Source organism: Novosphingobium organovorum (genome assembly GCF_022832435.1).
GTDB lineage: Bacteria > Pseudomonadota > Alphaproteobacteria > Sphingomonadales > Sphingomonadaceae > Novosphingobium > Novosphingobium organovorum.
Genome location: NZ_JALHLF010000006.1, coordinates 57,672 through 98,410, shown reverse-complemented (window position 1 = coordinate 98,410; position 40,739 = coordinate 57,672). Strand labels below are relative to the sequence as shown.

Sequence of the window (40,739 nt, the reverse complement as noted above, 5' to 3'; positions counted from 1 at the left end):
GGTGGCCAAGGCAGATGCCGAAGATCGGCATGTCGGCCTCGAGCAGCGCCTTGATGACGGGCACCGCGTAAACGCCGGTCGCCGCCGGATCGCCCGGCCCGTTCGAGAGGAACACGCCCGCGGGCTTCAATTCGAGGATCTTCTCAAGGCTCGTCTCGGCGGGGACCACCGTCACGCGCGCACCGGCCTTGACCAGATTGCGGAAGATGTTGTCCTTGGCGCCGTAATCGATCGCCACGACGTGGGGCCGGGCATCGCCCTCACCAGCGCCGTAGCCCTGCCCCAGCGCCCAGACCGAACCGGCCCATTCCTCGTCCGCGGTGCGGGTGACGAGCTTGGCAAGGTCCATGCCTTCGAGGCCCGGCCATTCCTGGGCCTTCTTGAGAAGCGCGGCGACATCGAGGTCGCCTTCGGGATCGTGCGCGATCACCGCGTTGGGCGCGCCCGCCTTGCGGATCATGCGGGTCAGCGCGCGGGTATCGATCCCGGACAGGCCGATCTTGCCCTTTTCGGCGAGCCAGTCCCCGAATTCCTCCGACGAGCGGAAGTTCGACGAAAGCGTCACGTCTTCGCGCACGACGCAGCCGACCGCGCCGTCGACCTTCGATTCCAGGTCTTCCTCGTTCACGCCCACGTTGCCGATGTGGGGAAAGGTGAAGGTGACGATCTGGCCCGAGTAGGATGGATCGGTCATCACTTCCTGGTAGCCGGTCATCGAGGTGTTGAAGCAGACTTCGCCGACAGCATCGCCCACAGCGCCGAAACCTCGGCCCCACAGGACCTGGCCAGTGCTGAGGACGAGAACGCCGGTAGCCCCTTCCGGTTTGGGCGCAGGCGTATATGCGGCGTCGGCCATTATGGGTCGCTCCGTTGAAGGTGTTTGGGACATGTGTGCTAAGGCGCTCCCGCTAGAGAGGGTTGTGCATCACGTCAAGGCAGTAGGGTGCAAATTTGCCCGCACCTTGCTAGTTATGGCCCATTCCCCCCTTCACCACAACGTTAGCGACAGGAAAACAATGCTTCGTGATTCGATCAAGGCCGCCCAGATCGCAGCCATGAAGGCCGGCGACAAGCCGCGCCTTGCCACCGTCCGCCTGATCCTCGCCAAGATCAAGGACCGCGACATCGAGCTGCGCACCGGCGAACAGCCTGCAGATGACGACGCGATGGTCATCGAGGTGCTCCAGAAGATGGTCAAGCAGCGCCGCGAATCGATCAAGCTGTTCGAGGAAGGCGGCCGTCCCGAACGCGCAGCCGAGGAAGCCGCCGAAGTGGTGGTGATCGAGGATTTCCTCCCCGCCCAGATGAACGAGGCCGAGACCATGGCCGCGATCGAGGCGATCAAGGCCGAGACTTCGGCTTCGGGCATGAAGGACATGGGCAAGGTCATGGGCCTGCTCAAGGAGCGCCACGGCAGCCAGCTCGACATGGGCAAGGCGTCGGGCTGGGTGAAGGCCGCGCTCGCCTGAGCGCGCGCCTGAACGCCCAACTCCCGTGAACCTTCGGCAGCAGACCTGACCCGTGCTCACCCCGCAATGGCTCGACCAGCTTCGTTCGCGCACCACGCTTTCCGCGCTGGTCGGCCGTTCGGTGCGCCTCCAGAAGGCCGGGCGCGAGTTCAAGGCCTGCTGCCCGTTCCACGACGAGAAATCGCCCAGCTTCTACGTCAACGACGAAAAGGGCTTCTACCACTGCTTCGGCTGCGGCGCGCACGGCGATGCAATCCGCTGGATGACCGAACACCAGGGCCTGCCGTTCATGGACGCGGTCAAGGAACTGGCGGGCGAGGCCGGGATGGACGTCCCCCAGCCCGATCCGCGCGCCGCCAAGGCCGCGCAGAAGCGCGACACGCTCCATGACGTGACACAGGCCGCGCAGGACTGGTTCCGCCAGAACCTCTCCGCGCCCGAGGGCGAACCGGCGCGCCGCTACCTCGCCACGCGCGGGTTCGACGCGCACACCATCGAACGTTTCGGCTTCGGCTACGCGCCCGAGGATCGCCAGGCGTTGAAAGGCGCCCTCACCCGTTTCCCCGAACCCATGCTGATCGAGGCGGGCCTGAGGATCGAGGTCGAGGAACGCGACCCCTACGACCGTTTTCGCGGCCGCCTCATGCTGCCGATCTGCGACACGCGCGGCCGGGTCATTGCCTTTGGCGGGCGCATCCTCACCAAGGAAAAGACCAAGGCCCCCAAGTACCTCAACTCCCCCGACACCCCACTGTTCGACAAGGGGCGCACGCTCTACAACCTGCACCGCGCCGCGCCCGCCGCGCGCAATTCCGGGCGCATGGTGGTGGTCGAAGGCTACATGGATGTCATCGCGCTCGCCGCCGCAGGCATTGCCGAAGCGGTCGCCCCGCTCGGTACCGCGCTGACCGAACACCAGATCGAACTGCTCTGGCGCCATGTCGAAACCCCGGTGCTGTGCTTCGATGGCGACGCAGCGGGCCAGCGCGCGGCGATGCGCGCGATCACCCGTGCCCTGCCCCTGCTGCGCCCGGCGCATTCGCTGCGCATCGTACGCCTGCCCGAAGGGCTCGATCCTGACGATCTCATCAAGGCCAAGGGTCCGGCCGCGATCCAGCAGTTGCTGGGCGAGGCGCGCCCGCTGATCGACGTGCTGTGGGAGGTCGAGCGCGACGCGCAGCCGCTCGCCACGCCCGAAGACAAGGCCGGGCTCAAAGCCCGGCTGATGCAGCACGTCGAGACGATCGCCGATCCCGATATTGCCGGGCTCTACAAACGCGAGCTGATGGACCGCTATGGCGAATTCGCCTTCCCGCGTCGCGAAAATCGCTGGCAGGGGCAAGGTGATTCGCCAAGACGCGCCCCCGGCATGGGTACCGGGATGGGCGGCGGCGGGCCGCGCCGGGCGAACCAGGGCCGCTGGCAGGGTCGCAACGCGCCCGAACCCTCGCTTCCCGAATCGATCGAGAAGCTGCGCCGGGCGATGGAAGGCGGCTCGCGCGATGCGCTGGCGGCCGCCGTTATCGCCGGACTGATGCGCTGGCCCGACCTGCTTCCCCGCCACGCCGAAGCGCTCGCCCGCACGCCGGGACTCGATTCGCGCTTCGAGGCCCTAATCGATTGCTGCCACGCGTTGCCCCCGCTTGAAAGTGGCGCAATCTCCACCATATTGACGTCAAATGGCCTGGAAGTTCCAGGGACCGCCGACTACTCGGGGCTACGCTTCGGCTTTCTTGCCCCGGACGCAGACGCGCACAAGGCGGCCGAGGAATTGGCTCAGGCTATCGATCTCTTGATTGAGCGTCCGGTACTGGAGGCGGCATTGGCAGAAGCGACGAGCCGGTTCGAAAGTGAGCTTTCGGAGGAGTCTTTTGCCGAACAGCAGCGCTTGCTCAAGAGAAAGCTGGAATTTGACCAACGCCTCAGGCAAATGGCGACAAGACATGCATCTTCGTCGTAATTGTATAATTGTACGCTCAGGGGCGACGGTCAGCACGGGATAACGGCGGAAGAATGAGCAAGAACGAGACCAACGGCGGCGATAACGATGGAAACGACGCGCCGCTGATCGACCTCAACGAGGCCTCGATCAAGAAGCTGATCGCACGTGCCAAGCGTCGCGGCGTCATCACATATGACGAGCTGAACGAGGCTCTGCCCCAGGACATGTCTTCGGATCAGATCGAGGACATCACCTCCGCGCTCAACGAAATGGGCGTCAACATCGTCGAAAACGACGAGGACGCGCAGTCGGACGATGAGGAGGACGATGTCGACGACGTCGATTCGAACGACGATTCCTCGCCTCGCCCCGCCGTCGAGACCAAGAAGAAGGAAACGGTCGAGCGGACCGATGACCCCGTGCGCATGTACTTGCGCGAAATGGGCGCGGTCGAACTGCTCAGCCGCGAAGGCGAAATCGCCATCGCCAAGCGCATCGAGGCCGGCCGGGACATGATGATCCTGGGCCTGTGCGAGAGCCCGATCACCTTCCACGCCATCATCCAGTGGTCCGAGGCGCTCAACAACGAGGAAATGCAGCTGCGCGAGATCCTCGATCTCGACGCCATGCTGTCCAAGGAACCCGCGCCTGAAAGCCTCAACGAAGACGGCGAGAGCGACGACGACGGCGAAATTTCCGAAGCCACCGCCGGTCCCTCGTACAAGGAAGACGAGGACGAGGAAGACAACTCCGAGGAAGGCGAGGACGGCGAGGAAGGCGAAGGCCGCCGCAAGGAAGAGGACGACGAGGAGGACAACACTCTCAGCCTCGCGCAGATGGAGGCCGCGCTCAAGCCCGAGGCGCTCGAGAAGTTCGCCACCATCACCGAACTGTTCCAGACTTTCGAGAAGCTCCAGTCGGAGCGCCTCGAGGCGCTCGCGCTCGGCATCGATTTTCCGGCGGCCAAGGAAGACAAGTACAACCAGCTGCGCGAAGATCTCACCGCGCAGGTGGAATCGGTGCAGTTCCACGCCACCAAGATCGAATACCTGGTCGACAACCTCTACACCTTCAACCGCCGCCTCACCACGCTGGGTGGCCAGATGCTGCGCCTCGCCGAACGCCACAAGGTCAAGCGCGTCGATTTCCTCGGCAGCTATGTCGGGCGCGAGCTCGACGACACCTGGCTGGGCGAAGTCGCACGCAAGGACAAGAAGTGGGCGGCCTTCGCTTCGGAAGAAGCCGATGCCGTCGAACGCATCCGTCAGGAAGTCTCGGACATCGCCGCAGCCACCGGCATGGCGCTTCCCGAGTTCCGCCGCATCGTCAACATGGTCCAGAAGGGTNGAAGCCGATGCCGTCGAACGCATCCGTCAGGAAGTCTCGGACATCGCCGCAGCCACCGGCATGGCGCTTCCCGAGTTCCGCCGCATCGTCAACATGGTCCAGAAGGGTGAGCGCGAAGCGCGCATCGCCAAGAAGGAAATGGTCGAGGCGAACCTGCGTCTGGTGATCTCGATCGCCAAGAAGTACACCAACCGCGGCCTGCAGTTCCTCGACCTGATCCAGGAAGGCAACATCGGGCTAATGAAGGCGGTCGACAAGTTCGAGTACCGCCGCGGCTACAAGTTCTCGACGTACGCGACCTGGTGGATCCGTCAGGCGATCACCCGCTCGATCGCCGATCAGGCGCGCACGATCCGCATCCCGGTGCACATGATCGAGACGATCAACAAGCTCGTGCGCACGAGCCGCCAGTTCCTCCACGAGCAGGGCCGCGAGCCCACGCCCGAGGAAATGGCCGAACGCCTCTCGATGCCGCTCGAGAAGGTGCGCAAGGTCATGAAGATCGCCAAGGAGCCGATCAGCCTCGAAACGCCGATCGGCGACGAGGAAGATTCGCACCTGGGCGACTTCATCGAGGACAAGAACGCGATCATTCCGGTCGACGCGGCGATCCAGGCGAACCTCAAGGAAACGGTCACCCGCGTCCTCGCCTCGCTCACCCCGCGCGAAGAACGCGTGCTGCGCATGCGCTTTGGCATCGGCATGAACACCGACCACACGCTCGAGGAAGTGGGCCAGCAGTTCTCGGTCACCCGCGAACGTATCCGCCAGATCGAAGCGAAGGCGCTGCGCAAGCTCAAGCACCCGAGCCGTTCGCGCAAGATGCGCTCGTTCCTCGACCAGTAACGAATGCGGGGGAAGCGAACCGCAAGGACGCTCCTTCGAACAGGGAAAAGACGCCCGCAACCGTGGTTGCGGGCGTTTCCATTTGTCCGCAAGGGATGATCGGACTAATCGCACGTGCATGGTAACAAAGCCATGATCCTGAAGGACTTTCGCTCCATGATCCGTTCCAAGACCTGGCTCGCTGCGGCCACGCTCGCCCTTACCCTCCCCCTTGGTGCGCCGGGTGTCCTGGCCCAGACGGCGACCGAACCCGAGCCTTCTGGCGCGCCAGCGCCCGAGACGGCACTCGATCCGCAAAACCTCGCGCTGGCACGGCAGATCCTCACCATCGCCTTTCCGCCCGCCCAGCGCGAAGCCAAGATGCACGAACTGCTCACCACCATGACCAGCCAGTTCACCCAGTCGGTCGATCTGGACAAGGTCAGCGATCCGGGCCTGCGCGCCCTGTTCGAGAGCTACTTTGCCTCAATCCCCGAAGCGCTGCGCCCGGCCGTCGCCGCTTTCATCCCCAAGCAGATCGAGGCGATCTCGCACGCTTACGCGCGCCAGTTCACGCGCGCGCAGCTCACCGATACGCTTGCCTTCGCTCGCTCACCAAGCGGGGCGGCCTACCTCCAGCACGCGCTCGACGTGATGTCGGACCCCGAAGTCGCCGCGGCGAACACCGCCTACATGAAGGACGTCCTGGCGCTGGGCAAATCGATGGGGCAGGACCTCCAACTCAAGATCAACGCCTACATCAAGGCGCATCCCGAAGTGGCGAAGGAGGGCTGACCCAATAAACGGGCAGCCGCGTCCTTACTTGCCCCCGATCGCCGGACGCACGCCCGAATAAGGCGGCACGCTGGGCGCGAGCGGATCGAACCGCACCCACAGTGCGAGAGCCAATGCACCGAGCAACAGCGCGGCCGCAATGAGCCGGGGGCCGGTCTCGGGGCGCTTTCCGGTCGGGCGCAGCGCCGCGACAAACACCGCCACGATCATTGCCGGCAGCGCGGCGACCACCGCCAGCCCGGCTCCCACGGCCTGGAAGATGGAGTAGCCAATGGCCAGCGTGTAGCCGCTGGCCAGCGCCCCAATCACGGCGGCCACTGGATCGGCCAGCTTCGCTGGAACGAAGCGCCGTGTGGCCATGACCAGCCCCAGGCCCAGCATCGGGATAACCAGCACATAAGCGGCAACCGGCGCCAGGACCTGCACGATGAGCGCCAGCACGAAGGGCGGCAGGGCGAATCCGGCCACCCCCGAGGGGGACGCGGGGCGCCGCCCGAGCAGGGCGATGATGACCGCAAGGCCGGTGAGCAGCGCCATCACCTGAAGCCGGGGTGTCGCCGCCAGGCGATCGTAGTAATTGAGCGCCTGGCCACAGTGCGAAAGCCAATCGAGCCCGCTCAGCAGCACCACGCAGGCAAGGAGAAACGCCAGCATGCGCCCTGCTCCCGCCACCACTGCGCGGCCGTCGAATTCGCGCCCGGCGCCAAGGATCAGCCCGAAGGCGGCGAGCCCGAGCATCGCCCAGCCCCACACCGGCGCGTAGGACACGACGAAAAGGCCAAAGGCATCGAAGAACACCCGATCGGGGCTCGGCCGGGGAAGCGCAGGGGTCATGACCAGCGCCCGCGCGAGCCCCAGCGTCTGGTTGCCCATCTGCTGCAACGCGCCGCGGTCGAGGTTTTCCGGCGTTGCCAGTGGCGAATGGTAGAGACCGGGCCGCCCGATGAAGGCAAAGTTCCACGCCGGAACGCCCAGCGGCAGGCCGACGGTCAGATCGGTATCATTGGGCAGCAGCGAATAGATGTAGGTCGCCAGCGACGAGCCTGCCGGATGCGCCACCGAACGCGCCCAGAGCGCAGCGACCTCCCCGTTGTCGGGCGAGGTCTGGAACAGGTTGGCCTTGCCGCCCCCGCCGCGCGTCTCGAGATTGATGATCGCCCCGATCCGTTCGCGCTCGGGCGCTCTGGCAAAGAACAGCCTTGCCCCGACCAGCCCCGCCTCCTCGCCATCGGTGAACACGACATAGACGTCGCGACGACGACCCTGCATCCGGCTCAGCGTATCGACCACGCCCAGGATCGTCGCCACGCCCGCACCGTCGTCCGCCGCACCGGGCGAACCTTCGACACTGTCGTAATGCGCCATGAGAAGCAGCGCTGGAAGCGTTGGATCGCGCCCCGGCAGGCGCGCAATCACGTTGACGAGCGCAACACGCCCCGCCTTGCGCCCGCTGCGCTCCTCGAGCACCGCGCGTGCCTGCGGCGGAAAGACGCCTTCCTGTAGGCGCACGGCCAGCCCCGCATGCGCGAGGCGCGCGACCAGCGCGGCGCGCACGCGCGCGATTTCGACCGAGCCGCTGGGGTGCGGCGCCCTGGCGATCACCGCGATGTCGCGCATCGCGTGGCGCGCCGAGAAGCCGTCGGCCGCAGCGTATTCGGCGCGCGAGAGCGGAGGGGTGGTTCCCAGCACCGCGAAGCCCGCCGCCACTATCGCGAAAATCCAGAACGGTAACCAGCTTCGCATCGTCATTTCCCCCGCAGGCCCCCGACCGATCACGCCGAGGTTTCCGCTTGCCGACCGCTCCTGTCAACCGCCCCGAAAACCCCCATTTGTCCGTGAAAAGCGGCTCGGGTGTGGCCTCTTTGGCCGCAGAAGACTAAGGGGGGCGAATCGAATCCACTCCAGCAACGACAGGCCCTGCAAACATGCGCATTGCCATTGCTTCCGATCACGCCGCCGTCGACCTCAAGGCGAGCTTGCGCGAATACCTGATGGAACTCGGCCATGAGGTTGCCGACCTTGGTCCGGAAACCGCCGATCGCGTCGATTACCCCGATTACGGCTATCTGCTCGCTTCGGTCGTGGCCGATGGCACCGCCCAGTTCGGCGTGGCGCTGTGCGGTTCGGGTATTGGCATCTCGATCGCGGTCAATCGCAATCCGGCGCTGCGCTGCGCGCTCGTTTCCGAGCCGCTCTCGGCCGCTCTCGCGCGTGAGCACAACGATGCCAACTGCATCGCGATGGGCGCCCGCCTGACCGGGATCGACATGGCCAAGGCCTGCCTCGATGCCTTTCTTTCGACCGAATTCGGCGGTGGCCGCCACGCCGGCCGCGTCGACAAGCTCTCCAACCCTCCCGCCTGACACGAAGAGGCCCCCGCACATGACCGTCGAAACCGCAATCCGTTCTCCCGGCTTCTTCACCGACAGCGTGGCCACAAGCGATCCCGCCGTCGCGGCCGCGATCGGCAAGGAAATGAAGCGCGAGCGCAAGCAGATCGAGCTCATCGCCTCGGAAAACATCGTTTCCAAGGCGGTGCTCGAAGCGCAGGGCTCGGTGCTCACCAACAAGTACGCCGAAGGCTATCCCGGCAAGCGCTATTACCAGGGCTGCGAGCCTTCCGACGAAGTCGAGACGCTCGCCATCGAGCGCGCCAAGCAGCTGTTCGGCTGCGACTTCGCCAACGTCCAGCCCCACTCGGGCGCGCAGGCCAACGGCGCGGTGCTGCTCGCCACGGTCAAGCCCGGTGAGACCATCCTGGGCATGAGCCTGGACGCCGGTGGCCACCTCACCCACGGCGCGCGCGCCGCGCTGTCGGGCAAGTGGTTCAACGCGGTCCAGTACGGCGTGACCAAGGACACCCACCTCATCGACTACGACGAGGTCCAGAAGCTCGCCACCGAACACCAGCCCAAGCTCATCATCGCGGGCGGTTCGGCCTATCCGCGCGTGATCGACTTCCAGCGCATGCGCGAGATCGCCGACAACGTGGGCGCGCTGTTCCAGGTTGACATGGCGCACTTCGCCGGGCTCGTGGCCGCGGGCCTGCACCCCTCGCCCTTCCCCCACGCGCACATCGCCACCACCACCACCCACAAGACGCTGCGTGGGCCGCGTGGCGGCATGATCCTCACCAACGACGAGAAGCTCGCCAAGAAGATCAACTCGGCGGTCTTTCCCGGTCTCCAGGGCGGCCCGCTGATGCACGTCATTGCCGCCAAAGCCGTGGCCTTTGGTGAAGCGCTGCGTCCCGAGTTCAAGGACTACGCCGCCAAGGTGATCGAAAACGCCAAGGTGCTGGCCGACACGCTCAAGGCGCGCGGCGCGGCGATCGTTTCGGGCGGGACCGATACCCACGTCGCGCTGATCGATCTGTCGCCGCTGGGCGTGACCGGCAAGGACGCCGACGAGGCGCTCGAGCGGGCGGGCATCACCTGCAACAAGAACGGCATTCCGTTCGATCCGCTGCCGCCGATGAAGACCAGCGGCATCCGCGTGGGCACCCCGGCGGGCACCACCCGTGGTTTCGGCCCCGAGGAATTCCGCGAGATCGGCAACATGGTCGCCGACGTTCTCGATGGCCTGGCCAAGTGCGGCGAAGCCGGTGACGCGCAAGTGGAGCAGAATGTCCGCGCGCGCGTTGAAGCCTTGTGTGACCGTTTCCCGATCTACGAGGACTAAGACCATGACCGACCCCAAGCGCCCCCACGACACTGGCGATTTCGTCTTCGACGCCCGCCAGGAGCTTTCCGGAATGCTCGCCGATGGTCTCGACCATCCCTCGACCAAACCGGTGCTCGTGTGGGCGGCGCTGGGGGCGGTGGCCGGGGCCGCCCTGCCGTTCGTCTCGATCGGCATGGGGCTTGCTGCGGGAGCCGGATACAAGTTCTACAAGCGGGTGCGGCCCGACTGAGGCCGCGCCTGCCCGCACTTATTTGGAAATGACACGAGCGAATGCGCTGCCCTTTTTGCGCCCATGACGATTCCCAGGTGAAGGACAGCCGTCCCGCCGAGGACGGCTCCGCGATCCGCCGCCGGCGCCAGTGTTCGAGCTGCGGCGCGCGCTTCACCACGTTCGAGCGCGTCCAGCTGCGCGAGATCACCGTCATCAAGTCGGGTGAGGAAGGCGAGGAGCGGCGCGAACCGTTCGACCGCGCCAAGATCGAGAAATCGGTCGCGCTCGCCTGCCGCAAGCGCCGCATCGATCGCGAGCGGATCGACCAACTCGTCTCGGGCGTGCAGCGCCAGATCGAGACCATGGGCGAGTCCGAAGTGCCCTCGCGCGCGATCGGCGAGATGGTGATGGAAGGGCTGCGCCAGCTCGATTCGGTGGCCTACATCCGCTTCGCCTCGGTCTACCGCGCCTTCGACGAGGCGCGCGACTTCGAGGAATTCGCTGGAACCGTGCGCGACGTCGCGGTGGGCGACCGCAACAAGGACTGACCGACCCCGTGCCCGAAACCCAAAAACCCGTCATCGTCCTCGTGCGCCCGCAATTGGGCGAGAACATCGGCAAGGCCGCGCGCGCGATGCTCAACTTCGGGCTCGTCGAGATGCGCCTCGTCACCCCGCGCGACGGCTGGCCCAATCCCTCCGCCGGCCCCGCGGCTGCCGGTGCCGACTTCATCCTTGAACAGGCCGAAGTTTTCGAGAGCCTCGCCGATGCGGTGGCGGACTGCGCCAACGTTTACGCCACCACCGTGCGCAAGCGCGGCGTGACCAAGCGCGTCGTCACCCCCGAGGAAGCCTCGCGCGAAATCCACGCCGAACAAGGCCGCTCGGCCTTCGTGTTCGGCCCCGAGCGTTCGGGTCTGGAAACCGAGGACGTGGCGCTGTGCCGCACGATCCTGACGGTGCCGATCAACCCCGAGTTCGGTTCGCTCAACCTCGCCCAGGCGGTGATCCTGTGCGCCTACGAATGGTCCAAGGGCGCCACGCTCGTCCAGCCCACGCAGGAAGAGGCGCTGCCCCCGGCGCCGCAGGACCAGCTCGAAGGGCTGATCGCGCACTTCGAGCGTCTGCTTGAGGCCAAGAACTACTTCTGGCCCGAGACCCGTGCCGAAGCCAACCGGCTGACCTTGCGCAACCTCCTCACCAAGCCCGCGTGGAACCACCTCGAAGTGCGCACCCTGCGCGGCGTGCTCTCCACGCTCGAAAAGGAACGCCGCCCGCGCGACAGCTGAGCGCTGCGCCAGGCCGTGCACGCCCTGCGCCGTGCGCGCAGGGCTTTTGGCGCATCACCTGCTAGACCCTCGGCTCGGGACAACCGCAAAGGGGCAAGACGAGGGTGCTATACGCCAGGCGAAACGTCGTGATGATCGGATTGGGCGGGCTTGCTGGCAGCGTGGCGCCCCCGCTTCTTGCAACGTCCCAGCGCGATCCCTCTGCGGCGCTCGCCGCGCTCGAAGGGCGCGCCAAGGGGCGGCTTGGCGCCTTCGTCCTCGACACCGCCAGCGGCCACAGCTTCGGCTGGCGCGCAAACGAGCGCTTTACCCAATGCAGTTCGTTCAAGCTCTCGCTCGGCGCGATGCTGTTGGCGCGTGGCGACGCCGGCACGCTCGACCTGTCGCACCGGCTGCGCTGGACCAAGGCCGACCTGCTCGATTACAGCCCGGTGACCAGCCAGCATGTCGCGCAAGGCATGACGCTCTTCAACCTCGCGCGCGCGGCGGTGGTCACCAGCGACAACACCGCCGCCAACCTCCTTCTTCACGCCAGCGGCGGACCGCAAGCGCTGACCCGCTTCTGGCGCGCGATCGGCGACACGGTGAGCCGGCTCGACCGTTTCGAACCCGAACTCAACCGCACCCCGCCCGGAACCGAACTCGACACGACGAGCCCTGCCGCGATGGGCCAGACGCTGCGCACGCTGCTGCTGGGCACGGCGCTGTCCTCTGCCAGTCGCCGCACGCTCACCGCCTGGATGACCGCGGTCGAAACCGGCACCGATCGCCTGCGCGCGGGCTTTCCCAAGGACTGGGTGAGCGGTGACAAGACCGGAACGGGCGCCACGACCTATATCGACCTCGCTTTCGGCGCGCCTGTGGGCAAGGCCCCGCTCCTCGTCACCGCCTATTTCGAACCGGCCGTCCGCCGCCCGCTGATCGACCCGGCGGCGACGGCGGTTCTCGCCGAAGTGGCGCGCATCGCGGTGCGGTTTACGAAAGCCTAGCCTGGGCGGACAAATTCGGGGGGATCGGAACGGCAGGATAGGGTGGGAAGCCGCCGGGCGGGAGTGTAAAAGAACAGACAAGATTTTCCGGGGGATGATCCCCCGGACCCTCGAAATGTCGATGTTTGGGCACGCCCCATCCGTCCGGCACGATTGGCGCCGCTGGCTCTAAAAGGTCTCCCGACGAACCCGAGCGCAGCGTTGCGGTGAAGCGCACCGCCGCCAGGTTTCGGGGGTGCAGGAGGCGATGGCCCCCTGCTTCAACCCCTTCCTTCTTCGTCTGCCATGGGGCAAAACCGGAAGTTTGAGTTTTTCCACGCCGCGTAGGCGGCGTGGGCGGTTTGGGGGCAAGGGGGGGACCCCTTCGATAAAAGCCTTCTTCCCCGTCCCTTCCGCAAATCCCCTTCCCCATGTGAAAACGCCGTTTTGATTTCTCGCGCAATAGGTGTATGAGCGCGCTCAGCATCAAGAGTTGGGACGACGCCCAACGCCAACCTGCCGCTCCGGGCAAGGTGGCACTCCCTTGCGGGAGGATGTGGCCGGCCCGGCAATCAAGCGGACAAGCCACGGATACGCGTCGCCTCCCTCAGGAGTACGACGTTACAATGCCGATCAAGATTCCCGATGACCTGCCCGCCCGCCAGACGCTCGAGAGCGAAGGCGTGGTGGTGATGAGCGAGGCCGACGCGGGGCGTCAGGACATTCGCCCGCTGCAGATCGGGCTGCTCAACCTCATGCCCGACAAGATCAGCGCCGAGACGCAGCTCGCGCGGCTGCTGGGCGCAACGCCGCTGCAGATCGAACTTTCGCTGGTGCGCATCAGCGACCATGTCGCACGCAACGCCTCGCACGACCACATGGCCGCGTTCTACCGGCCCTGGGAAGCGGTGCGCGCGCATCGCTTCGACGGCTTCATCATCACCGGCGCGCCGCTCGAACGCATGGCCTACGAGGATGTCGCCTACTGGGACGAGATGCAGCGAATCTTCGACTGGACGCAGACCAACGTGCACCGCACGCTGACCATCTGCTGGGCCGCGCAGGCTGCGCTCTACCACTTCCACAAGGTCGACAAGCGCCCGCTCGAGGCCAAGGCCTTCGGCGTCTTCGCGCACACCTCGCGCGATCAGACCTCGCCGTACCTGCGCGGCTTCGCCGATCGCTTCCCGGTCCCGGTCTCGCGCTGGAGCGAAGTCGCCGAAGAAGACATCGCGCGCGTTCCCGCGCTCGACGTGCTGGCGCGCAGCGATGCGAGCGGCGCGTGCCTGGTGGACGATCCGCAGCACCGCGCGCTGCACATGTTCAACCACCTCGAGTACGACACCAACACGCTGGGCGACGAATACCGCCGCGACGGCGCGGTCCAGCTCCCGCTCGGTTATTTCCCCGAGGACGATCCCACCCGCGCCCCCGAAAACGCCTGGCGCGGCGCGGCGCACCTGCTGTTCGGCAACTGGATCAACGAGATCTACCAGACCACGCCGTTCGACATCGAGGCCATCGGCGCCCCCGCCGTTCCGGCCTGACCGCTCGCTTGAAGATCAGGCCCGAAGCCAGTGCACAAACGCTTCGGGCTTGACTTTGCGCCCCTCTCGCGTATGGGCCAGCGCTTCACAGGACGCCCGCCGTTTGACGGCAGGTGTCTCCTTCGGCCCCGCACCCCGGTGAAGCGGCGGCCGCATCCGGCACATTACGGCCGGATGGTGCGCCTCCGGGACCTCATGGATCGCCTTGCCACGGTGGCACGGGCGACAGCAGAATGGAAAGAAAGCGTTATGTCGAAGCGTAAGAGCGCTAAGTACAAACTCGATCGCCGCATGGGCGAGAACATCTGGGGCCGTCCCAAGAGCTCGGTTAACCGCCGCTCTTACGGTCCGGGCCAGCACGGCCAGCGTCGCAAGGGCAAGCTGTCGGACTACGGTCTGCAGCTGCGCGCCAAGCAGAAGCTCAAGGGCTACTACGGCGACGTCACCGAGAAGCAGTTCAAGGCAACCTACCAGGAAGCCAGCCGCATGAAGGGCGACACCGGTCAGAACCTGATCGGCCTGCTCGAGCAGCGCCTGGACATGGTGGTGTACCGCGCCAAGTTCGCGCCGACCATCTTTGCTGCCCGCCAGATCGTTTCGCACGGCCACATCCGCGTCAATGGCGTGAAGTGCAACATCGCTTCGCGTCGCATCCGCGTGGGTGACGTGATTTCGCTCGGTGACAAGGCCAAGGAAATGGCTCTGGTCATCGAAGCTCAGGCTCTGCCCGAGCGCGAAGTTCCTGACTATGTCTCCTCCGAAGGCGACAAGGTCACTTTCGTCCGCGTTCCCTCGCTCGACGAAGTGCCCTACCCGGTGAAGATGGAACCCAACCTGGTCGTCGAGTTCTACTCGCGCTAAGATTGGTTTCCTTCGGGAACGAAATTCTTTCGGGAAAAGGGTGGCCCTCGCAAGGGGCCACCCTTTTTTTGCGCCTTTTTCGCGCCGGGCGTGACCCACGACACGGCACACGATGCCCAGCTGTCGCAAAAGTGACGGAATGGTCGCCTATGGGCGGGCCATGGACGCAACCCTTGGACAGGGGAAGCATTGCTCAGGCACGATGACCCGCTACCGATACGTCACCCCTCACCGCACCGGGAAATGGTATCCCGACCTCGCCACCGCGCAGCGCCACGCCGCCGCGATCGGGGCTGGCTTTCGCGACACGCGCACCGGGGCCTTTATCGCCTATGTCGGAACCTTGCTCGAAAAGGCCGAGAACGAGCGCCTCGACCCCGCATGATCGGCCCGCTTAGCCCGCCCGGCTGACGCCGGGCGTTGTTTCGGGGTGCCGTTTGCAGCCCCCCAATCGCCCAGCCGCCTTACTGCATTCCCATCGTCCGGCGCAGGAACGCATTGCTTTGCGAAAGCAGCGTGCGCCGGGCCACGCTGTCGTCAAGGCTATGGGCAAGGCCTTCGAACTCGACCACGTCGACCGTTTTGCTCGCGCTTTGCAGGCGCCGCTGCATCAGACGGGTCTGCTCGATATCGACGTTCTGGTCCAGCGTGCCATGAAACATCAACACCGGGACCGCGATCGCCCCGGCGTGTTGCGCCGGTGAGCCCGCCGCGACCTGCGGCCCATCCCCGATCTGACGATCGACGAAGCGGAAATTCGTGAAATCGCGGCTCTCTTCGCGCAGGAGAGCAAGATCGGTGACCGGCGCTATCGCAACGATCGCCTTGAACAGCCCCGGCTCCGTCACACCCGACTGAAGCGCCGCATAGCCGCCATAGGACCAGCCCACGATGGCCAGCTTGTCGGGCGCGGCGATGCCTTGCGAAACCAGCCAGCGGCCCGCATCGTCGATATCGCCGATCGCGCTGCGCCAGGACTTAAAACCGTTCTGCATCAGCCAGTTCTCACCATAACCTGCCGATCCACGGTAGTTCGGCTGCAACACCGCGAAACCACGCTGAGCGTAGTATTGCACGAGCCAGTCGAAACCCCATTCGTCCCGCGCGCTCGGCCCGCCATGCGGCATGACGATGGCCGGCAGGCCCTTGGCATTTTCCTTCCCCGGCGGCAGGGTAAGATAAGCGGGGATCTTCGTGCCGTCCGCCGCCGCGTAGGTCACCGGCTTCATCTTCGCCAGCGTGAGGTTCGCCAGCTGGGGACGGACCAGCAGCAGGTCGCGCAGTTCGCGGGTCTTGCGGTCGAACAGATAGATCGTGCCTGGATCATCGTCGGCCGTTACTTCGACGAGGAACTTGCTCTCATCCGCGCTCGCATCGAGCAGTTGGAGCTGGCGATCGGCCGGAAAGGACTTGTGCAGCATCGCCAGCATGGACTTTATGTCGGGATCGAAGATGTCGACCACGCGGTATTCCTGCGCGTAGCTCACCCCGACCACCCGGCGCGAGCGACCGATCCGGACGAGACCATCGACATCGACACCGGGACGCCCGGCCACCAACCGGCTCGCCCCGCTCCCGTCCAGCGCGATGCTGTAGAGCGCCGAATAGCCATCGTGGTCCTGAAAGCCATAGACCACGTCAAGTCCGCGATCGACCGCCGAAGGGTTGAAGCCGCTCCAGCCAGCCCCGTTGAATTCGATCCGTGACAGCGGCTTCCAGCCATCCCCTCCCTGTGCCGGGCGGTACATGTAGTCGATGAAGGTCGCCGCGTAGCCGCCCGATGCGGGCGGCTGCAGGCCCATCACGCGAATGGCGCCGTGTCCATCTGAAATGTATTCCACCGCCGTGCGCTTGGGCTGCTCGATCGGACGGCGGCGCAGCGTGGTCGTATCGAGCCGGTCCACCCCCAGCCCATCGCGATCCTCGGCAAGGCGGGTGCCGATCGTGCGCTCCTTGGCGTATTCCCGGCTGACCAGAACCGACCCCGGCTCGCCGCCGTCGAAGTCGATCAGGTCACCGCCCGACTGGCGCAGCGAGAGCTGGCGAAACGGCGACTGGTTCTGGAACAGAACCTTGAGCCTGGAACCATCGGCATCGACCGCCAACATCCGCGAGAAGCCCAGGAGTTGGCCTGCGATGTTCTTGATGGCGCGATAATCGCACAGCAGCCTGTCGTTGGTAATCCACGAACAACGCGAGATATGCTCGTCCCCACCCGCGGCGTTGAGAATGGCCTTGGTGTGCCCATCAGCCACGTTGGCAACGCTGAGCACCTCGCCGCGTGGATTGCCTGAGGACAGGAACGCCACCTGCTGCCCATCGGGCGAAAGCGTGATCTGGCGGACATCGGCCCGCGCACCGAACTTCGCGGCAAGATCGGACACGGGCGCTGGCTGCGCGATCGCTCCGCACGCCAGCGTTTGCGCCGCCAGCGCGCCCGAAACGGCCGCCGCCGTTCGCTTGAAAATCATGTTGCCCCGTCTCCACCAAATCAAAAACCCATCAGTAATCGATTGATAAGGCGCATATAAGTTAACTAGACGCAAGGATAAAAGCGCCCCCCTGAACAGCAAAACGCCGCCAATGCGCCAGCCCCTTCTCCCCGCAGACTGGTCCGAACGGAACGTCCGAACCGCGCTCAGGCGGGAAGGACGGTCTGAACCCAGGCCCACAGCGCCGCGACTTCGCCCGCCGCCTTTCCGTCAGGCTCGATTTCGGTCGCCACTTCGCCAGTGCCCGAGGAACGGTGGAAGGCCGCCCGTTCGCCGAAATGAATCGGGCAGACCTTGAGCCCGAGGCTCTGCGCCGACCTGGCCGCCTCCTCCAGCATCCGGCTCGCCCGAGCGGGAACCGCGTTGAACACCACGTAGGCGGGTTTCGAGGCATAGGCCATGAGCCCGGCGGTCGCCTCGAGCGCGTGCAGGTCAAAGGCGCGCGCCTTGGTCGGGATCAGCACCAGATCGGCGAGACGCACCGCCTCGCGCGAGGCCGTATCGCCGTGCGGGGGGGTGTCGATCACGACGACTTCGGCGCCGCCACGCCGCGCCCGCTCGACCGTGCTGAACAGGCGAACCGGTGGGCACGTGACGACTTCGGGCAGGAATTCCCCGCGCCAGTCGCCCCAGGCCGCCGCGGTCGCCTGCGGATCGGTGTCGATGATCGTCGCCTGCTTTCCGGCGTAGACGGCACTGGTAGCCAGATGAAGCGTGAGCGTGGTCTTGCCCGAGCCCCCCTTCTGACTGACGATCGCGATAGTGGGCATGCAGGCGCTCTCCAGACCGGGGCAGCAAGGCGGGCACACGATGCGAATCGCGCACCGCAGCGTGATCGAGCTGGGAATGTCGAAGGCTTCGCCGCGCATGTCCAGTCTCGCGCGCAAAGACGGCGCACAGCCTTCGGGTTCGCCCTTGCGATGCCATCGCCTCGGGCATTGCATTTCCCTGAAGGGCTTCGCATAGTGCTTAGACAAACATTCGGGTCGTTGTTTCGCCATGCAGTTCCATCGTCGCCATGTCCTTGGCGCGCTCGTTTCGGGCGTGGCCAGTCTTGCTTCGCCCAAGGTTTTTGCCGCCCCGCTCAGCCAGGCCGCGCCCGAAGGCCTGGCACAGGCCAAGGCCGCGCTCGATACCCACGCGATGCGCGTGCGCCAGCGCGACCTCATCGGCCTGGTCGATTTCGGAGCGCCTTCCGCCAGTGCCCGCTTCCAGCTCGTCGATCTTGGCAACGCGCGCGTGCTGTCCGACCTGCTGGTCGCGCATGGGCGCGGGTCCGATCCGGGCAACACCGGGATGGTGCACAGTTTTTCCAACCGGCCCGGCTCGAACGCGTCTTCCCAAGGCAGCTTCCTGGTGGGCGAGACCTATTTCGGGCAGCACGGCCACTCGCGCCGCCTGCACGGGCTCGATCCCGACAATTCGCTGGCCTACCAGCGCGCCATCGTGATCCACGGCGCTCCTTACGTCTCGCCCGACATGGCGCGCCACACCGGGCGGATCGGGCGCAGCCTGGGCTGCTTCGCAGTTTCGCTCGGCGACATCCGCCCGCTGCTGGCCCAGCTCGGACCCGGCACCCTGCTTTTCGCGCACAAGTAGATCGGCGCGCACTATCGCGCCGGGCCAGGCGTGCTATGCGCTCGGACGCCCCGGCATCGACGGGGGCGCGAGGCGGGAGAGGACGTGCAGGCACAGACGGCAAGCGATGCGGTGCAGATCGCGCTGGGCCTCCAGCTTCTGGCAGCCCTTGGCGCGGGACTGCTGATCGGTATCGAACGCGGCTGGCGCCAGCGCGCGGCCGCCGACGGTACGCGTGTCGCGGGCGTGCGGACCTTCACCCTGATCGGCGGCGCGGGCGGACTGGCCGCCGTGCTGGCGCTTCAGCTTTCGCAGGCCCTGGGCGCAGTGTTCCTGGCCGCAATGGCCGCCCTGCTGCTCGCCGTGTTCCTGCGCCCACGCGCGTGCAGCGATCCGCGCGACGCGACGAGCCTTGTCGCCGCGCTGCTCACCCTGGGGCTCGGCGCGCTCGCCGGTGGCGGCTATACCGCGCTGGCCCTCGCGCTCGCCGCGCTCGCCACGCTGCTGCTCTCGGCCCGCCAGCAGGCCCATTCGCTGCTGGCCGCGCTTACGCAGGAGGAGCTGCGCGCGCTGGTGCGTTACGCCGTGCTGGCGGTGGGCGTGCTGCCCTTCCTGCCCAACCGCGACATGGGCCCCTACCTCGCGTGGAACCCGTTCAAGTTGTGGCTGGTGGTCCTGCTCATCACCGGCTTCTCCATCGCGGGCTACATTGCGCGGCGCCTTATCGGCCCGGCCCGTGGCACGCTGGCCACGGCGGCCATCGGCGGAGCCTATTCCTCGACCGCGGTGACCACGGCCTTTTCCAGCCAGCTGCGCGAAGGCGGCAATGGCCCGCTGGCGACCGGCATCGCGCTGGCCAGCACGATCATGTACGCGCGGGTGCTGATCCTGGCGAGCCTGCTCGCTCCGGCAATCCTGCCGCGTCTTGCGCTGCTGCTCGGCCCGGCGCTGGCGAGCGCCGCGCTCGCCACGCTGCTGGTGTGGCGCCGCGAGGAGAACGGCGTGGCGCGCGCCTCGGCGCCCGAAAGCCGTCCGTTCGAGCTTGTCCCCGCGCTCGGCTTCCTGCTCGCGGTCGCGGGGGCGGCTCTGCTGGTGCGCTGGTCACAGGCCAATTTCGGCGGCGCGGGAGGCGGCCTGTCGCTGTTTCTGGCCGGAAGCGTCGACGTCGACGCGGCGATGGTCGCCTATTCGACACTGCCGAGCGGCGCGGTACCCGACGCGATCGCCGCGCTCGCGCTCGCCGGGACGGTGGCCAGCAACATGGCCTTCAAGGCAGGGATCGTATTCACCGCCGCAGGCCGGGCCGGAAACCGCGCCGGGCTGGCCCTTCTCTCCAGCCTCGGCGTGCTGCTGGCAAGCCTGGCTTTCGCGGCGTTTCGCTTGCTCTAGCTCTTTGTTTTAACGCATTTTCAGAACCGTCAGGTGACGGTTCAGAAAGCGCTCTAGCCCGAACGCGCGGCGAAGTAATCGCGTCGGAAATCGGCCGCAAAGGCCGCGAAGCGCTGCTCGGCGATGGCATCGCGCATCGCCTGCATGAGCTGCTGGTAGAACCAGATGTTGTGTTCGGTCAGCAGCATCGCCCCCAGCATTTCGCCCGCGCGGATGAGATGGTGGAGGTAGGCGCGCGAATAGGTCGTGCAGGTCGGGCACGGGCAGCGCGTATCGATCGGATCGCTATCCTCGGCATGGCGCGCGTTGCGCATGTTGAGCGGGCCGTTCCAGGTGAACGCCTGCCCGTTGCGGCCCGAACGGGTCGGCAGCACGCAGTCGAACATGTCGACCCCACGCTCGACCGCGCCGACAAGGTCGTCGGGCTTGCCCACGCCCATCAGGTAGCGCGGGCGATCGTCGGGCAGCTGGAGCGGGGCAAAGTCGAGCGTGGCGAACATCGCCTCCTGCCCTTCGCCCACCGCCAGGCCGCCAATCGCGTAACCATCGAAACCGATGTCGACCAGCGCGTCCGCGCTCGCCTTGCGCAAGCCTTCATCGAGCGCGCCCTGCTGGATCCCGAACAGCGCCGAACGCTCGGCGTGCTCCTCGCCGCTGTCGAACCCGTCGCGGCTGCGCTTGGCCCAGCGCATCGACATTTCCATCGAGCGCGCGATGACATCGCGCGGCTGGTCGATCTTGGGGCACTCGTCGAAGGCCATCACAATGTCCGAGCCGAGCAGGCGCTGGATTTCCATCGAACGTTCGGGGCTGAGCATGTGGCGCGAGCCATCGAGGTGGCTGGCGAACGTCACGCCCTCCTCGGTGATCTTGCGCAGTTCGGACAAGCTCATCACCTGATAGCCGCCGCTGTCGGTAAGGATCGGGCGGTCCCAGTTCATGAACCGGTGCAGACCGCCCAGGCGCGCCATGCGCTCGGCGCCCGGACGCAGCATGAGGTGATAGGTGTTGCCAAGGATGATGTCGGCCCCGGCGGCGCGCACGCCTTCGGGCTTCATCGCCTTGACCGTGGCGGCGGTGCCCACCGGCATGAAGGCGGGCGTGCGGATCTCGCCGCGGCGCATCTGGATGAGACCGGTGCGGGCCCGACCATCGCGGGCATGGATCGAAAACTGGAAACGGGGCTTCATGGCCAAGCCCGTTAGCGCTCCTAGAAGCCGTAGACCAGAGACAAGGCGGAAATCGTGTCGGTCTTGAGCGTGTCCGAGGCCGGATTGGTCTCGTGCTCGAACGAATAGGAGAGTTTGAGCTTGAGCTTCTTGGTCATGCTCGCCTCGAGCGCGGTGAGCGAGGTGAAGGTGCCGTTGTCCGTCCCTACGTAAGCGCTGGCGGTTTCGGTTACCTTCATCATGTCGTTGACCTTCCACGAAAAGTCAGTGGAAGTCAGCACCGACCAGGTGGTCTGGTTGGGATCGTCGACATAATCGACCTGGCGCAACGCCGGACCGATTTCGACCGACAGCGTCATGCGGTCGTTCTTGATGAGCCGCCGCCCCAGACCTCCCGAAGCCGTGTAGCGGTTGTAGTAGCCTGAAATCGGGTCCTTTTCATACTGCGCCCGGCCATAGACGAAGTAGCCTTCGTGGAGCGTGTAGCGCGGCTGGTAACCGATCAGGTACTTGTTGGTGGTGATCTCGTGATCGGTCTCCTGATAATTGGCGGTTGCGGTGATCGTGTGTTCCCACTTGATCCCCGTGCGCACCAGCTTGAGCGATCCGGTCACCCCGAAATTGTTGGTGTTGCCCGTGTTGCGGTAGCCGCCAAGATCGACCTCGCCGGTCCACAGCTGGAGGATACCCGCCGCGCGGATGCGCTTTTCCTTGGCGGCCTGCTTGTCGGCCGCTTCCTTGGCGAGGCGATCCTTCTGCTGCTTCTGCATCGCCTTGATTTCATCCTTGAACCAGGGCTGGGTCTTCATGGCGAACTTGGCGACGGCTTCCATCTCGTCCGACTTGTCCGAGGCCATGGCCTCGGCCAGCATCGCGCGCACGGTTTCGGGAAGCTTGGGCGGCTCGGCCTTGATGAAAGGCACGGGGGAAGGATAATCGGGCAGCAGAACCGCCACCGGACGCGGCGGGATCGGATCGGGCATCACGATCACCGGCCAGTCGTAGGCCGGCGGCAGAGGCTGCACCACCGGCACCGACCGGGCATGGGCCAGCGCGGGAAGAGGGGCAAGTGCGAGCGAGAGGACGAGGCTGGACCGCAGGATCGATGGCATGCCCAACGCCTACTTAATCAGGACCGCAAACGCCACCCCGTCGCAAAAATTCGCGCAATTATAACGACACAAATCGTCAAAAAGCCCAGCGCCATGGCCAGCGAGACGATGACCGGGAAATCCGCCTTGCCATAGAAACACCAGCGCAATCCGTTGACCAGGTAGACCATCGGATTGACCAGCGCGATCGAGCGCCAGGGCTCGGGCAGCACGTCGACCGAGTAGAACGTGCCGCCAAGGAAGGTCAGCGGCATCACGAACAGCGCAGGCACCATGCCCACCTGCTCGAAGCTCTTCGCCCATATCCCGAGAATGAACCCGAACAGCGAAAACGAGGAAGAAACGAGCAGGATGAAGCCCAGCACGAAGAAGGGATGCACCACCTGATAATCGACGAAGAAGCGTGCGGTCCCCATGATGATCGCGGCGAGCACCAGCGACTTGGTGGCCGCCGCGCCGACGAAGCCGGCCAGCGTCTCGCCAAAGCCGACGGGAGCCGACAGCAGCTCGTAGATCGCGCCGGTAAAGCGCGGCATGTAGATCCCGAAAGCCCCGTTCGAGGTGCTTTCGCTCAGCAGCGTGAGCATCAGCAGCCCCGGCACGATGAACGCTCCGTAATCGACCCCGTCGAGCCCCGAATTCATCCGACTGCCGACCGCAGCGCCGAACACCACGAAGTAGAGCATCGTCGACAGCAACGGCGCGACGATCGACTGCAGCGCGGTGCGCCGCGCCCGGTCCAGTTCGTGGAGGTAGATCGACCAGGCGCTGCGCGCGTTGAAATGGATCATGCCGCCTCTCCCTGTCCGGCCGGGCTGTCGAGCAGCGTCACGAAGATTTCCTCAAGGCTCGATTCGCGCATGTTGATCGCTGTGAATTCAACCCCGGCCAGCACCATCGCCTTGGCCAGCGCGGCGACCTGCGCCTTGCCCTGCCCGGCCCCGTCGCCGCCGCGATAGACCAGTTCGCGCCCATCCTCGGCCAGCTGGACCGGGAAGGCGGCAAGCGCCTCGGGCACTTCGGCGAGCGGGTATCCTAGCGTAAAATGCGCCTCGGTCCGCCCCAGGTGCGCCATGATCGTGCGGGTTTCCTCGACCACGCGGATCGTTCCGGCCTGGATGATGCCCACCCGGTCGGCCATTTCCTCGGCCTCCTCGATGTAGTGGGTGGTCAGGATGATGGTCGTCCCGCGATCGCGCAGCGCGGCGATCTGGCGCCACATGTCGCGGCGCAGCTCAACGTCGACCCCCGCGGTCGGCTCGTCGAGGAACAGCAGTTCGGGGTCGTGGGCAAGCGCCTTGGCGATCAGCACCCGGCGCTTCATGCCACCCGACAGCGCGCGCAGCGATTCGTGGCGCTTGTCCCACAGGCTGAGCGCGCGCAGCACATCCTCCACCTTGGCCGCATCGGGCGCGAGCCCGAACAGGCCGCGCGAATAGTTGACCGTCGCCAGCACCGTCTCGAACATGTCGGTGCTCAGTTCCTGCGGGACGAGGCCGATGCGCCGGCGCAAGGTGCGCCAGTGGCGCCCCATGTCCTCGCCAAAGGCGCGGATCGTCCCCGAACCGGGGCGAACCAGCCCGCAGACGGCTCCGATCAGCGTGGTCTTGCCCGCCCCGTTTGGCCCGAGCAGGGCGAAGATCTCCCCCTTGCGGATGGCCAGGTCGACCCCGGCGAGCGCGGTGAAGCCGCCCGCGTAGGTTTTCGTCAGGCCCTCGATTTCCAGAATGTTCTGCATGGCCACCAAGATGGGCAAGCCGCCTTGCGGTGCCAAGACGCATTTGCATTATCATCGTGAAAAGCGTCGCGCGGCGCTCCGCCCCCCGATTTTCGCAAGAGCGCTTCAACCACCGATGAGGACGGCAGGAAAGCCCCCCACGATCACGCCGCCATGCGCGGTGTTGTCCCCCATGCGGGCAGCGAGCCCACCAGCACCGTCGCCGAACCCTTGACGATGACATCGGGGGGGACGACGCAGGTCGCCATGTCGGTCACCCGCGCCTGCGGCAGCTTGCCGGTCGGCACGGTGACCATCGCGGGCGGCATAGGCATCCTCTCCGCATTTTCGGCCCCATCACGACCGACAGGCCCGATCAGCCTAAGCGACAAGATACTCCGAAGACAAACACCCTAATTCAGGCGAACCGTTACTTTTAATACGCCCCGTCAGCGCGCGGGCAAAAGCAGGCTGGAATCGCCGTAAGAATAGAACCGATACCCGTTCGCGATGGCGTGGGCATAGACCGCCTGCATCTTCTCCAGTCCCATGAGCGCGGACACCAGCATAAACAGCGTCGACTTGGGGAGGTGGAAGTTGGTCATGAGCCCATCGATCGCCTTGAAACGGTAGCCCGGCGTGATGAAGATCGCCGTATCGCCTTCGAACGGGCGAATGACGCCGTCCTCGCCGGTCGCGCTTTCAAGCAGGCGCAGGCTCGTCGTGCCCACCGCGATCAACCGCCCTCCCCGCGCGCGCACCGCGTTGAGGCGATCGGCCGTCTCGGCATCGATGCGGCCCCATTCGGAATGCATCTGGTGGTCGGTGGTGTCATCCGCCTTGACCGGCAGGAAAGTACCCGCGCCGACATGAAGCGTCAGCGTTTCGCGCCCGATCCCGGCGGCCGCCAGCCGATCAACCAGTTCGGGCGTGAAGTGGAGCGCCGCGGTCGGCGCCGCAACGGCGCCCTTCTCGCGCGCGAACATCGTCTGGTAGTCGCTCTGGTCGGCCTCGTCGGTGTCGCGCTTGCCCGCGATGTAGGGCGGCAGCGGCATACGTCCGGCGCGTTCGAGCAGGACCTCGACCGGCTCGTCGCCCTGGAAGGCGAGCGTCCAGCTGCCATCGGCCCAGCGTTCTTCGGCAATCGCTTCGACATCGGCGGAAAAGGCGATGCGGTCGCCCGCCTTGAGCCGCTTCGCGTTGCGCACGAACGCCTGCCAGCGCCTGAGGTCGAGCCGTTTGTGCAGCGTGGCGCCAATGCGCGCCTCGCCGCGACGGCCTTCGAGCTGCGCGGGGATCACGCGGGTGTCGTTGAACACCAGAACATCGCCGGGCGTAAGCACCTCGGGCAGATCGCGCACATGATGATCGGCCAGCGGGGCTGCGCCATCAGCAACGAGAAAGCGCGCCGCGTCGCGCGGGCGGGCCGGGCGCAGCGCGATGTTTTCGGTCGGAAGGTCGAAATCGAACAGGTCTACTCGCATGGTGGCCTGCCGCTAGCCCCTGTTGGCGCCAACGGCAAGCGCAGCCTTGCGCGCGGACCTCAACGCACGGATCAGTGCGAGCCGGGCGCGCGCGCCGGAGCCGGATTGCCATTGCCCAGCTGGTCGAGCGTCACCGGTGCATCGGTGCTCGGCGCGGGCATCGCGGGAGCGGGCTTGTTCTGCGAATAGAGCGAGGCCTGGAGGATCTTGGTCGGGTCCTTGGGCGGTTCGCCGCGGTGGATTTCGTCGACGAAATTCATCCCGGCGATCACGCGGCCGAACACGGTGTAGTTGTGGTCGAGCGAAAAGCGCGGATAGAAATCGATGAAGAACTGGCTGTTGGCGCTGTTCGGATCGTTGGTGCGCGCCATCGCCACGGTGCCGCGCACGTTGGGAATGTCGTTGAATTCGGCCTCGAGGTCGGGGAGCTTCGAGCCGCCCTGCCCGGTTCCCGTCGGATCGCCGGTCTGCGCCATGAAGTCATCGATCACGCGGTGGAAGATCACCCCGTCGTAGAACCCCTGGCGGGTCAGTGTCTGGATGCGCTCGACATGCTTGGGTGCCCACTGCGGCATGAGCCGGATAAGCACGCGGCCACCGTTGCTGAGATCGAGCACCAGCACGTCGTCAGGGTCATGCGTGGGGTCCATGTCGACCTTGGTCGGCAGCTTGGTCGGCGCTTCGGCCACGTCGGTCATCTTGGGCTTGGCCATCACGGGACCGGCAGAAACGACAGCGCCCAGCATCAGCGCAGCAACGGAAAGGCGAAATTTCATGGGTTACTCACAAGCTCGAAACCGGTCCAACGCATGGGGCGATAGAGCCCGCGCGCTGTCGGCACAATGAATGATTTGCAAAAACGCGGCGCCTCAATAGTCGCCCAGGCGCCCGCGCTGGGCGATCCGCTCGATCACGTCGGCGCAGACCGCAGGACTGACGAACTTGCTGATATCGCCGCCGAACAGCGCAATTTCCTTGACCAGCTTGGAGGCGATCGGCTGGAGGCTGACATCGGCCATGAGGAACACCGTCTCGATCTCGGGATCGAGCTGCTGGTTCATCCCCGCCATCTGGTATTCGTATTCGAAATCGGCCACCGCGCGCAGCCCCCGCAGGATCACGCTGGCGCCCTGGTGGCGCGCGAACTTCATCAGCAGCGCGTTGAACCCGACCACCGTGACGTTGGCCAGCCCTAGCGCAGCGACTTCGCGCTCAACCATCGCCATGCGTTCCTCGGGCGTGAACATCGGGTCCTTGGACGGATTGGTCGTCACCCCGATGATCAGCCGGTCGACCAGCTTCGCGCCGCGCCGGATGATGTCGGCATGCCCCAGCGTGATCGGATCGAACGTACCGGGATAGACCCCGATGCGCTGCGCCCCCATAGTGTCGGTCATTGAGCTTCCTCCATGCGGCCCATCGGCCGCCGCTCGCGATTGCGCCCGATTGCGCGGGAGTGACAATTGCACGGGAGTGGCAATTGCACAGGAGTGACACGGGCGTGCCCTAGCGATCCCGTTCGACGATGAAGCGCGCCAGGCTGCGCAGGAGATCCGCCTCGCCGCCATGCTGCGCGAGATGGCCGATCGCCTGCTCCACCAGCATCCGCGCCTGTTCGCGGGCCCGCTCGGCGCCCATCAGCGAAACGAACGTTGCCTTGCCCGCCTCGGCATCCTTGCCCACGGCCTTGCCGGCGACGTGCGCATCGCCTTCGTGGTCGATGAGATCGTCGGCGATCTGGAAGGCAAGGCCGATGTCGCGCGCGTAGCTGCGCAAGTGCGCACGCCCCTCGGGCGCGACACGGCCGAGCACGGCGCCCAGCTCCACCGCCGCGCCGAGCAGCGCGCCGGTCTTGAGCTGCTGCAGGCGGGTTACCGTATGCAGGTCGAATTCGGTGCTTTCGGCGACGAGGTCCATCATCTGACCACCCGCCATGCCTTGCGCCCCGCTTGCCAGCGCGAGCGTGCGGACAAGTTCGATCCTCGTGAAGGGATCGGCGCTCGTCGCGGGATCGGACAGGATCTCGAAGGCGAAGTCGTGCAGCGAATCGCCGGCCAGCACAGCCGTCGCCTCGTCGAAGGCCAGATGCACGGTCGGCTTGCCATGGCGCAGCGCGTCATCGTCCATGCACGGCAGATCGTCGTGGATGAGCGAATAGACGTGGATCGATTCGAGCGCGATCCCCGCGCGGATCGCGGCCTCGCGCTGGACGCCGTACATTTCCGCAACGGCGGCAACGAGCAGCGGCCGCAGCCGCTTGCCCCCGCCCATCGCGGCGTAGCGCATCGCCTCGAACAGCCGCGCGCGTGCGTCGTCGGGCACCGGCAGCAGTGCGTCGAAGGCGTTGTCGACCTCAAAGGCGATCTGGGCGAGCGCTTCGCCCAGCTGCGAATCAGGCGCGATCGCCTGGCTCACGGCTCAGCGCTCCTGCGCGTCGAAGGGCTGCACCCCTGCGGGTACGCCATCGGGACCGGTGACGATCTTCTCGATCCGGGCCTGCGCCGCATCGAGCCGCTTCTGGCAATGCGCGCGCAGCTTTTCGCCCTTTTCATAGAGCGTGATCGAATCCTCCAGCGCCACTTCGCCGCTTTCGAGCTGGCGCACGATCGTTTCCAGTTCACGCAGGGCCTGTTCGAAGCTGAGCGTGTCGAGTTCGGGTGTCTGGGCATCCATGCCCCAGCAATGACGCCCCCGGCAACACCGGTCAAGGTGCCTGACGCGCCTTTTCATCGCCCCCGCCAAAGGCCTGGCAGCGCCCTGGTTCATGCCCCCGGGCGCGCTCCGGCCCGGCGCGCGCCTTGCGCCCTCCCCCCAGGCAGCGCCACCGAACCGGTCAACAAGCTGACAAAGGAGACTAGCAAGCGCGCGAGGAGATGGCTAAGGGCCTCGCATGAGCGAAATCACCCCTGACGTCGTCGAGGCGCATGGCCTCAATCCCGAGGAATACCAGCGCGTCCTGAATGCGCTTGGCCGCGAGCCCAACCTCGTGGAACTGGGCATCTTCTCGGTCATGTGGTCCGAGCACTGCTCCTACAAGTCGAGCCGCTTCCACCTCAAGAAGCTGCCGACCGAGGCGCCCTGGGTCATCTGCGGCCCCGGCGAGAACGCGGGCGTGATCGACATCGGCGATGGCCAGGCCGCGATCTTCAAGATGGAAAGCCACAACCACCCCTCGTACATCGAGCCCTACCAGGGCGCGGCGACGGGCGTGGGCGGCATCCTGCGCGACGTCTTCACGATGGGCGCACGCCCCGTCGCGAACATGAACGCGCTGCGCTTCGGTCGCCCCGAGCACCCCAAGATGAAGCACCTCGTCCAGGGCGTGGTCGCGGGCATCGGCGGCTACGGTAACTGCGTGGGCGTGCCCACCGTGGGTGGCGAGACCAACTTCCACCAGGCCTACGACGGCAACATCCTCGTCAACGCGATGACCGTGGGCGTCGCCCAGACCGACAAGATCTTCTACTGCGCCGCGACCGGCCTTGGTAACCCCATCGTCTACGTCGGCTCGAAGACCGGACGGGACGGCATCCACGGCGCAACCATGGCCTCGGCCGACTTCGACGAGAAGTCGGAGGAAAAACGCCCGACCGTGCAGGTCGGCGATCCCTTCACCGAAAAGCTGCTGATCGAGGCCTGCCTCGAACTCATGGCGACCGACGCGATCGTCGCGATCCAGGACATGGGCGCGGCCGGCCTCACCTCCTCCTCGGTCGAGATGGCCAGCAAGGGCGGCGCGGGCATCCGGCTCGACATGAACAAGGTGCCGTGCCGCGAAGAGGCTATGACCCCTTACGAGATGATGCTCTCCGAATCGCAGGAGCGCATGCTGATGGTCCTCAAGCCGGGCAAGGAAGCCATGGCCGAGGCCATCTTCACCAAGTGGGAACTGGACTTCGCGGTGATCGGCGAAGTCACCGACACCGGGCACATGGTGCTCGAATTCAATGGCGAAGTGGTCTGCGACATTCCGCTCGGCCCGCTTGCCGACGATGCGCCCGAATACGAACGCCCCTATGTCAGCCCCGAGGAATACAAGGCCTGGGCCAGGGTGCCCGCGATGGGCGACGTGCCCGCGCAGACTGACCTCGGCGCCGACCTGCTTACCCTCATCGGCTCGCCCGATCTCGCCTCGCGCGCGTGGATCTGGCAGCAGTACGACAGCCAGGTTGGCGCGGACACGATGCAGAAATCGGGCGGCGACGCGGCCGTGGTGCGCGTCCACGGCACGAAGAAGGCGCTCGCGATCAGCACCGACTGTTCGCCGCGCTACTGCTACGCGGATCCCTATGAGGGCGGCAAGCAGGCGGTCGCGGAAACCTACCGCAACATCTGCGCTGTCGGCGGGCGGCCGCTGGCGATCACCAACTGCCTCAACTTCGCCAACCCGCAGCGCCCCGAGATCATGGCCCAGATCGTGGGCTGCCTTGGCGGCATGGGCGATGCCTGCCGGGCGCTCGATTACCCGATCGTCTCGGGCAACGTGTCGCTCTACAACGAATCGAAGGCCACCGGCGGCGGTTCGGCGATCCTGCCCACCCCCGCGATCGGCGGCGTGGGCATTCTTGCCGACCATGACGCCATGGCCACCATCGCCTTCAAGAACGAAGGCGAGGCGATCTGGCTCATCGGAGGCGAAGGCACCCACCTTGGCCAGTCGCTCTGGCTCAAGACCATTGCGGGCCGTGAAGCAGGCGATGCGCCCAAGGTCGACCTCGAGGCCGAAGCCGCCAACGGCGCCCTGGTGCGCGAACTGATCACCGCAGGTCGCGTCAGCGCCGTGCACGACGTAAGCGATGGCGGTCTCATCGTCGCGCTTGCCGAAATGGCGCTGGCTGGCAACCTTGGCTGCTCGCTCGACGCCCCACTGACCACCGCGCAGGCGTTCGGCGAAGACCAGTCGCGCTATGTCGTAACCGCCGCGCCGGGAACCGAAATCCCCGATGCGGTGCAGATCGGCACGGTTGGCGGATCGAGCGTCGCGGGCGTCGAAATCGCCAGCTTGCGCGCCGCGAACGACGCCTTCTTCAAGGACTGGATGGAAAGCTGATTGCAGCGCCCCGGCCCTGAAACCTCTCGACGCCCCCGACCCGCAAGGGTTCGGGGGCGTCTTGCGTCAGGCCAGCGCGCCGATGCCCTGCTCCACGTTGCGATCCACGCAGCACAGGCTCTGCGCGAAAGTCTCCAGCAGGACCTGATCGTACGCGGGCGAAGCGCGCAATTCGCCCAGTGCGCGCGCCGGGCTCCACGGCGCCTTGTACGTCCGGTTCGAAATCAGCGCATCGTACACATCGCACAAGGCTGCCATGCGCGCCTCGATGCGGATGGCGCCCCCGGTGAGCCCAAGCGGATAGCCACTGCCATCGATCCGCTCGTGATGCTGCGCACAGACGTCGACAATCAGTGGCGCCGTGATCCCGCAACGACGCAGCAGCGTGACCCCGTCCTCGGTATGCCCGCGCATGCGCGCCAGTTCGTGCGCATCAAGCAGGCCGGGCTTGTCGAGGATGGCATCGGGGACCAGAAGCTTGCCGATATCGTGAAACAGCCCGGCAATCCCCAACGCGCGGACCTCTTCTTCGGGCAGCTCCATGGTCCGCGCCAGGTTCATCATCAGCACCGCCACCGCGATCGCGTGCGAGCGGACACCGTCGCGCCCCGCATTGTCGTGCAGCGCGTGCAGCAGGTCGCAGCGGCTTTCATCGAGCCAGCGCTCCAGCGCGGCAACGAGCACGAGGCTCTGCGCATAGCCGGTCGACGCGCCCGCCAGCACCCCGGTCGAGATGCGCCGTACCTGCGCGCGCAAGGAAAGACGGATGCGCCCCGCCGACTGCGCGCTCCACGGCTCGTAGAGCGGGCCGCCGTCGGCAAGCGACGGCGCCTCGCGGGCCGGAGGAAATTCAGGCATGACAGGCGCGGGCTTTCATCACGAGGAACAACGCGCGACAAAAGCACACGCGCCTTGCCGGAGCGTTAACATTACTCCGACAAGGCCTCGTTCATCTCAAACAACCGATTGAAATGGCGTAAGATCGTGCGAGCAGGGGAAGCCCTCCCCTCCAGTCAGTCCAGCACCCAGTCCTGCTCGTCGATGCCAAGCAGCCGCAGCACGCTGGTCAGATCCCCGCGCTCGACCCAGCCATTGGCCGCCGCGCGCGCCTTGGGCTTGGCGTAGTAGGCCAGGCCATAGGTCGCCTCCACCAGCATGGGAATATCGTTGGCGCCATCGCCGGTGGCCAGGCTCGCGACGGGACGCTCCAGGCCCGCGCTCGCCGCCTCGACTTCGGCGATGAGCGTCGCCTTCTTCACCGAACTGTCGACCACCGGCCCCGCCAGCTCGCCGGTCAGCTTGCCATCGGCCACGCCCAGGCGATTGCCCACGACATGCTCAAAGCCGAGCATCGCCGCGATCGGATCGGCAAAATGGTGAAAACCGCCGGTCACCAGCACGGTGCGGCACCCCAGCTTGCGCAGCGTCTGCACCAGCACGCGCGCGCCCGGCATCGGGCGGATACGCTCGGCAAGGCAATCGTCGACCGCGCTCTCGCGCAGGCCCTTGAGCAGCCCGACGCGCTCGCGCAGCGCGGATTCGAAATCGAGCTCGCCCTGCATCGCGCGCTCGGTAATGTCGGCGATCTTTGCCTTGAGCCCGGCAAAATCGGCCAGCTCGTCGATGCATTCCTGCCCGATCATCGTCGAATCCATGTCCGAGATGAACACCTTGGGCAAGATCGGCTCGTGATCGCAGACGAGGCCATCGCTCGCGCCGAAATGCGCGTCGATCGCGCCGCGCAGCACCCCGGCGTCACTGTCTGGCGAGCCAAGCTGCACCGTCTGGGCGCCCGCATCGAGCAGCGCGGCCGAAGCAAGCTGCGTCCCGGCCTGTTCCATATCGGCTTTCGCCTTGTCGATTTTTGCCGAGAGATTTTCCGGGTCTGCTATCAGCCGAGCGATGAGCACTGCCAAATTCCTTGATGCGAACTACGATACGACGACCGGCGAGCGGCCACCGCTGGCGCTCATCGCAGGGCCGACCGCGAGCGGCAAGAGCGATTGTGCGCTCACGCTCGCGCAGCGGCTCGAGGCGATGGGCGGCAAGGCCGTCATCATCAACGCCGACGCCTCGCAGGTCTACGCCGACATTCCCATCCTCAGCGCCTGCCCCACGCCCGCCGAAATGGGCACGATCGAGCACCGCCTGTTCGGGGCCTGGGACGGCGCCGAGAGCTGTTCGGCCGCCGACTGGGCCAAGGCCGCCCGCACCACCATCGCCCAGGTTCACAGCGCCGGCGCCGTGCCGATCCTCGTGGGTGGCACCGGGCTCTATATCCGCACCCTGCTCGAAGGGATCGCGCCGGTCCCCGAAATCGATCCCGCGATCCGCGCCGCCGTGCGCGCGCTCACGGTCGCAGAGGCCTACCATGCGCTGTGCGCCGAAGACCCCGCCCGCGCCGCCGCGCTCGCACCGACCGACACCACCCGTATCGCGCGCGCGCTCGAAGTGGTGCGCTCGAGCGGCAAGCCGCTGGCCCACTGGCAGCAACACAAGGAAGGCGGGATCGGCGAAAGCGTCAGCCTGTTCCCCGCCATCCTGATGCCCGAACGCACCTGGCTCTACGCGCGCTGCGATACCCGCTTCGCGGCGATGATCGCCGCTGGCGCGCGCGCCGAGGTCGAGGCGCTGCTGGCGCGCGGGCTCGATCCGGCGCTTGCCGTGATGCGCGCGATCGGCGTGCCCGAAATCGCGGCGTGGATTGCCGGAGAATGCACGCAGGAAGACGCCCTGGCGCGCGCGGCACAGGCCACACGCAATTATGCGAAACGTCAGTTCACCTGGCTGCGGCATCAACCCCCCGCCGAATGGCCGCGAATTGCAGCAGAAAATTACACCGTGAATTCGATTTGCGATATTTTGTTTCGACACTATGGGTTGACGTGATATTTCGCGTCCCCTAAAGGCAGCCGGATAAAGCCCGTGGAAGTTGGGCTCGAAGAGAGGGTGGCCCGGTGTGACGTTCGCAGTCGCGCCGGGTCCGATTCTTTGGAGGAAATCCTCCGCCATTATCCAACTCGCGTAGCCCTATTCCGGGGGCCCGCGTGGCATGAAGGAACATGTTGTGAGTGACGAGCGCAGTGGCGCGAACATCCTGGTCGAAAGTCTGGTCCGACAGGGAGTCGAAGTCGTCTTCGGCTATCCCGGCGGCGCGGTACTACCGATCTACGATGCCCTATTCGGTGATGAGCGCCTGCGTCACATCCTCGTGCGGCACGAAGCCGGCGCGGCGCACGCCGCCGAAGGTTACGCGCGTTCGACCGGCAAGCCCGGCGTCGTGCTGGTCACCTCTGGTCCGGGCGCGACCAACGCGATCACCGGCATCGCCGATGCCTTTATGGATTCGATCCCGCTGGTCATCATTTCGGGCCAGGTCGCGACCAACCTGATCGGCTCGGACGGCTTCCAGGAAGCCGATACGGTCGGCATTTCCCGGCACTGCACAAAGCACAACTATCTGGTGAAAAACCCGGCCGACCTTGCCGCGGTGATCGACGAGGCGTTCCAGATCGCCACCACCGGCCGCCCCGGCCCGGTGCTGATCGACATCCCCAAGAACGTCCAGGTCGCGACCGCGACGTGGAGCGAGGCGCCGGTCCAGCGTCGCAACCGCTACGACCCGCGCCTGCGCGGCGAGCAGAGCGAGATCGACGAGGCCGTCGCCATGATCAAGGCGGCGAAGGCACCGATCCTCTACACCGGGGGCGGGGTCATCAACTCGGGCCCCGAGGCTACCGCGCTGCTGCGCGAGCTTCAGGCGAAAACCGGTGCGCCGGTCACCTCCACGCTGATGGGCCTTGGCGCCATCCCGGCCGACAGCCCGGCCTGGCTCGGCATGCTGGGGATGCACGGCACTTACGAGGCCAACCTGGCGATGAACCAGGCCGACCTCATCATCGCCGTCGGCTCGCGCTTCGATGACCGCGTCACCGGCCGCCTCGATGCCTTCGCGCCCAATTCGAAGAAGATCCACATCGACATCGACCGCGCCTCGATCAACAAGATCGTGCCCGTCGATCTCGGGATCGTCGGCGATTGCGCGCAGGTGCTCACCCAGATCCTCGAAGGCCTGGGTGACTTTGCCGGCAACGACCTGTCCGGCTGGATGGGCCGGATCGCGCAATGGCGCACCCGCAACAGCCTCGCCTACCCCGCGAACAGCAAGGCGATCATGCCCCAGCTGGCGATCGAGCGGCTCTTCGCGCTGACCCGCGACAAGGACCCGATCATCGCCACCGAAGTGGGCCAGCACCAGATGTGGGCGGCGCAGTACTTCCACTTCTTCGGCCCCAACAAGTGGCTGACCTCGGGCGGCCTTGGCACCATGGGCTATGGCCTGCCCGCCGCGATCGGCGCGCAGCTTGGCAACCCGGACAGCCTGGTCATCGACATCGCGGGCGACGCCTCGATCCAGATGAACATCCAGGAACTGGGCACCGCCACGCAGTACCGCCTGCCGGTCAAGGTGTTCATCCTCAACAACGAGTGGATGGGCATGGTGCGCCAGTGGCAGGAGCTGACCTACGAGAGCCGCTACTCGAACTCGTACTCGAGCAGCCTGCCCGACTTCGTGCGCCTTGCCGAGGCCTATGGCTGGAAGGGCCTGCGCATCGAGAACGAAAGCGAACTCGACGCCGGGATCGAGGCGATGATCGCCCACCCCGGCCCGGTCATCGTCGACTGCCGCGTGGCCAAGGAATCGAACTGCTTCCCGATGATCCCTTCGGGCGCGGCGCATACCGAAATGATCCTCTACGGCGACGATGTGGCCGGAACGCTCGACGACGCGGCCAAGGCGCTTGTCTGATTCAGGCGTCTGATCCAGGCGCCTGATCCAGGCGCCTGACCGGCTCAGCGAACCCAGGAATTTCCCAATGACGCATATCAAGCAAGAGGCCGAGGAACGCCACGTTCTGACCGTCACGGTCGACAACGAGGCTGGCATTCTCGCCAAGATCGCCGGGCTGTTCACCGCCCGCGGCTACAACATCGACAGCCTGACCGTGGCCGACATCACCGAGAACCACTCGGTGAGCCGGATCACCATCGTGACCCACGGCCCGCCCTCGCAGATCGACCAGATCCACGCCCAGCTCGAGCGCCTCGTGCCCGTGCACAAGGTGGTCGACCTCACCGAGGCCGGCCCCCACGTCCAGCGCGAACTGGCCCTCATCAAGGTCTCGGGCACCGGCGAGAAGCGCGTCGAAGCGCTGCGCGTGGCCGACGTGTTCCGCGCCAAGGCGGTCGACACGACGACCTCGAGCTTCATCTTCGAGCTGACCGGCTCGCCCGAGAAGATCGACAGCTTCGTGGCCATCATGCGCGAACTGGGCCTTGTCGAAGTGGGCCGCACCGGCATCGTCGCGATGATCCGCGGCGCCGAGGCGGCCTGAACAATTACGAAGAGTTTGCGCCCCGGCGCATGATCAAGAAAGCGAGCCCGCCCCGGTCGATCTCGGGACATTCGGGCGCACCAGAAGGAAAGCCAAGATGAAAGTCTATTACGACGCCGATTGCGACATCAACCTGATCACCACCAAGAAGGTCGCGATCCTGGGCTACGGCAGCCAGGGCCACGCCCACGCGCAGAACCTGCGCGACAGCGGCGTCAAGGACGTGGCCATCGCGCTGCGCCCCGGCTCGGCTTCGGCGGCCAAGGCCGAAGGCGCCGGCTTCAAGGTGATGGCGAACGCCGAAGCGGCTGCCTGGGCCGACGTTCTCATGATCCTCGCCCCCGACGAGCACCAGGCCGCGATCTACGCCGCCGACATCCACGAGAACCTCAAGCCCGGCGCGGCGCTCGCCTTCGCGCACGGCCTCAACGTCCACTTCGGCCTGATCGAGCCGCGCAAGGACATCGACGTCATCATGATCGCGCCCAAGGGTCCGGGCCACACCGTGCGCGGTGAATACCAGCGTGGCGGTGGCGTGCCCTGCCTCGTCGCGGTCGACCAGGACGTGTCGGGCAACGCCCACGACATCGCGCTGGCCTATGCCTCGGGCGTTGGCGGCGGCCGTTCGGGCATCATCGAGACCAACTTCCGCGAGGAATGCGAAACCGACCTGTTCGGTGAGCAGGCCGTGCTCTGCGGCGGCACCACCGCGCTCGTCCAGGCGGGCTTCGAGACGCTGGTCGAAGCCGGCTACGCTCCGGAAATGGCCTACTTCGAGTGCCTCCACGAGCTCAAGCTGATCGTCGACCTGATGTATGAAGGCGGCATCGCCAACATGCGCTACTCGATCTCGAACACCGCCGAATACGGCGACATCAAGACCGGTCCGCGCCTCATCACCGAAGAAACCAAGAAGGAAATGAAGCGCGTGCTGGAAGACATCCAGTCGGGCCGTTTCGTGAAGGACTTCGTGCTCGACAACCGCGCCGGCCAGCCCGAACTCAAGGCCTCGCGCAAGGCCGCGCAGCGCCACGCGATCGAGGAAACCGGCGCCAAGCTGCGCGCCATGATGCCCTGGATCGGCGCCAACGCGCTAGTCGACAAGACCAAGAACTGATCTCACCTTAGCCGGATCGGGCAAGCCGCTTGCCCGATCCGCGTGAGCAAAAGCCCCCGGCCGCGCCCGTGCGCAGCCGGGGGCTTTTGCGTTGGGACGCGGCGAATGGCGCAAACAGGCCCCGGCCGATCCGGCATCCGCCGGGAACGGATGCGACCACATTATATCCCCTCAGGGGGGATAGGATATGGCCGCAAAGAATGCTAGGGAATCGCGCATGACATCGCTTTCCCAGCTCCTCGAGCACAGCGCCGCGCACGCCTGGCTGTTCATCCCCAGCGCCATCCTGCTTGGCGCACTGCACGGCCTCGAACCGGGCCACTCCAAGACCATGATGGCCGCCTTCATCGTCGCGGTGCGCGGTACGGTGCGCCAGGCGGTACTACTCGGCCTCGCGGCCACGCTTTCGCATACCGCCGTGGTGTGGATCGTCGCGCTGGGCGGCGTCTATCTGTTCAAGGGCCTGAGCCCGGAGGGGATCGAGCCCTATTTCCAGTTCGGCTCGGGACTCGTCATCCTGGCCATGGCGGTGTGGATGCTCTGGCGCATTCGCCGCGAACAGTCGCACGGCCACCACCATGACCATCATCACGACCATCGACACGGGCACGGCGACACGGCGCTGGAGCACGCGCTCGATCTGACCGATGGCGGCTACCAGGACGCGCACGAGCGCGAGCACGCCGAAGACATCCGCCGCCGTTTCGCCGGGCGCACGGTCACCACCGGCCAGATCGTCCTGTTCGGCCTGACCGGCGGGCTGGTGCCCTGCCCCGGCGCGATCACCGTGCTCCTGCTGTGCCTCCAGCTCGATCGCGTCGCGCTCGGATCGGTCCTCGTGCTGTGCTTCAGCATCGGCCTGGCGCTGACCATGGTCTTGTCAGGCGTCATCGCCGCGCTTAGCGTGCGCTACGCCCAGAAGGCCTTTGGCGGGTTCGGTTCGCTGGTTCGCAAGGCGCCTTATCTCAGCGGCATCGTGATCCTGTGCCTTGGCCTCTACCTTGCGCTGCAGGGTTATCGCGCCCTTCCCTGAAACGGACACGCAATTCATGAGCCACGCCGCCAATCCCGACCTGATCAACCGCCTGCGCCGCGCCAACGGCCATCTGGCGAGCATCATCCGGATGGTCGAGGACGGCGAGGACGGGCTCAAGATCGCCCAGCAGATGCAGGCCGTGGTCGCCGCGCTCGAAAAGACCAAGACGCTGATCGTCACCGATCACATCGAACACCATATCGAGGACCTGATCGGCCCGCTGCCCAGCACCGTGCGCGACGATCTGGCCCGACTGGGCGAACTCGCCAGGTATCTCTAGCCCGGCGGGCAGAGCCAGGCCCGCGCCGACAAACCGTTCCCCTTGCCGCGTGATCTGCGCTAGGCTTGCACGCCCGACTATCCGGCCGACCGCTTCGCGCGGCCGCTTCGGACGACGCGCGCCAAGCAAGGACTCTCGCATGATCCGCCCCATTTCGACTGCCGGTCTTCTTCCGATCCTCGCGGCCAGCCTTCTGGCCGGGCTCGGCGGTTGCTCGGCGACTACCGAGCCCCCCACGTCGCCGCCACCTTCTCCCGCCCGGCCCGCCGATTGCGGCGCGGCGCAACTCGGCGCGTTTCTTGGCCGCGAGGCGAGCGAGACGGTCCTCACGGTCCTTCGCAGCTGGCGCGGCGACAAGCCGGTACGGGTCCTCAAGCCCGGCTCGGCAATGACCATGGACTACCACCCCGACCGGCTCAACGTCTTCCTTGACGACACCGGACATATCGACAAGTTCGCCTGCAACTGATCCCGTCAGGCTGGCCAACTTGGCCCTTTACTTTGCCGGCCCGAATGCCCATAGGCACAGCCATGACTCGTCGTCTTGGCCTTCTCCTGCGACTTACGCGCCCTTGGGCGTGAGCTTGCGTGCTGCCCCGGTGGTGCGCGCGGCGCTCAAGGGGACCTGAATACAAGCGCACCTGAACGGTTAGCGCCTGTCCTGCCGCAGTTGAGAAATTCCGAACGAGACCCATCCCATGACTATGCTCAAAGACCCCTCGGTCAAGTATCGCCCGTTCCCGCAGATCGACCTGCCCAACCGCCAGTGGCCGTCGAACACGATCACCAAGGCCCCGCGCTGGCTCTCGACGGACCTGCGCGACGGCAACCAGGCGCTGATCGACCCGATGGGTGCGGAAAAGAAGACCCGCTTCTTCGACCTGCTGGTCAAGGTCGGCCTCAAGGAGATCGAGGTCGGCTTCCCGAGCGCGGGCGCGACCGAGTACGATTTCATCCGCGGCCTGGTCGATGGCGAGCGTATCCCCGAAGACGTCCTGGTCCAGGTTCTCACCCAGTCGCGCCAGGACCTGATCGAAACCTCGTTCAAGAGCCTTGCCGGTGTTCATGAGGCGATCGTCCACGTCTACAACGCGGTCTCGCCGCTGTGGCGCAACGTGGTGTTCGGCATGGACCGCGCGCAGATCCGTGGCATCGCCGAGAACGGCGCGAAGATCATCCGCGACCAGATCGCGATGTACCCGCAGACCAAGTGGCACGTCGAATACAGCCCCGAGACGTTCTCGACGGCCGAACTCGATTTCTCGATCGAATGCTGCGAGGCGGTGATGGAGATTCTCCAGCCCACGCCCGAACATCCGATCATCCTCAATCTGCCCGCGACGGTGGAAGCGGCAACGCCCAACATCTACGCCGACCAGATCGAGTATTTCTGCAACAACCTGCCCAACCGGGCATCGGCGGTAATCTCGCTGCACACCCACAACGATCGCGGCACCGGTGTCGCGGCGGCGGAACTGGGACTGATGGCGGGTGCCGATCGCGTCGAAGGCTGCCTGTTCGGCAATGGCGAGCGCACCGGCAACTGCTGCCTGGTGACCGTTGCGATGAACATGTACACGCAGGGCGTCAGCCCCGAGCTGGACTTCTCGAACATCGACGACGTGATCCAGACGGTCGAGTACTGCAACCAGCTCAAGGTGCCCGAACGCCACCCCTACGGCGGCGAACTGGTCTTCACCGCGTTCTCCGGCTCGCATCAGGACGCGATCAAGAAGGGCTTCGCCGCGCAGGAAAGCCGCAACGACGAGCTCTGGGCGGTGCCTTACCTGCCGATCGATCCGGCGGACCTGGGCCGCGACTACGAAGCGGTGATCCGCGTCAACTCGCAGTCGGGCAAGGGTGGCTTTGCCTGGGTGATCGAGCAGGACCAGGGCCTCAAGCTGCCCAAGCGCATGCAGGCGCACTTCTCCAAGCACGTCCAGCAGCTGGCGGACGAGCTGGGCCGCGAACTCCAGGCGGGC

Annotated in this window: 40 protein-coding genes, 1 pseudogene and 1 riboswitch (1 of these 42 only partly in view); of the genes and pseudogenes, 25 read left to right on the top strand and 16 right to left on the bottom strand. The window is 66.0% G+C overall.

The window, feature by feature from the left end; translation table 11 throughout:
* A partial coding sequence (locus MTR62_RS03335) for a carbamoyl phosphate synthase small subunit (RefSeq protein WP_244016917.1) occupies positions 1–856 on the bottom strand: 856 nt, incomplete at its 3' end.
* 160 nt (positions 857–1,016) lie between these two features.
* Here MTR62_RS03335 and MTR62_RS03330 point away from each other — a divergent pair.
* From MTR62_RS03330 to MTR62_RS03310, 5 genes and pseudogenes are all read left to right on the top strand, one after another.
* On the top strand, positions 1,017–1,469 hold the full coding sequence (locus MTR62_RS03330) for a GatB/YqeY domain-containing protein (protein ID WP_244016915.1): 453 nt from the start codon (positions 1,017–1,019) through the stop codon (positions 1,467–1,469).
* A 52-nt stretch (positions 1,470–1,521) separates the two neighbouring features.
* Positions 1,522–3,429 carry a DNA primase gene (dnaG, locus tag MTR62_RS03325; RefSeq protein WP_244016913.1) on the top strand — a complete coding sequence of 636 codons (1,908 nt, stop codon included), beginning with the start codon at positions 1,522–1,524 and terminating at the stop codon, positions 3,427–3,429.
* Positions 3,430–3,482: 53 nt separating this feature from the next.
* Positions 3,483–4,745: pseudogene (locus MTR62_RS03320) on the top strand (RNA polymerase sigma factor region1.1 domain-containing protein); the annotation flags it as partial.
* Entirely contained in the window at positions 4,657–5,604 is a 948-nt protein-coding gene (rpoD, locus tag MTR62_RS03315) for an RNA polymerase sigma factor RpoD (protein ID WP_244016911.1), read from the top strand. The pseudogene MTR62_RS03320 and the gene rpoD, both read left to right, overlap by 89 nt.
* A gap of 156 nt (positions 5,605–5,760) precedes the next feature.
* Positions 5,761–6,378 carry a DUF2059 domain-containing protein gene (locus tag MTR62_RS03310; RefSeq protein ID WP_244016909.1) on the top strand — a complete coding sequence of 206 codons (618 nt, stop codon included), beginning with the start codon at positions 5,761–5,763 and terminating at the stop codon, positions 6,376–6,378.
* 24 nt (positions 6,379–6,402) lie between these two features.
* Here MTR62_RS03310 and MTR62_RS03305 read toward each other — a convergent pair whose 3' ends face one another.
* Positions 6,403–8,121, bottom strand: a complete 1,719-nt coding sequence (locus tag MTR62_RS03305) for a M20/M25/M40 family metallo-hydrolase (RefSeq protein ID WP_244016907.1) — start codon at positions 8,119–8,121, stop codon at positions 6,403–6,405.
* A gap of 182 nt (positions 8,122–8,303) precedes the next feature.
* On the opposite strand from MTR62_RS03305, the gene rpiB reads away from it, so the two are divergent.
* The 9 genes from rpiB to MTR62_RS03260 all read left to right on the top strand — a co-directional run bounded on the left by rpiB (position 8,304) and on the right by MTR62_RS03260 (position 15,322).
* Positions 8,304–8,741 carry a ribose 5-phosphate isomerase B gene (rpiB, locus tag MTR62_RS03300; RefSeq protein ID WP_244016905.1) on the top strand — a complete coding sequence of 146 codons (438 nt, stop codon included), beginning with the start codon at positions 8,304–8,306 and terminating at the stop codon, positions 8,739–8,741.
* Between the two features lie 19 nt (positions 8,742–8,760).
* On the top strand, positions 8,761–10,059 hold the full coding sequence (glyA, locus tag MTR62_RS03295; RefSeq protein ID WP_268739636.1) for a serine hydroxymethyltransferase: 1,299 nt from the start codon (positions 8,761–8,763) through the stop codon (positions 10,057–10,059).
* Between the two features lie 4 nt (positions 10,060–10,063).
* Complete coding sequence (locus tag MTR62_RS03290; protein WP_244016902.1) at positions 10,064–10,291, top strand: hypothetical protein; 228 nt, start codon at positions 10,064–10,066, stop codon at positions 10,289–10,291.
* 41 nt (positions 10,292–10,332) lie between these two features.
* Positions 10,333–10,821, top strand: a complete 489-nt coding sequence (gene nrdR / locus MTR62_RS03285) for a transcriptional regulator NrdR (RefSeq protein ID WP_244016900.1) — start codon at positions 10,333–10,335, stop codon at positions 10,819–10,821.
* Positions 10,822–10,829: 8 nt separating this feature from the next.
* Positions 10,830–11,561, top strand: coding sequence for an RNA methyltransferase (locus MTR62_RS03280; protein WP_244016898.1), 732 nt, complete (start codon positions 10,830–10,832; stop codon positions 11,559–11,561).
* Between the two features lie 131 nt (positions 11,562–11,692).
* Positions 11,693–12,550 carry a class A beta-lactamase gene (gene bla / locus MTR62_RS03275; RefSeq protein ID WP_244016929.1) on the top strand — a complete coding sequence of 286 codons (858 nt, stop codon included), beginning with the start codon at positions 11,693–11,695 and terminating at the stop codon, positions 12,548–12,550.
* 457 nt (positions 12,551–13,007) lie between these two features.
* Positions 13,008–13,115: riboswitch (SAM-I-IV-variant riboswitch) on the top strand.
* Positions 13,116–13,155: 40 nt separating this feature from the next.
* Entirely contained in the window at positions 13,156–14,076 is a 921-nt protein-coding gene (locus tag MTR62_RS03270; RefSeq protein ID WP_244016896.1) for a homoserine O-succinyltransferase, read from the top strand.
* A gap of 249 nt (positions 14,077–14,325) precedes the next feature.
* Positions 14,326–14,937: a 30S ribosomal protein S4 gene (gene rpsD / locus MTR62_RS03265; protein ID WP_244016894.1), complete on the top strand. Its 612-nt coding sequence runs from the start codon at positions 14,326–14,328 to the stop codon at positions 14,935–14,937.
* A gap of 202 nt (positions 14,938–15,139) precedes the next feature.
* Complete coding sequence (locus MTR62_RS03260; RefSeq protein WP_244016892.1) at positions 15,140–15,322, top strand: hypothetical protein; 183 nt, start codon at positions 15,140–15,142, stop codon at positions 15,320–15,322.
* A 79-nt stretch (positions 15,323–15,401) separates the two neighbouring features.
* Here the strand turns inward: MTR62_RS03260 and MTR62_RS03255 are convergent, their stop codons facing one another.
* Together MTR62_RS03255 and MTR62_RS03250 are read right to left on the bottom strand one after the other, a co-directional pair.
* Positions 15,402–17,408, bottom strand: coding sequence for an alpha/beta hydrolase family protein (locus MTR62_RS03255; protein WP_244016890.1), 2,007 nt, complete (start codon positions 17,406–17,408; stop codon positions 15,402–15,404).
* A gap of 167 nt (positions 17,409–17,575) precedes the next feature.
* Positions 17,576–18,199, bottom strand: a complete 624-nt coding sequence (locus MTR62_RS03250; protein ID WP_244016927.1) for a ParA family protein — start codon at positions 18,197–18,199, stop codon at positions 17,576–17,578.
* 229 nt (positions 18,200–18,428) lie between these two features.
* Here MTR62_RS03250 and MTR62_RS03245 point away from each other — a divergent pair, with 229 nt between their 5' ends.
* On the top strand, positions 18,429–19,028 hold the full coding sequence (locus MTR62_RS03245) for a murein L,D-transpeptidase catalytic domain family protein (RefSeq protein ID WP_244016888.1): 600 nt from the start codon (positions 18,429–18,431) through the stop codon (positions 19,026–19,028).
* Positions 19,029–19,112: 84 nt separating this feature from the next.
* Positions 19,113–20,396, top strand: a complete 1,284-nt coding sequence (locus tag MTR62_RS03240) for an MgtC/SapB family protein (RefSeq protein ID WP_244016886.1) — start codon at positions 19,113–19,115, stop codon at positions 20,394–20,396.
* Between the two features lie 53 nt (positions 20,397–20,449).
* Here MTR62_RS03240 and tgt read toward each other — a convergent pair whose 3' ends face one another.
* From tgt to MTR62_RS03190, 10 genes are all read right to left on the bottom strand, one after another.
* Positions 20,450–21,586: a tRNA guanosine(34) transglycosylase Tgt gene (tgt, locus tag MTR62_RS03235; RefSeq protein ID WP_244016884.1), complete on the bottom strand. Its 1,137-nt coding sequence runs from the start codon at positions 21,584–21,586 to the stop codon at positions 20,450–20,452.
* 20 nt (positions 21,587–21,606) lie between these two features.
* Complete coding sequence (locus tag MTR62_RS03230) at positions 21,607–22,677, bottom strand: DUF481 domain-containing protein (protein WP_244016882.1); 1,071 nt, start codon at positions 22,675–22,677, stop codon at positions 21,607–21,609.
* Between the two features lie 17 nt (positions 22,678–22,694).
* Positions 22,695–23,468 carry an ABC transporter permease gene (locus MTR62_RS03225; RefSeq protein WP_244016880.1) on the bottom strand — a complete coding sequence of 258 codons (774 nt, stop codon included), beginning with the start codon at positions 23,466–23,468 and terminating at the stop codon, positions 22,695–22,697.
* Positions 23,465–24,415: an ABC transporter ATP-binding protein gene (locus MTR62_RS03220; RefSeq protein ID WP_244016925.1), complete on the bottom strand. Its 951-nt coding sequence runs from the start codon at positions 24,413–24,415 to the stop codon at positions 23,465–23,467. Before MTR62_RS03220 ends, MTR62_RS03225 begins: the two co-directional genes overlap by 4 nt.
* A 143-nt stretch (positions 24,416–24,558) precedes the next feature.
* Positions 24,559–24,729 (bottom strand): PAAR domain-containing protein, encoded by a 171-nt coding sequence (locus MTR62_RS03215; protein WP_244016878.1) that lies wholly within the window; start codon positions 24,727–24,729, stop codon positions 24,559–24,561.
* A 114-nt stretch (positions 24,730–24,843) separates the two neighbouring features.
* Positions 24,844–25,878 carry a tRNA preQ1(34) S-adenosylmethionine ribosyltransferase-isomerase QueA gene (gene queA, locus MTR62_RS03210; RefSeq protein ID WP_244016876.1) on the bottom strand — a complete coding sequence of 345 codons (1,035 nt, stop codon included), beginning with the start codon at positions 25,876–25,878 and terminating at the stop codon, positions 24,844–24,846.
* 71 nt (positions 25,879–25,949) lie between these two features.
* Positions 25,950–26,654, bottom strand: coding sequence for a peptidylprolyl isomerase (locus tag MTR62_RS03205; RefSeq protein ID WP_244016873.1), 705 nt, complete (start codon positions 26,652–26,654; stop codon positions 25,950–25,952).
* Positions 26,655–26,747: 93 nt separating this feature from the next.
* A complete protein-coding gene (gene coaD / locus MTR62_RS03200) occupies positions 26,748–27,275 on the bottom strand; it encodes a pantetheine-phosphate adenylyltransferase (protein ID WP_244016871.1) in 528 nt (175 codons plus the stop codon).
* Between the two features lie 109 nt (positions 27,276–27,384).
* The gene (locus MTR62_RS03195) at positions 27,385–28,293 is read right to left on the bottom strand and encodes a polyprenyl synthetase family protein (RefSeq protein ID WP_244016869.1); all 909 of its coding nucleotides are present in this window, start codon (positions 28,291–28,293) and stop codon (positions 27,385–27,387) included.
* Between the two features lie 3 nt (positions 28,294–28,296).
* The gene (locus MTR62_RS03190) at positions 28,297–28,551 is read right to left on the bottom strand and encodes an exodeoxyribonuclease VII small subunit (RefSeq protein WP_244016867.1); all 255 of its coding nucleotides are present in this window, start codon (positions 28,549–28,551) and stop codon (positions 28,297–28,299) included.
* 217 nt (positions 28,552–28,768) lie between these two features.
* Between MTR62_RS03190 and purL the strand changes: the two genes are divergently transcribed.
* Complete coding sequence (gene purL / locus MTR62_RS03185; protein WP_244016865.1) at positions 28,769–30,928, top strand: phosphoribosylformylglycinamidine synthase subunit PurL; 2,160 nt, start codon at positions 28,769–28,771, stop codon at positions 30,926–30,928.
* Positions 30,929–30,994: 66 nt separating this feature from the next.
* Here purL and MTR62_RS03180 read toward each other — a convergent pair whose 3' ends face one another.
* A complete protein-coding gene (locus tag MTR62_RS03180) occupies positions 30,995–31,786 on the bottom strand; it encodes an HD-GYP domain-containing protein (RefSeq protein ID WP_244016863.1) in 792 nt (263 codons plus the stop codon).
* Positions 31,787–31,941: 155 nt separating this feature from the next.
* Positions 31,942–32,769, bottom strand: a complete 828-nt coding sequence (serB, locus tag MTR62_RS03175; protein WP_244016861.1) for a phosphoserine phosphatase SerB — start codon at positions 32,767–32,769, stop codon at positions 31,942–31,944.
* A gap of 61 nt (positions 32,770–32,830) precedes the next feature.
* Here serB and miaA point away from each other — a divergent pair, with 61 nt between their 5' ends.
* From miaA to leuA, 8 genes are all read left to right on the top strand, one after another.
* A complete protein-coding gene (miaA, locus tag MTR62_RS03170) occupies positions 32,831–33,817 on the top strand; it encodes a tRNA (adenosine(37)-N6)-dimethylallyltransferase MiaA (RefSeq protein ID WP_244016859.1) in 987 nt (328 codons plus the stop codon).
* Between the two features lie 178 nt (positions 33,818–33,995).
* On the top strand, positions 33,996–35,738 hold the full coding sequence (gene ilvB, locus MTR62_RS03165) for a biosynthetic-type acetolactate synthase large subunit (protein ID WP_244016857.1): 1,743 nt from the start codon (positions 33,996–33,998) through the stop codon (positions 35,736–35,738).
* A gap of 67 nt (positions 35,739–35,805) precedes the next feature.
* On the top strand, positions 35,806–36,324 hold the full coding sequence (gene ilvN, locus MTR62_RS03160; protein ID WP_244016855.1) for an acetolactate synthase small subunit: 519 nt from the start codon (positions 35,806–35,808) through the stop codon (positions 36,322–36,324).
* 97 nt (positions 36,325–36,421) lie between these two features.
* A complete protein-coding gene (ilvC, locus tag MTR62_RS03155) occupies positions 36,422–37,441 on the top strand; it encodes a ketol-acid reductoisomerase (protein WP_244016853.1) in 1,020 nt (339 codons plus the stop codon).
* Positions 37,442–37,658: 217 nt separating this feature from the next.
* A complete protein-coding gene (locus MTR62_RS03150; RefSeq protein WP_244016851.1) occupies positions 37,659–38,474 on the top strand; it encodes a nickel/cobalt efflux transporter in 816 nt (271 codons plus the stop codon).
* A gap of 16 nt (positions 38,475–38,490) precedes the next feature.
* On the top strand, positions 38,491–38,757 hold the full coding sequence (locus MTR62_RS03145) for a metal-sensing transcriptional repressor (protein WP_244016848.1): 267 nt from the start codon (positions 38,491–38,493) through the stop codon (positions 38,755–38,757).
* Between the two features lie 139 nt (positions 38,758–38,896).
* The gene (locus MTR62_RS03140) at positions 38,897–39,226 is read left to right on the top strand and encodes an I78 family peptidase inhibitor (RefSeq protein WP_244016846.1); all 330 of its coding nucleotides are present in this window, start codon (positions 38,897–38,899) and stop codon (positions 39,224–39,226) included.
* 229 nt (positions 39,227–39,455) lie between these two features.
* Positions 39,456–40,739, top strand: partial view of a 2-isopropylmalate synthase gene (gene leuA / locus MTR62_RS03135; RefSeq protein WP_244016844.1) — the 5' portion only. The gene runs 387 nt beyond the window's last position; only the first 1,284 of its 1,671 coding nucleotides appear in the window; its start codon is at positions 39,456–39,458; its stop codon lies off the right edge, out of view.

Excerpts from the sequence above, each read along its gene's own strand:
- queA (WP_244016876.1), bottom strand. The coding sequence starts at position 25,878 with ATGCGAGTAGACCTGTTCGATTTCGACCTTCCGACCGAAAACATCGCG.
- MTR62_RS03180 (WP_244016863.1), bottom strand. The coding sequence starts at position 31,786 with ATGCCTGAATTTCCTCCGGCCCGCGAGGCGCCGTCGCTTGCCGACGGC.
- ilvC (WP_244016853.1), top strand. The coding sequence starts at position 36,422 with ATGAAAGTCTATTACGACGCCGATTGCGACATCAACCTGATCACCACC.
- rpsD (WP_244016894.1), top strand. The coding sequence starts at position 14,326 with ATGTCGAAGCGTAAGAGCGCTAAGTACAAACTCGATCGCCGCATGGGC.
- miaA (WP_244016859.1), top strand. The coding sequence starts at position 32,831 with ATGAGCACTGCCAAATTCCTTGATGCGAACTACGATACGACGACCGGC.
- MTR62_RS03220 (WP_244016925.1), bottom strand. The coding sequence starts at position 24,415 with ATGCAGAACATTCTGGAAATCGAGGGCCTGACGAAAACCTACGCGGGC.
- coaD (WP_244016871.1), bottom strand. The coding sequence starts at position 27,275 with ATGACCGACACTATGGGGGCGCAGCGCATCGGGGTCTATCCCGGTACG.
- serB (WP_244016861.1), bottom strand. The coding sequence starts at position 32,769 with ATGGAACAGGCCGGGACGCAGCTTGCTTCGGCCGCGCTGCTCGATGCG.
- MTR62_RS03150 (WP_244016851.1), top strand. The coding sequence starts at position 37,659 with ATGACATCGCTTTCCCAGCTCCTCGAGCACAGCGCCGCGCACGCCTGG.
- MTR62_RS03230 (WP_244016882.1), bottom strand. The coding sequence starts at position 22,677 with ATGCCATCGATCCTGCGGTCCAGCCTCGTCCTCTCGCTCGCACTTGCC.
- ilvN (WP_244016855.1), top strand. The coding sequence starts at position 35,806 with ATGACGCATATCAAGCAAGAGGCCGAGGAACGCCACGTTCTGACCGTC.
- nrdR (WP_244016900.1), top strand. The coding sequence starts at position 10,333 with ATGCGCTGCCCTTTTTGCGCCCATGACGATTCCCAGGTGAAGGACAGC.
- purL (WP_244016865.1), top strand. The coding sequence starts at position 28,769 with ATGAGCGAAATCACCCCTGACGTCGTCGAGGCGCATGGCCTCAATCCC.
- MTR62_RS03270 (WP_244016896.1), top strand. The coding sequence starts at position 13,156 with ATGCCGATCAAGATTCCCGATGACCTGCCCGCCCGCCAGACGCTCGAG.
- MTR62_RS03255 (WP_244016890.1), bottom strand. The coding sequence starts at position 17,408 with ATGATTTTCAAGCGAACGGCGGCGGCCGTTTCGGGCGCGCTGGCGGCG.
- MTR62_RS03310 (WP_244016909.1), top strand. The coding sequence starts at position 5,761 with ATGATCCGTTCCAAGACCTGGCTCGCTGCGGCCACGCTCGCCCTTACC.
- MTR62_RS03245 (WP_244016888.1), top strand. The coding sequence starts at position 18,429 with ATGCAGTTCCATCGTCGCCATGTCCTTGGCGCGCTCGTTTCGGGCGTG.
- MTR62_RS03225 (WP_244016880.1), bottom strand. The coding sequence starts at position 23,468 with ATGATCCATTTCAACGCGCGCAGCGCCTGGTCGATCTACCTCCACGAA.
- MTR62_RS03305 (WP_244016907.1), bottom strand. The coding sequence starts at position 8,121 with ATGCGAAGCTGGTTACCGTTCTGGATTTTCGCGATAGTGGCGGCGGGC.
- MTR62_RS03215 (WP_244016878.1), bottom strand. The coding sequence starts at position 24,729 with ATGCCTATGCCGCCCGCGATGGTCACCGTGCCGACCGGCAAGCTGCCG.
- MTR62_RS03145 (WP_244016848.1), top strand. The coding sequence starts at position 38,491 with ATGAGCCACGCCGCCAATCCCGACCTGATCAACCGCCTGCGCCGCGCC.
- MTR62_RS03260 (WP_244016892.1), top strand. The coding sequence starts at position 15,140 with ATGACCCGCTACCGATACGTCACCCCTCACCGCACCGGGAAATGGTAT.
- MTR62_RS03205 (WP_244016873.1), bottom strand. The coding sequence starts at position 26,654 with ATGAAATTTCGCCTTTCCGTTGCTGCGCTGATGCTGGGCGCTGTCGTT.
- tgt (WP_244016884.1), bottom strand. The coding sequence starts at position 21,586 with ATGAAGCCCCGTTTCCAGTTTTCGATCCATGCCCGCGATGGTCGGGCC.
- rpiB (WP_244016905.1), top strand. The coding sequence starts at position 8,304 with ATGCGCATTGCCATTGCTTCCGATCACGCCGCCGTCGACCTCAAGGCG.
- MTR62_RS03250 (WP_244016927.1), bottom strand. The coding sequence starts at position 18,199 with ATGCCCACTATCGCGATCGTCAGTCAGAAGGGGGGCTCGGGCAAGACC.
- bla (WP_244016929.1), top strand. The coding sequence starts at position 11,693 with ATGATCGGATTGGGCGGGCTTGCTGGCAGCGTGGCGCCCCCGCTTCTT.
- MTR62_RS03330 (WP_244016915.1), top strand. The coding sequence starts at position 1,017 with ATGCTTCGTGATTCGATCAAGGCCGCCCAGATCGCAGCCATGAAGGCC.
- MTR62_RS03290 (WP_244016902.1), top strand. The coding sequence starts at position 10,064 with ATGACCGACCCCAAGCGCCCCCACGACACTGGCGATTTCGTCTTCGAC.
- MTR62_RS03140 (WP_244016846.1), top strand. The coding sequence starts at position 38,897 with ATGATCCGCCCCATTTCGACTGCCGGTCTTCTTCCGATCCTCGCGGCC.
- glyA (WP_268739636.1), top strand. The coding sequence starts at position 8,761 with ATGACCGTCGAAACCGCAATCCGTTCTCCCGGCTTCTTCACCGACAGC.
- MTR62_RS03190 (WP_244016867.1), bottom strand. The coding sequence starts at position 28,551 with ATGGATGCCCAGACACCCGAACTCGACACGCTCAGCTTCGAACAGGCC.